Source organism: Burkholderia sp. 9775_39 (genome assembly GCF_015712225.1).
Taxonomy (GTDB): domain Bacteria; phylum Pseudomonadota; class Gammaproteobacteria; order Burkholderiales; family Burkholderiaceae; genus Burkholderia; species Burkholderia cenocepacia.
Genome location: NZ_JACCQC010000006.1, coordinates 1 through 55797 on the forward strand (window position 1 = coordinate 1; position 55797 = coordinate 55797).

57 protein-coding genes and 1 tRNA gene are annotated in these 55797 nt (G+C 65.3%); 21 read left to right on the forward strand and 37 right to left on the reverse strand.

What is annotated here, in order from left to right; translation table 11 throughout:
- Window positions 1-579: 579 nt before the first annotated feature.
- The 4 genes from H0X90_RS09825 (at window position 580) to H0X90_RS09840 (ending at window position 4398) form a co-directional block, all read left to right on the forward strand.
- The gene (locus H0X90_RS09825; protein ID WP_006484868.1) at window positions 580-1797 is read left to right on the forward strand and encodes a DUF2863 family protein; all 1218 of its coding nucleotides are present in this window, start codon (window positions 580-582) and stop codon (window positions 1795-1797) included.
- A gap of 214 nt (window positions 1798-2011) precedes the next feature.
- Window positions 2012-2848: a response regulator transcription factor gene (locus tag H0X90_RS09830; RefSeq protein ID WP_006496994.1), complete on the forward strand. Its 837-nt coding sequence runs from the start codon at window positions 2012-2014 to the stop codon at window positions 2846-2848.
- 76 nt (window positions 2849-2924) lie between these two features.
- Window positions 2925-3599: an energy-coupling factor ABC transporter permease gene (locus tag H0X90_RS09835; protein ID WP_006484865.1), complete on the forward strand. Its 675-nt coding sequence runs from the start codon at window positions 2925-2927 to the stop codon at window positions 3597-3599.
- Window positions 3600-3741: 142 nt separating this feature from the next.
- Window positions 3742-4398, forward strand: a complete 657-nt coding sequence (locus H0X90_RS09840; protein ID WP_077188910.1) for a BspC domain-containing protein — start codon at window positions 3742-3744, stop codon at window positions 4396-4398.
- 87 nt (window positions 4399-4485) lie between these two features.
- Here the strand turns inward: H0X90_RS09840 and H0X90_RS09845 are convergent, their stop codons facing one another.
- Together H0X90_RS09845 and yaaA are read right to left on the reverse strand one after the other, a co-directional pair.
- Window positions 4486-5640, reverse strand: a complete 1155-nt coding sequence (locus tag H0X90_RS09845; protein WP_006484873.1) for a M14-type cytosolic carboxypeptidase — start codon at window positions 5638-5640, stop codon at window positions 4486-4488.
- A gap of 139 nt (window positions 5641-5779) precedes the next feature.
- Window positions 5780-6562, reverse strand: coding sequence for a peroxide stress protein YaaA (yaaA, locus tag H0X90_RS09850; protein ID WP_006484893.1), 783 nt, complete (start codon window positions 6560-6562; stop codon window positions 5780-5782).
- A gap of 57 nt (window positions 6563-6619) precedes the next feature.
- On the opposite strand from yaaA, the gene H0X90_RS09855 reads away from it, so the two are divergent.
- Both H0X90_RS09855 and H0X90_RS09860 read left to right on the forward strand, forming a co-directional pair.
- The gene (locus H0X90_RS09855; protein ID WP_006484880.1) at window positions 6620-7117 is read left to right on the forward strand and encodes a putative toxin-antitoxin system toxin component, PIN family; all 498 of its coding nucleotides are present in this window, start codon (window positions 6620-6622) and stop codon (window positions 7115-7117) included.
- A gap of 33 nt (window positions 7118-7150) precedes the next feature.
- Window positions 7151-8323 (forward strand): pyridoxal phosphate-dependent aminotransferase, encoded by a 1173-nt coding sequence (locus tag H0X90_RS09860; RefSeq protein ID WP_077188909.1) that lies wholly within the window; start codon window positions 7151-7153, stop codon window positions 8321-8323.
- 39 nt (window positions 8324-8362) lie between these two features.
- On the opposite strand, the gene H0X90_RS09865 is transcribed toward H0X90_RS09860, so the two are convergent.
- A complete protein-coding gene (locus H0X90_RS09865; RefSeq protein ID WP_034201511.1) occupies window positions 8363-9019 on the reverse strand; it encodes a glutathione S-transferase in 657 nt (218 codons plus the stop codon).
- Between the two features lie 202 nt (window positions 9020-9221).
- Between H0X90_RS09865 and H0X90_RS09870 the strand changes: the two genes are divergently transcribed.
- Both H0X90_RS09870 and H0X90_RS09875 read left to right on the forward strand, forming a co-directional pair.
- Window positions 9222-10013 (forward strand): oxepin-CoA hydrolase, alternative type, encoded by a 792-nt coding sequence (locus tag H0X90_RS09870; protein ID WP_077188908.1) that lies wholly within the window; start codon window positions 9222-9224, stop codon window positions 10011-10013.
- A gap of 220 nt (window positions 10014-10233) precedes the next feature.
- On the forward strand, window positions 10234-10926 hold the full coding sequence (locus H0X90_RS09875) for a glutathione binding-like protein (protein ID WP_006484871.1): 693 nt from the start codon (window positions 10234-10236) through the stop codon (window positions 10924-10926).
- A 47-nt stretch (window positions 10927-10973) separates the two neighbouring features.
- On the opposite strand, the gene H0X90_RS09880 is transcribed toward H0X90_RS09875, so the two are convergent.
- From H0X90_RS09880 to H0X90_RS10015, 28 genes are all read right to left on the reverse strand, one after another.
- On the reverse strand, window positions 10974-11450 hold the full coding sequence (locus tag H0X90_RS09880) for a MaoC family dehydratase (RefSeq protein WP_006496999.1): 477 nt from the start codon (window positions 11448-11450) through the stop codon (window positions 10974-10976).
- Window positions 11447-11908 (reverse strand): MaoC family dehydratase, encoded by a 462-nt coding sequence (locus tag H0X90_RS09885; RefSeq protein ID WP_006484884.1) that lies wholly within the window; start codon window positions 11906-11908, stop codon window positions 11447-11449. The genes H0X90_RS09880 and H0X90_RS09885 overlap by 4 nt, the downstream gene beginning before the upstream one ends.
- 38 nt (window positions 11909-11946) lie before the next feature.
- A complete protein-coding gene (locus H0X90_RS09890) occupies window positions 11947-13080 on the reverse strand; it encodes an acyl-CoA dehydrogenase family protein (RefSeq protein WP_060266915.1) in 1134 nt (377 codons plus the stop codon).
- Window positions 13081-13099: 19 nt separating this feature from the next.
- On the reverse strand, window positions 13100-14296 hold the full coding sequence (locus tag H0X90_RS09895) for an acyl-CoA dehydrogenase family protein (protein WP_006484866.1): 1197 nt from the start codon (window positions 14294-14296) through the stop codon (window positions 13100-13102).
- 54 nt (window positions 14297-14350) lie between these two features.
- Window positions 14351-14773, reverse strand: a complete 423-nt coding sequence (locus tag H0X90_RS09900; RefSeq protein WP_006484892.1) for a DUF1178 family protein — start codon at window positions 14771-14773, stop codon at window positions 14351-14353.
- 136 nt (window positions 14774-14909) lie between these two features.
- Complete coding sequence (locus H0X90_RS09905; protein WP_006484889.1) at window positions 14910-15500, reverse strand: NUDIX domain-containing protein; 591 nt, start codon at window positions 15498-15500, stop codon at window positions 14910-14912.
- Between the two features lie 39 nt (window positions 15501-15539).
- The gene (locus H0X90_RS09910) at window positions 15540-15836 is read right to left on the reverse strand and encodes a DUF2818 family protein (RefSeq protein WP_006484867.1); all 297 of its coding nucleotides are present in this window, start codon (window positions 15834-15836) and stop codon (window positions 15540-15542) included.
- Entirely contained in the window at window positions 15836-17290 is a 1455-nt protein-coding gene (gene nuoN, locus H0X90_RS09915) for an NADH-quinone oxidoreductase subunit NuoN (RefSeq protein WP_171983970.1), read from the reverse strand. Before nuoN ends, H0X90_RS09910 begins: the two co-directional genes overlap by 1 nt.
- Window positions 17291-17326: 36 nt before the next feature.
- The gene (locus H0X90_RS09920) at window positions 17327-18817 is read right to left on the reverse strand and encodes an NADH-quinone oxidoreductase subunit M (RefSeq protein ID WP_006484881.1); all 1491 of its coding nucleotides are present in this window, start codon (window positions 18815-18817) and stop codon (window positions 17327-17329) included.
- 16 nt (window positions 18818-18833) lie between these two features.
- Window positions 18834-20888 carry an NADH-quinone oxidoreductase subunit L gene (gene nuoL, locus H0X90_RS09925; protein WP_006484887.1) on the reverse strand — a complete coding sequence of 685 codons (2055 nt, stop codon included), beginning with the start codon at window positions 20886-20888 and terminating at the stop codon, window positions 18834-18836.
- A gap of 17 nt (window positions 20889-20905) precedes the next feature.
- Entirely contained in the window at window positions 20906-21211 is a 306-nt protein-coding gene (nuoK, locus tag H0X90_RS09930) for an NADH-quinone oxidoreductase subunit NuoK (RefSeq protein ID WP_006478272.1), read from the reverse strand.
- 18 nt (window positions 21212-21229) lie between these two features.
- The gene (locus H0X90_RS09935; RefSeq protein WP_006484877.1) at window positions 21230-21880 is read right to left on the reverse strand and encodes an NADH-quinone oxidoreductase subunit J; all 651 of its coding nucleotides are present in this window, start codon (window positions 21878-21880) and stop codon (window positions 21230-21232) included.
- 105 nt (window positions 21881-21985) lie between these two features.
- A complete protein-coding gene (gene nuoI, locus H0X90_RS09940) occupies window positions 21986-22474 on the reverse strand; it encodes an NADH-quinone oxidoreductase subunit NuoI (protein ID WP_006484869.1) in 489 nt (162 codons plus the stop codon).
- Window positions 22475-22484: 10 nt separating this feature from the next.
- Entirely contained in the window at window positions 22485-23552 is a 1068-nt protein-coding gene (gene nuoH / locus H0X90_RS09945) for an NADH-quinone oxidoreductase subunit NuoH (RefSeq protein ID WP_006484885.1), read from the reverse strand.
- Window positions 23553-25883 (reverse strand): NADH-quinone oxidoreductase subunit NuoG, encoded by a 2331-nt coding sequence (gene nuoG / locus H0X90_RS09950; RefSeq protein ID WP_077188907.1) that lies wholly within the window; start codon window positions 25881-25883, stop codon window positions 23553-23555.
- Between the two features lie 82 nt (window positions 25884-25965).
- On the reverse strand, window positions 25966-27276 hold the full coding sequence (nuoF, locus tag H0X90_RS09955) for an NADH-quinone oxidoreductase subunit NuoF (protein WP_006478267.1): 1311 nt from the start codon (window positions 27274-27276) through the stop codon (window positions 25966-25968).
- Complete coding sequence (gene nuoE, locus H0X90_RS09960) at window positions 27273-27758, reverse strand: NADH-quinone oxidoreductase subunit NuoE (RefSeq protein WP_006478266.1); 486 nt, start codon at window positions 27756-27758, stop codon at window positions 27273-27275. The genes nuoF and nuoE overlap by 4 nt, the downstream gene beginning before the upstream one ends.
- 172 nt (window positions 27759-27930) lie before the next feature.
- Window positions 27931-29184: an NADH-quinone oxidoreductase subunit D gene (locus H0X90_RS09965; protein WP_006478265.1), complete on the reverse strand. Its 1254-nt coding sequence runs from the start codon at window positions 29182-29184 to the stop codon at window positions 27931-27933.
- 9 nt (window positions 29185-29193) lie between these two features.
- Window positions 29194-29796 carry an NADH-quinone oxidoreductase subunit C gene (locus H0X90_RS09970; protein WP_006478264.1) on the reverse strand — a complete coding sequence of 201 codons (603 nt, stop codon included), beginning with the start codon at window positions 29794-29796 and terminating at the stop codon, window positions 29194-29196.
- Between the two features lie 21 nt (window positions 29797-29817).
- Complete coding sequence (locus H0X90_RS09975; protein ID WP_006398799.1) at window positions 29818-30297, reverse strand: NADH-quinone oxidoreductase subunit B family protein; 480 nt, start codon at window positions 30295-30297, stop codon at window positions 29818-29820.
- 62 nt (window positions 30298-30359) lie between these two features.
- Window positions 30360-30719, reverse strand: coding sequence for an NADH-quinone oxidoreductase subunit A (locus tag H0X90_RS09980; protein ID WP_006398798.1), 360 nt, complete (start codon window positions 30717-30719; stop codon window positions 30360-30362).
- A gap of 153 nt (window positions 30720-30872) precedes the next feature.
- Window positions 30873-30957 (reverse strand) — tRNA-Leu (locus H0X90_RS09985).
- 111 nt (window positions 30958-31068) lie between these two features.
- Window positions 31069-31446, reverse strand: a complete 378-nt coding sequence (gene secG / locus H0X90_RS09990; protein ID WP_034201508.1) for a preprotein translocase subunit SecG — start codon at window positions 31444-31446, stop codon at window positions 31069-31071.
- Window positions 31447-31518: 72 nt separating this feature from the next.
- Window positions 31519-32274, reverse strand: coding sequence for a triose-phosphate isomerase (tpiA, locus tag H0X90_RS09995; protein ID WP_006484882.1), 756 nt, complete (start codon window positions 32272-32274; stop codon window positions 31519-31521).
- A gap of 119 nt (window positions 32275-32393) precedes the next feature.
- Window positions 32394-33434 carry an NAD(P)H-quinone oxidoreductase gene (locus H0X90_RS10000; RefSeq protein WP_077188906.1) on the reverse strand — a complete coding sequence of 347 codons (1041 nt, stop codon included), beginning with the start codon at window positions 33432-33434 and terminating at the stop codon, window positions 32394-32396.
- 148 nt (window positions 33435-33582) lie between these two features.
- Window positions 33583-35730 carry a polyribonucleotide nucleotidyltransferase gene (pnp, locus tag H0X90_RS10005; RefSeq protein WP_034178497.1) on the reverse strand — a complete coding sequence of 716 codons (2148 nt, stop codon included), beginning with the start codon at window positions 35728-35730 and terminating at the stop codon, window positions 33583-33585.
- A gap of 290 nt (window positions 35731-36020) precedes the next feature.
- Window positions 36021-36290 (reverse strand): 30S ribosomal protein S15, encoded by a 270-nt coding sequence (gene rpsO / locus H0X90_RS10010; protein WP_006398792.1) that lies wholly within the window; start codon window positions 36288-36290, stop codon window positions 36021-36023.
- A 107-nt stretch (window positions 36291-36397) separates the two neighbouring features.
- Window positions 36398-37657 carry a branched-chain amino acid ABC transporter substrate-binding protein gene (locus tag H0X90_RS10015; RefSeq protein ID WP_059721340.1) on the reverse strand — a complete coding sequence of 420 codons (1260 nt, stop codon included), beginning with the start codon at window positions 37655-37657 and terminating at the stop codon, window positions 36398-36400.
- A 165-nt stretch (window positions 37658-37822) separates the two neighbouring features.
- Here H0X90_RS10015 and H0X90_RS10020 point away from each other — a divergent pair, with 165 nt between their 5' ends.
- The 3 genes from H0X90_RS10020 (at window position 37823) to H0X90_RS10030 (ending at window position 40951) form a co-directional block, all read left to right on the forward strand.
- Entirely contained in the window at window positions 37823-38335 is a 513-nt protein-coding gene (locus tag H0X90_RS10020; protein ID WP_006484895.1) for a hypothetical protein, read from the forward strand.
- 383 nt (window positions 38336-38718) lie between these two features.
- Window positions 38719-39360, forward strand: coding sequence for a carbonic anhydrase (locus H0X90_RS10025; protein ID WP_006497012.1), 642 nt, complete (start codon window positions 38719-38721; stop codon window positions 39358-39360).
- Window positions 39361-39400: 40 nt separating this feature from the next.
- On the forward strand, window positions 39401-40951 hold the full coding sequence (locus H0X90_RS10030; RefSeq protein WP_006493526.1) for a SulP family inorganic anion transporter: 1551 nt from the start codon (window positions 39401-39403) through the stop codon (window positions 40949-40951).
- Window positions 40952-41022: 71 nt separating this feature from the next.
- Here H0X90_RS10030 and H0X90_RS10035 read toward each other — a convergent pair whose 3' ends face one another.
- The 6 genes from H0X90_RS10035 to H0X90_RS10060 all read right to left on the reverse strand — a co-directional run bounded on the left by H0X90_RS10035 (window position 41023) and on the right by H0X90_RS10060 (window position 48039).
- Window positions 41023-42567, reverse strand: a complete 1545-nt coding sequence (locus H0X90_RS10035; RefSeq protein ID WP_006491031.1) for a 2-isopropylmalate synthase — start codon at window positions 42565-42567, stop codon at window positions 41023-41025.
- A gap of 323 nt (window positions 42568-42890) precedes the next feature.
- Entirely contained in the window at window positions 42891-43763 is an 873-nt protein-coding gene (gene pssA / locus H0X90_RS10040) for a CDP-diacylglycerol--serine O-phosphatidyltransferase (protein ID WP_006491034.1), read from the reverse strand.
- A 15-nt stretch (window positions 43764-43778) separates the two neighbouring features.
- Entirely contained in the window at window positions 43779-44423 is a 645-nt protein-coding gene (locus H0X90_RS10045; RefSeq protein WP_006491035.1) for a phosphatidylserine decarboxylase, read from the reverse strand.
- Between the two features lie 127 nt (window positions 44424-44550).
- The gene (gene ilvC, locus H0X90_RS10050) at window positions 44551-45567 is read right to left on the reverse strand and encodes a ketol-acid reductoisomerase (protein WP_006491032.1); all 1017 of its coding nucleotides are present in this window, start codon (window positions 45565-45567) and stop codon (window positions 44551-44553) included.
- Window positions 45568-45672: 105 nt separating this feature from the next.
- Window positions 45673-46164 carry an acetolactate synthase small subunit gene (gene ilvN, locus H0X90_RS10055; protein ID WP_006398781.1) on the reverse strand — a complete coding sequence of 164 codons (492 nt, stop codon included), beginning with the start codon at window positions 46162-46164 and terminating at the stop codon, window positions 45673-45675.
- A 111-nt stretch (window positions 46165-46275) separates the two neighbouring features.
- Window positions 46276-48039 (reverse strand): acetolactate synthase 3 catalytic subunit, encoded by a 1764-nt coding sequence (locus tag H0X90_RS10060; protein WP_012492736.1) that lies wholly within the window; start codon window positions 48037-48039, stop codon window positions 46276-46278.
- Between the two features lie 354 nt (window positions 48040-48393).
- Between H0X90_RS10060 and H0X90_RS10065 the strand changes: the two genes are divergently transcribed.
- From H0X90_RS10065 to H0X90_RS10110, 10 genes are all read left to right on the forward strand, one after another.
- Entirely contained in the window at window positions 48394-48957 is a 564-nt protein-coding gene (locus H0X90_RS10065; protein ID WP_006491033.1) for an RNA polymerase sigma factor, read from the forward strand.
- Window positions 48954-49373 carry a DUF3619 family protein gene (locus H0X90_RS10070; RefSeq protein WP_006497015.1) on the forward strand — a complete coding sequence of 140 codons (420 nt, stop codon included), beginning with the start codon at window positions 48954-48956 and terminating at the stop codon, window positions 49371-49373. The genes H0X90_RS10065 and H0X90_RS10070 overlap by 4 nt, the downstream gene beginning before the upstream one ends.
- A gap of 26 nt (window positions 49374-49399) precedes the next feature.
- Window positions 49400-50167: a DUF3106 domain-containing protein gene (locus H0X90_RS10075; RefSeq protein ID WP_020979871.1), complete on the forward strand. Its 768-nt coding sequence runs from the start codon at window positions 49400-49402 to the stop codon at window positions 50165-50167.
- 6 nt (window positions 50168-50173) lie between these two features.
- A complete protein-coding gene (locus H0X90_RS10080) occupies window positions 50174-50680 on the forward strand; it encodes an RDD family protein (RefSeq protein ID WP_006497018.1) in 507 nt (168 codons plus the stop codon).
- Between the two features lie 225 nt (window positions 50681-50905).
- Window positions 50906-51844: a UDP-2,3-diacylglucosamine diphosphatase gene (locus tag H0X90_RS10085; protein WP_006478246.1), complete on the forward strand. Its 939-nt coding sequence runs from the start codon at window positions 50906-50908 to the stop codon at window positions 51842-51844.
- Between the two features lie 28 nt (window positions 51845-51872).
- The gene (locus tag H0X90_RS10090; RefSeq protein ID WP_006497019.1) at window positions 51873-52907 is read left to right on the forward strand and encodes a glycosyltransferase family 1 protein; all 1035 of its coding nucleotides are present in this window, start codon (window positions 51873-51875) and stop codon (window positions 52905-52907) included.
- Window positions 52904-53437 carry a diacylglycerol kinase gene (locus tag H0X90_RS10095; protein ID WP_006488206.1) on the forward strand — a complete coding sequence of 178 codons (534 nt, stop codon included), beginning with the start codon at window positions 52904-52906 and terminating at the stop codon, window positions 53435-53437. The genes H0X90_RS10090 and H0X90_RS10095 overlap by 4 nt, the downstream gene beginning before the upstream one ends.
- Window positions 53438-53638: 201 nt before the next feature.
- Complete coding sequence (locus H0X90_RS10100; RefSeq protein WP_006488215.1) at window positions 53639-54397, forward strand: TetR/AcrR family transcriptional regulator; 759 nt, start codon at window positions 53639-53641, stop codon at window positions 54395-54397.
- Entirely contained in the window at window positions 54394-54975 is a 582-nt protein-coding gene (locus H0X90_RS10105) for a TIGR00730 family Rossman fold protein (protein ID WP_077188905.1), read from the forward strand. The genes H0X90_RS10100 and H0X90_RS10105 overlap by 4 nt, the downstream gene beginning before the upstream one ends.
- 22 nt (window positions 54976-54997) lie before the next feature.
- Window positions 54998-55759, forward strand: a complete 762-nt coding sequence (locus tag H0X90_RS10110) for an SDR family oxidoreductase (RefSeq protein ID WP_006488202.1) — start codon at window positions 54998-55000, stop codon at window positions 55757-55759.
- The last annotated feature ends 38 nt before the right edge of the window (window positions 55760-55797 follow it).

Here is a 55797-nt window from a genome sequence, read left to right on the forward strand (position 1 = left end):
CTCTTCAGTTCAAACCTGTTACTGTTTTCGGTTCAGTTAAGAACCGGTCGCTCACTCAAAGCTGACAGGAATATGAATCACTTCATAAACCTGACTTACTTTAGTGTGAGACTCTTGATACTTTTGCCATCTGATCCGAGGATCAGCTCGCTGCCATCAAGCGCCCACACTTATCGGCTGTTAATTTTTAAAGAGCATGTCTGCGAGTGATCTGAACCCCCTCAGCAGCGCTGCGTTTTCAGCAGCAGAGAAGCGAGATTATGAACCGTGTTTCGCAGTTCGTCAACAACTTTCTGAACGACTTCGTTGCGACTGCGGGGCTCAACTTCCGTACCGCCAAGGCTCGCTACTTCCGAACTCCAACGGCACTGCTTCCCTTCCTTCCGCGCCGCGTTTCCGTTAGCGCGAAAGAGGCGTGATTCTATGCAGCTCACGGCGATCGCGCAAGGGGCTTGAAGCAACTTTTTTACGAGCGCCGCAATTCGGCCGTCCGGCCATGCCTGGGCACGAGGCCGCTTATGGTGCAAAGAACGGACTAGAATGTGAGGTTCTTCGCCTCTTTCTATATACGTCTTTAATATGCGCCAGCGAATCGCCAAACGCCTCCCCCCCGATGCCGACAAACTGGTCGGTCTGTCGCTTGCGCTCTTCGCGTCGGGCAGCCGCATCGAGGATCGCTTCTGGGAAGCGAAGCTCGACGCGCTGCTCGCCAAGATCGTCCGCAACGGCAATCAGACCACGCTCGACGCCGCGCTCGACCATCTTCAGCAGAATCATCCCGACGCCTACGGCGCGCTCGCCGACATGGCCGAGACACACAGCGAGTCGATGGTGATCGACCACGACGGCCAACCGTACGATGCGCTGCTGGTCGCCGTCCCGGTGCTCGCCTGGACGCGCTATATGATTCCGTCGGGCCCACTGAAGGGCGACGTTACCGACGCGCTGCGCACGCACCTGCAGGCGCACGTGCTCGCAAACGGCACCCTCGTCGGGCTTGCTCCCTTCCTCTACAGCATCGACCAACTGCCGCGGCACCACGTGGAAACCTACCGGCTGGCCCAGCAGCTCGCGCATGCGGCGATCGGTCAGCACACCCCGAAGCTGAGCTTCGGCGACCTGCCGGAAACCTCGCCGATCCTGGCCGATCCGCGCTTCCTGCTGGCGGTCGTCGCCGCGCCGACCGGCGCGGCGCTGTTCCGTTGGCAGGAAGAAGAAAACGGCAGCCGTATCGAGCGCGGCCAGTGCCTCGAACAGTGGACGGCACAAGGCGGCCCGAACCTGTCGATCGCGCTGCCCGGCTGCGAGTTCGAATGCCTGCTTCCGGACGCGTACTACTCGGCCTGTCGCGATGCGGACGAACGCGTGCGTCCACACACCGTCCGAACGGCCATTCGTTATCTATTCGACACACTTGGTGCAGCGCCGCAGGAGTTGCGCGCGGTGGTCGCCGGCTTCGGCGAACGCCGTATCGACGAGTATCGGGTCGGCTTCACGCGGCGTGCCAGCAACGATGTGATCTACGGCGTCGTGTGGCCGCTCTACGGCCGTGAAAACGGCGACGTTTCGATCGACAGCGCGACGCTCGAAGGCGAAGCGCCGATCGAAGGGCCGCTCGAGGAAATCGTGAGCCTGCTGAAGGAATGCGGCGTAACCGACGTCCGCCGGCACGCGGGCCGCTTCGAACCCGAATACTGCGACGACTGCGGTGTGCCGCTGTACGCCGATCCGCTCGGCGAAATCGTCCATGCGGAAATGCCGGAAGACGCGTCGCCCGCGCAGCCGCATTTCCACTGACTCGCCCCCGCAGGCCCTGCAGCCTGCCCCGCCAAAAGCCGCTTCCGGTGCCTGCCGAAGCGGCTTTTTTCTTGTCCGATGTTCTGTCGCTCAAAATTTCGAACTTTTCCTAAGCCTTTCAGCCAAGCAGACATCGTGTAAGGTCTTTGTCATTATCGGGGCCAGCTTATATCCCCCCGACAGCAGTCAATGACTCACCTTATGGAGATTGAATATGCGATTCTTGGTGCTTAACTCAGACGCCGAACGGCGTGACGGACTGAAGGCCCTGTTGCGGCAGATCGACCGGCACGCCAGCATCAACGATGCGCCTGACGGTTTCCAGGCGCGCCGGCTGCTGCGCACCCAGCGTTTCGACCTCCTCGCGATCGACTGGCTCGACGTGGGCCGGCTCAGCGAGCTTCAGGCGCTCGGCAACGCGTGCTCGCCGACACCGGTCGCCGTCCTGGTCGACGAGATCTCGCCCGAAGCCATCCAGCGTTTCTTCAACTACGGCGTCGCGGGCGTGATCCCGCATTCCACGCGGCCGCACCTCATCGTGCGCGCGCTCGAGATCGTCCTGCTGGGCGGGCACTACATTCCGCCGATCGCCCTCAGCCTGCTGCCGTCCACGGCGACGGCGCGCCACGATGCCCATTTCCAGACGCTCGCCGGCTCGCTGCCCCGCCGCCCGCCGAGCGGCCTCCTGTCGCCGCGACAAGCGCAGATCATGCGGTTCGTCCACATGGGCAGCACGAACAAGATGATCGCGCGTACGCTCGGCATCAGCGAAGGCACCGTGAAGATCCACCTCGCGAGCATCTTCCAGCAGCTTGGCGCCGCAAACCGCGCCGCCGCGGTCGCGATCTACAACGGCTGGCTGTCGCCCCATCTCGAGGTGCTGCTGGCGAACCGCAACCGCGCCCGCAAGCCGGCCATCGGCGAACACGGCCCGGTTCCGCTGCGAACACAACGGCATGACCGTCCGTACCCGTTGCCTACCGCGAATGCCGGCACGCACGATCTGCCGCTCGCCGCCGAGCCACCGGCACGGTTCCGGCGCGGACGCTAGGCAAACAGTCTCGATATTGCGACGGTCGCGCATGCGCCGGTTCCCACCTTTGATGCTCAACGAGTAATATGGACGCATGGGTTTTCTTTTCACACCGCTTCCGCTCTGGGTTGGCATCGGTGGCTGGATCGCCGCCGTGGCCCTGCTCGCGCTCGCGATCTGGAATCGCCCGTTCGTACGCCTGCAAGACGCCACGCTTCAGCACGTGTGGCTCGCACTCGTCACTGCGATCACGGTCCTGTGGGCTTCGAACGCATGGCTCGAAGACGGCATCGTCATGCATCTGCTTGGCGCAACGCTGCTCGTCACGCTGTTCGACTGGACGCTCGCCCTGGTTGCGATGGGCGCCGTCACGGCGATTGCCGCGGTCATTTTCGACGCGCCGTGGCAAGGCATCGGCCTGACCTATCTGATCTACGGTGCGCTGCCTGTCGCCGTGTCGGCGTTGCTGCAACGCGCCGCGCTCGCGTGGCTGCCGCACAACCTCGCATCGTTCATCACCGGGCAGGGCTTCCTGTCGCCGGCCATCGCGATCGTCGCGGTCGCCGCTGCGGCGGCCGGTGTCCAGCTCGCGCTCGCCGACGGCGTGCCCGTCGTGATTCCGGCAGGCTATCTGCTGAACACCGCGCTGCTCGCGCTCGGCGAAGCGTGGTTCACCGGCATGGCGACGGCACTCATCGCCGTCTATCGCCCCGCGTGGGTCACGACCTTCGACGTCCGGCGCTACCGCCTCGGCGGCCCGCGCGCCTGACTTTCCCCTCCGGACCAGCTCGGCGCACACATGTGCCGGCGGCACCCTCCACGACGCGCGCCGAATACGCCACCTACTGCCGCACAACTTTTTTACGCTAAGATTGAACTCCTGTTCTTCATCGGGCATCTATACGTGCCCGATGTCTCCTTCGCTCCTCACCAATAACCAGATGGACAGCTCACCTGCCTCGCTCCGGATTTTCCGGGCGCTCGGCAAGCTGGCAGCCTGTATCGCGGGCCTGTCGCTTGCGCTTCCCGCTCCGGTATTCGCCGACCTGCTCGACCAGCGCTCCGAACTGATCAACAAATTCGTCAACGAGATGCATGCCGATCCGCTCGCCGCCGATTGTGCGGCGCACGGCAGCTTCATCGCCAGTACGTCGACGGCGTTCGACCGCGTCGACTTCGCGCCGAACGCATTCGACAGCGGCAACGCGACCATCACGCCGTGGAACGACTCGTTCGACCAGGGCAAGCAGCGCGTGAAGGTCGACAACATCGTCACCGTCGACGGGCTCGGCATCCACAGCAACGGCAGCGATCCGACGCCGCTGAAATTCCGTTGCGGCTATGTCGGCCAGCAAATGCTCGCGTTCAGCTGGAACGACCCGGTCCCGCCGCTGAAGCCGCGCGTCGAACGCTCGTCGTCTTCGACGAAGAAGTTCAAGGGCAAGTCGCACCGCGGCAAAGCCAAGGCGAAGGCATCGAGCCGCGCCGGCAGCAAGAAGGCCGTCGCGACGAAGAAATCCAGCGGCAAGAAGAAGGCCGTGAAGAAAAAAACCGCGAAGAAGTCCTGATACGACGGAGCAGCAACGACAGCGGCAAAAAAGCCGGCGCATCACGAGATGCGCCGGCTTTTTTCATGCGACGACGAACGGCTGCGCTTACGCGAACGTGTCGACGTGCACCAGGATCGCAGCCAGCATCGCCGCGCCGAGCGCCGCGCTGCGCTCGCCGTTCCAGCCGACGCGCTCGTCGGGCAGGTTCGCGTTGTCCTTGAACGGCATTTCGAGCGTCAACGACAGGCAGCCGAACTGATGGCCGATGTACTTCGACGCGAGCTTCAGCGCATCTTCCTTGTACTTGCTCGCCGCGTAGCCATGCTCGGTCTGAAAGTCGGGGCTGGCGACCTTGAACGCGTCGATGAACGCGGCCTGCTCCTTGCCCTGCTGCTCGGTAAAGCTCGGCAGCATCTCCGAGCCGGCGACGAACACGTACGGCAGATCCTCGTCGCCGTGAATGTCGAAGAACATGTCGCAGCCGATCGCGTGGATCGCATCGCGCACGGCCAGCACTTCGGGGCTGCGCTCGGCATCGGGCGCCATCCACTCGCGGTTCAGGTTCGCGCCGGCCGCATTGGTGCGCAGGTTGCCGTGCACGCTGCCGTCCGGATTCATGTTCGGGACGATGTAGAACGTCACGCGATCGTAGAGCTTGCGCGCCACCGGATCGCCGGCCCAGTCGCCCCATCCGGCCAGCCGCTTGACCAGGCCTTCGACGAACCACTCGGCCATCGACTCGCCCGGATGCTGGCGCGCGATGATCCATACCTTCTTCTTCGGCGCATCGTCGGTTTCCGGTGTGCCGAGCGTCAGCAGCGACATCGGACGGCCTTCGACCGTGCGGCCGAGCTCGACGACGCTCGCCTGCGGCAACTGCTGGACCGCGCCGAGAAACGCCGCGTGACGCTCTTCCGAGTACGGTTCGAAATACGCGTAGTAGATGCTGTCGAACTCGGGCGTATGGTCGATGGTCATCGTCTTGCCGTCGAACGTCGTCGGCACGCGGAACCAGTCGACCCGGTCGTAGCTCGCCACCGCGTGATAGTTGCGCCAGCCCGACGGGTATGCGCATTCGGCTGCGTTCTCGAACGTCATCACGCACCGCTCGCCGCGCGCGCCCGTCAAGCGGTAGTAAAACCATTGCGCGAACTCCGACCGATTGTCGCCGCGCACGCGCAGCCGGATCGCGTCGGGGCGCTCGCACGACACGACGTCGATGGCGCCCGCGTCGAAATTACTGGTGATCGAAAGGGTCATCTGTCTCTCTCCGTTATCGACCGGCGTTAGCGCTTTAGCGCTTACGCCGGCCCCATGCAAAGCGGTTGACCGAAGCACGCGGTGTACCGCCTGTCCGGCCTCATGCAGGCGCCGGCCGTCTCGTGAACGGCCGGCAGGGTCACTCGCCGATGCGCCGGCGATATACGTAAGTCGAATCGTTCGACGCCGCCGCATCGAACGCATAGCCTTCGGTCGCGAATGCCTTCAGCGCCTTCGGGTCGGTGATACGGTTCTCGACGACAAAACGCGCCATCAGGCCGCGCGCGCGTTTCGCATGGAAGCTGATGATCTTGTAGCGGCCACCCTTCCAGTCCTCGAATACCGGCGTGATGACCGGTGCGGCCAGCAGCTTCGGCTTGACCGACTTGAAGTATTCGGTCGACGCGCAGTTGACCAGCACGCGTGCGGCGCCGCTGCGCGTCTCCAGCTGCTCGTTCAGCGCCCGCGTGATGCGGTCGCCCCAGAACGCATACAGATCCTTGCCGCGTGCGTTCGCGAACCGCGTGCCCATCTCGAGCCGGTACGGCTGCAGCAGGTCGAGCGGACGCAGCAGCCCGTACAGGCCCGACAGCACGCGCACGTGCTGCTGCGCATAGTCGAGATCGGTGGACGACAGCGATTTTGCGTCGAAACCTTCGTAGACGTCACCGTTGAACGCCAGCACGGCCTGCTTCGCGTTGGCCGGCGTGAAGGTCGGCGACCAGTCGGCGTAGCGCTGGAAATTCAGGCGCGCAAGCGGATCGGAGATATCCATCAGCGTCGCGATGTCCTGCGGCGACAGCTTGCGCAGGCCGTGGATCAGTTCCGACGCGTCGTCGACGAATGCAGGCAACGTGTAAGACGGGACGTGCGCGGGCGTATCGTAGTCGAGGGATTTGGCGGGAGAGAGAACGATTATCATAGAGGCTCGCTGGCACGCCGTGCCTTGCGGTCAGACGAAAACCACCGATTGTAACGAATGAGCCGCTCTCTCGCCCCGCATGCCGCGCACCGCGTCGTGCTCGACTCGAACGTCTGGATCGACATCCTCGTATTCGACGACCCCGCTACGCGCCCGATCCGCGCCGCGCTGGAATGCGGCACGCTGGCCGCCGTGATCGACGGCCGCTGCCTGACCGAGCTCGAATACGTGCTCGACTATCCGCAGTTTCAGTCGCGCGCGATCGACAAGGCGGCCGCGCTCGCGACCGTCGCCCGTCTCGCGAACCTCGTCGAACCGCCGCCCGTCGACGCCGGCGCGCCGCCGCTGCCGAAGTGCAAGGACCGCGACGACCAGAAATTTCTCGAGCTCGCCCGCGCCGCGCAGGCCGACTGGCTCGTGTCGAAGGACCGCGCGCTGCTGAAGCTCGCGAAACGCACCGCACGCGACTTCGGTTTCCGGATCGCGCAGCCCGCTCCCTTTACCGAGGCCTGCGCGCTCGACGCGACGCCGGCCGCCCCGACCACGCCAGCCTGACGCACACGGCCCCACCCGATTTCGACCGTATCGATGAACGCTCCTTCAGATATGCCAACGACGCCCGTTTTCCCCTCGCGCCTGCCGAACGTCGGCACGACGATCTTCACGGTCATGAGCGCGCTTGCCGCCGAAAAAGGGGCGGTGAACCTCGGCCAGGGTTTCCCGGATTTCGATTGCGATCCGCGCATCGTCGATGCGGTCTCGGCCGCGATGCGCAACGGGCACAACCAGTATCCGCCGATGGCCGGCGTCGCGCCGCTGCGCGACGCGATCGCCGACAAGATCGCGCAGGTGTACGGCCGGCGCTACGATCCGGCCAGCGAAATCACCGTGACGGCCGGCGCGACGCAGGCGCTGCTGACGGCGATCCTGTGCGCGGTGCATCCGGGCGACGAAGTGATCGTCGTCGAGCCGACCTACGACAGCTACCTGCCGTCGATCGAGCTCGCGGGCGGCAAGCCGGTGTTCGTCACGCTGGAGGCGCCCGACTATGCGATCCCGTTCGACCGCCTCGCGGCCGCGATCACGCCGAAAACGCGGATGATCCTGATCAACACGCCGCACAACCCGACGGGCACCGTGTGGCGCGAGGCCGACATGCGCAAGCTCGAGGACATCGTGCGCGGCACCAACGTGCTGATCCTGTCCGACGAGGTGTACGAGCACATGGTCTACGACGGCGCGCGCCACGAGAGCGCCGCGCGCTACCCGGAACTCGCCGCGCGCAGCTTCATCGTGTCGAGCTTCGGCAAGACCTATCACGTGACGGGCTGGAAGGTCGGTTACGTCGCGGCGCCTGCCGCGCTGACCGCGGAATTCCGCAAGGTCCACCAGTTCAACGTGTTCACGGTGAACACGCCGATGCAGATCGGGCTCGCCGACTACCTGCGCGACCCGGCGCCGTACCTGTCGCTCGCGGGCTTCTATCAGCACAAGCGCGATTTCTTCCGGGCCGGCCTCGAACGCACGCGCTTCAAGCTGCTGCCGTGCACGGGCACGTACTTTCAGTGCGTCGACTACTCGGCGATCAGCGACCTGCCCGAAGCGGAATTTTCGAAGTGGCTCACGTCGGAGATCGGCGTGGCCGCCATTCCGGTGTCGGCGTTCTATCACGAGCCGCACGAATCGGGCGTCGTCCGCTTCTGCTTCGCGAAGCAGGAAAGCACGCTCGCCTCCGCGCTCGAACGGCTCGCCCGCCTGTAAGACCGCCACGGGCGGCCGCACGCCGCCCGTCAGAAACGCTTACGAACGCACGACGTTCGCCGCTTCGATATACGCCTTGCGCTCGGCTGCCACGCGTTGCGCGGCCGGGCGCTCACCCACCGTCTTCGCGTGCGCCTTCCAGTCGATGCCTGCATCGAGCAGGAAGTCGCGGCCGAATATGGCCTTCGTCGCCATGCCGATGACCGGCAGATGGACCCACGCCGCCATGTCCGCGAGGCCGAACGATTCGCCGAGCACATACGGCGAAAACCGCGTCATCTGCTTGAAGGCATCGATCGCGCGCGGCAGACGCTTCTCGACGTGCGCCTTCATCCCGTCGCTGACCTTGCCGCCGAAAAACGCTTCCGTATAGACCTCGCGCGCCATCCATTCGAGATACAACTCGAGCGTCTCGACCAGTTCGCGCACCTTCGCGGCCGCGAACGGGCTTGCGGGCAAAATACCTTTTTCGGGATAGCGCGCCGCCAGGTATTCGACGATCACCTGCGACTCGAACAGCGCGCCCTCTTCGGTCTTCAGGAACGGAATCTTGCCGAGCGGCGAATCGGCAAGCTGCGCCGGATCGCTGATCGGCAAACCGCACACCGACTCCTCGAACGGAATGTCGTGCTCGAGCAGGACGAACTTCACCTTGTTGTAGTAGTTGGACAACGGGATACCGCACAGCTGTAGCATCGGAGTCTCCTTCCTGGCTGAAGCGCGGCCGCCTCGACGCCGGCCGCATCGGGATTCATCGCGCTGAAAAGCACGTTCGTGCTAGTCTAAAGCAAGTTTTGCGTTCGTCACGACAACATTACCGCCGCTGCGGCGACGGCGCCGCCTGTCCACGCGACACACGCGGCGTCACAGCCGCGCCATCCGATGGAGACACGCTCCCATGAGTGCTGAACTGCTGGCCTCGCGTCCGCCCGAGAGCGAATCGACGCTCGTCCTCACACTGTCCAATCCCGGCGCGCGCAACGCGCTGCATCCCGACATGTACGCGGCCGGCATGGAAGCGCTCGCCACCGCCGAGCGCGATCCGGCGATTCGCGCCGTCGTGCTGACAGGTGCCGACCGCTTCTTCTGCGCAGGCGGCAACCTGAACCGGCTGCTCGAGAATCGCTCGAAGGAGCCGTCCTTTCAGGCCGACAGCATCGATCAGCTCGCGGCATGGGTAACGGCGATCCGCGCAGCCACGAAGCCGGTGATCGCAGCCGTCGAAGGCGCCGCGGCCGGCGCGGGCTTCTCGCTCGCGCTCGCGTGCGACCTGATCGTCGCCGCACATGATGCGAAATTCGTGATGTCGTATGCGCGCGTCGGCCTGACGCCCGACGGCGGCGGCTCGTGGTTTCTCGCCCGTGCGTTGCCGCGCGCGATCGCGGCCGAGATCCTGTTCGAAGGCAAGCCGGTTGCCGCCGAACGCCTGCATGCGCTCGGCGTCGTCAACCGGCTCGCCACGCCCGGCACGGCGCTGAGCGACGCACTGGCATGGGCCGACACGCTCGCCGGCATCTCGCCGAATGCGCTCACGCGCATCAAGTCGTTGCTCGACGACGCGACCGCGCAACCGCTGGACGCGCACCTCGGCACCGAGCGCGATCATTTCGTCGCGTCGCTGCATCATGCGGACGGGCTCGAAGGCATCACCGCCTTTCTCGAGAAGCGCCCGCCGCGCTACAAGCGCTGATCCGCCGCGTCGGCCTTCGAACCGACGCCACGCCGCCGCGTCCCTCCGATGCGGCATGTCGCCGTCGCACGCAATGCCGACGGCGATCTCCCGCCCGGCCTTGCCTGCCCGTCGGCACGCGCGTTTGCATCGCCAGCAGCCCGTGTCGATCCATGCTCTAATGACCGCCTGTCGCGGCGCCGCCGGCGCCGTTTTCGCGCAAGCCTCACAGGAGTTGACGATGATCGACGTCTATAGCTGGGCGACCCCGAATGGCCACAAGGTGCACATCATGCTCGAGGAAACGGGCCTCGCATATCGTGCCCATCCGATCGATATCGGCGCGGGCGACCAGTTCGAGCCCGCGTTCCTGAAGATCAGCCCGAACAACAAGATCCCCGCGATCGTCGATCCGGACGGCCCCGGCGGCCAACCGATCTCGCTGTTCGAATCGGGCGCGATCCTGATCTACCTCGCGGAGAAGACCGGCAAGTTCCTGCCGACCGATCCGGCCGCACGCTATGCGACGCTCGAGTGGCTGATGTTCCAGATGGGCGGTGTCGGCCCGATGCTCGGGCAGGCGCACCACTTCCGCCTGTATGCGCCGGAGAAGATCGAGTATGCGGTCAACCGCTACACGAACGAAGCGAAGCGCCTGTACAACGTGATGGAAAAGCGCCTCGGCGAATCCGAGTATCTCGCGGGCGACACGTACACGATCGCGGACATTGCGACGTTCCCGTGGACACGTTCGTGGCAGAACCAGGGCATCGTGCTCGACGCCTTGCCGAACGTGAAGCGCTGGCACGAGGCGATCGCCGCGCGACCGGCCGTGCAGCGCGGCGTCGAGGTGCTCGCGTCGATGCGCAAGCCGCTGCAGGACGACAAGGCACGCGAGGTGCTGTTCGGCGCGACGCAATACGCGAAGCACTGACCCGCACGCGGCGGGCGGAGCGGCATCCGTGCATGCCGCTCCGTGCCTCAGAAGTAATGCAGCGTGATGAACTCCGCCGCGCACACCGGCAGCGGCGCGTCGGGGCGCTCGACCTGCACCGATACGGACCACGTCACCTGAATGCCGCCACGCGCAGCGTCGGCGGTTTCCTTCACCGCGAACAGCGCACGCACGCGCGCACCGACCGGCACCGGCTTCAAAAACCGCACGCGGTTCAGCCCGTAGTTCACGCCCATCTTCTGCTCGAAGCGCATCGCGTCGGTCATCAACGCGGGAATCAGCGACAGCGTCAGGAACCCGTGCGCGATCGGTCCGCCGAACGGCGACTCGCGCCGCGCGCGCTCGGGGTCGACGTGAATCCATTGATGGTCGCCGGTCGCGTCGGCGAAACCGTCGACGCGCGGCTGGTCGATCTCGATCCAGCCGCTCGCGAGCGGCTCCGCGCCGACCCGCGCCTGCAGCGCCTGCGCCGATGCGATCAGCGGCAAGGTCACGTCGGTCATATCTTCGCGCCTCCCGGATGGCGCAGCCCGAAAATCACCTTGGTGTGCACGGTGATCACCGTCTCGCCGGCTTCGTTCACGCCAACCCATTCCGTCGATACGATGCCGCGATCGGGCTTGCTCTCCGACACGCGCTTGTCGTGCACCTTCTGGTACATCGTGATCGTGTCGCCGGCGCGCACCGGCTTCAGCCAGCGGATCGAATCGATGCCGGGCGAGCCCATGCTGGTCGAATCCGGTCCGAGCTTCTGGATCAGCAGGCTCATGAACACCGAGCACGTATGCCAACCGCTCGCGACGAGGCCGCCGAAATGCGACGCCTTCCCCGCTTCCTCGTCGAGATGGAACGGCTGCGGATCGTAGCGCTTCGCGAACGCCTTGATGTCGTCAGGCTCGAACGTATAGCGGCCCACTTCGGTGGTACTGCCGACCACCAGATCTTCGTAACTGATGCCCACTGATAAGTCTCCTTGTCTCGCGCGCTCGCGCGTCGCCATCATGCTACGTCGGTCTGCGCGAAATCGGGCAGCGCCGCGATGCGGGCGAGGTGATGATCGGTATCGCCGAGTGTCGTCTCGATGATCGACAGCCGTTTGAACAGGTGCGCGGCGGCTACCTCGTTGGTCACGCCCATGCCGCCGTGCAGCTGGACCGCCTGCTGGCCGACGAAGCGTGCGGCCGACCCGACCCGCGCCTTCGCGGCCGACACGGCCTTGCGCCGCGCATCGGCGTCGCCGTTCGCGTAGCGCACCGCCGCGAGATAGGTCAGCGAACGCGCCTGCTCGGCATGGATCAGCATGTCGACCATCCGGTGCTGCAGCGCCTGAAAACGCGCGATCGGCACGCCGAACTGCTCGCGCGTCTTCGTGTATTCGACCGTCGCGCGATTGAGTTCGTCGAGCGCGCCGACCGCTTCCGCGCACAGCAGGAAAGTCGCGTAATCGGCAATCTGCTCGAGTGCCGCCGCGTCGCGCGCGCCACCCGTCAGCAATCGGGCCGGCGTGTCGTCGAAGGAGATCGTCGCGGCACGCTGGCCATCGATGGTCCGGTAGTCGACCACCTTCGTGTTCGCTGCATCGTGTTCGACGACAAAGAGGCCGATGCCGCCGCCGTCGACCCGCGCAGGCACGATCCACGCATGCGCCTGGGCGCCGTGCTGAACCACCGACTTCGCGCCGGTCAGCCGGTACGTGCCGCCGTGCTCGCGCACATGCGTGTCGAGTGCGTACAGGTCGTAGCGCGCTCGCGGTTCGTGGAACGCGACCGCCACGCGCTTGTGCCCCTGCGCAACCGCCTCCAGCAACGCGGCATCTTCGCCTGCGCCGGAGCCGGCGATCCGCAACGCCTCGACGCCGACTGCCGTGGCCCAGTACGGCTCGATCACGAGTGCGCGGCCGAGCTCCTGCATCACGACCAGCATGTCGACCGGGCCGCCGCCGAAGCCGCCCTGCGCGTCCGGCACGGGCAACGCGGTCAACCCGAGTTCGGTGAATGCGCTCCATTGCGCGTCCGATACGCCGGCATCGCTGCGCACGATCGCCTGGCGCGCTTCGAAACCGTATTGCTCGCCGAGATACCGGCGCAGCGCGTCGGCGAACTGCTGCTGCTCATCGGTAAAGCTGAAATCCATGGTTGTCTCCGTTCCCTGATCACAGCCCCAGAATCATCTGCGCGATGATGTTCTTCTGGATCTCGTTCGAACCGCCGTAGATCGACGTCTTCCGGTAATTGAAGTAGTACGCGGCGAGCGGCGCCGCATCGTCGTCGCCCGCGATGCTGTGCTCGCGCTCGCCATCGAGGAACGGCACGTCGAACGGTGCGGCCAGCGGACCGATCGCCTCGACCATCAGCTCGGTGAGCGCCTGCTGCACCTCGGTGCCCTTGATCTTCAGCATCGACGCTTCGGGGCCGGGCCCCTTGCCGCTCGTCTCGCGGCTGACGACGCGCAGCACCGTCACCTCGAGCGCCATCAGCTCGACTTCGAGCGCCGCGACCTTCGCGGCGAACACGGGATCGGCGAGCAGCGGCTTGCCGTTCTTGCGCTGGTTCGATGCGACACGCTTCAGGAACGCGAGCTCCCGCTTCGACGCACCGACGCGCGCGATGCCGGTGCGCTCGTGGCCCAGCAGGTATTTCGCGTAGGTCCAGCCGCGGTTCTCGTCGCCGACGAGGTTCTCGACCGGCACCTTCACGTCCTCGAAGAACACCTCGTTGACCTCGTGGTCTTCGTCGAGCATCACGATCGGACGCACCGTGATGCCGGGCGTCTTCATGTCGATCAGCAGGAACGAGATACCCTCCTGCTTCTTCGCGGCCGGATCGGTGCGCACGAGGCAGAACATCATGTCGGCGTACTGGCCGAGCGTGGTCCAGGTCTTCTGGCCGTTGACGACGTAGTGATCGCCGTGGCGCTCGGCGCGCGTGCGCAGCGACGCCAAATCGGACCCGGAACCCGGCTCCGAGTAACCCTGACACCACCAGTCCGAGCCGTCGAGAATACGCGGCAGATAGTGGCGCTTCTGCGCTTCGCTGCCGTATTTCATCAAAACCGGCGCGACCATCGACACCCCGAACGGCAGCACGGTCGGCGCACCGATCCGCGCGCATTCCTCGTCCCAGATGTGTCGCTGCGTCGCGTTCCAGCCCGGGCCGCCATATTCGACCGGCCATGCGGGTGCGGACCAGCCTCGCTGGCCGAGAATCCGGTGCCAGCTCGCGAAATCCTCGCGGTCGAGTCGTTTGTGATCGAGTACCTTGGCGCGCAGAGCATGAGGCAGGTGGGCCTCGAGCCAGGCGCGGACGTCAACGCGGAACGCGTCGTCGGCAGGGGAATAGTCCAGATCCATGCGCAGTGTCTCCTGACCGCGGCCGTCCGGCCCGGCCAGGACTCACTGCATACGTCATTGCAGCGGTTCTTTCAGCGCGGCAGGAATCGGCAGCGGCATCACGTCGATGCCTTCTTCGACCAAGGATTGCGCGTCTTCCGGCGTCGTGACGCCACGAATGCTGCGTGCGGGCGCCTCGTTGTAATGGATGCGCCGCGCTTCCTCGGCGAAGCGCTCGCCCACGTTCTCGGTCTTCTCCAGCACCTCGCGCAGCGCGCGCATCACCTGCGCCTGCAGCGCACGCGGATCGGCCGGCCGGGCCTGCGTCGCCCCCGACAGATTCAGGCGCGGCGCCGACGGCAGACGGTTGACCTCGGTCGTCCCGCACACCGGACATTCGACCAGCTTGCGGGACAACTGCGCTTCGAATTCATCGGCGGAAGCGAACCAGCCTTCGAACCGATGACCGTGCGGACACTGTAAATCGAGGACCTTCATGCTGAATCAGGGCGTGTGACGAGTGTAGCGCAAAAAACGATTTTGTGAACGATCGTGCTAAATCCCGATCGCGCGGCACGGGTGCGCCGCGTCACCAGATTGTAACGCGGTGCCCCGCTCGCCGCTGACGCTGCACTCAGGGCGTGACGACCGGGCCGAGCGGCCACGTGCCGGACAGCACCTTGTCGAGCCACATCGTGCCGATGATCGTCTTCACGTCGGAGATCTGGCCCGTGCGCACCCATTCCTGCAGGTCGGCCAGCGTCGCGGTGAAGGTTTCGAGGAATTCGCCTTCGTCGAGCTTGCGCTCGCCGGCCGTCAGCCCGCGCGCGAGGTACAGGTCGATGAATTCGGTCGAATAGGAAATGATCGGGTGAATGCGGGCGAGGAACACGTATTCGCGTGCCGTGTAGCCGGTTTCCTCGCGCAGTTCGCGCACCGCGCACGCGAGCGCGCCTTCGTTCGGGTCGAGCTTGCCGGCCGGGAATTCGGCCATCACCTTGCCGATCGGATAGCGATACTGGCTTTCCATCAATACGCGGCCGTCGTCGAACAGCGGGATCACCATCACCGCGCCCGGGTGCTGCACGTACTCGCGCGTGGCCTTCTTGCCGTCCGGCAGACGGACGGTATCGCGCTTGAGCTTGAGGAACGCGCCGTCGAAGATTGCCTCGCTCTCGAGGCAGGTTTCGGTCAGTGCGGCGTCGTGATTGGGTAGTTCGGCCATCGGCGGCTCCTGGATGAGCACGACGGACGGCCGAAGCCGTCAGCGTCGTTTGACGAGATACTGGAACGTGAAGCCGGGAAACGCGAACACGACGAACAGACTGAACGTGATCGCGTAAAACTGCCAGCCCTGTTCGAAGCGGTTGCCGGCGCGCGACTCGAGCCAGAAGCCGAGCGCGCCGACGATGAAGTACAGCACGATCAGCTCGCCGATCCGCACCCACGCGTTCTTCTTCGTCGCGCCGAACGGCACGACGGCGAAGAGGCGTTGGTTCAGGAACGGCAGGTTGGCGCAGACGAGCGCCAACAGCACGATGAACCAGCCGGCTGCCGACATTACAGCGGCAGCGTGTGACGGATTGCCTGCAGGCAGGCGGTCAGCAGCGGGCTCGGGATCAGGCCGAGCACGACGACCGCCAGGCCGTTCAGCACGAGGATCGTGCGCTTGCAGAAGTCGCCCGAGATCGGCGTCGAATCCTGCGGCGCATCGAAGTACATCAGCTTCACGATGCGCAGGTAGTAGAACGCGCCGAACAACGACGTGATCACGGCCAGCACGGCCAGCCACGTGAGGCCCGCGTTGACGGTCGCCTCGAGCACGGCCAGCTTCGCGTAGAAGCCGACGGTCGGCGGGATGCCGGCCAGCGAGAACATCATGACCATCATCACGAACGCGAACACCGGGCTGCGCTTGTTGAGGCCCTTGAAGTCGTCGATCGTTTCCGCTTCGAAATCGCGGCGCGCGAGCAGCATCACCACGCCGAACGAGCCGAGCGTCGTGATCAGGTAGACGATCGCGTAGAACATCGCCGAGCTGTAGGCGTTCGCCGGTGCCGCCGCGTCGCCCTTCACGATGCCCGCGAGCAGGCCGAGCAGCACGAAGCCCATGTTCGAGATCGCCGAGTACGCGAGCATCCGCTTGATGTTGCGCTGGACGATACCGGTGATGTTACCGACGATCAGCGACAGCGCGGCCAGGATCACGAGCGCGGTCTGCCAGTTCTGCGCGAGCGGCAGCAGGCCCATCACCAGGAAGCGCAGGCCCCACGCGAACGCGGCAACCTTCGGGCCGCCGCCGACGAACAGCGTCATCGCGGTCGGTGCGCCCTGGTAGACGTCCGGCACCCACATGTGGAACGGCACGGCGCCGAGCTTGAACGCGATACCGGCGACGATGAAGATCACGCCGAACATCAGCACGGCCGCGTCGGTGTTGCCGCCGACCGCCTTGTACACTTCGCCGAGTTCGAGCGAGCCGGTCGCGCCGTAGAGCATCGAGATGCCGTACAGCACGAAGCCCGACGCGAGCGCGCCCAGCACGTAGTACTTCATCGCGGCTTCGCTCGACTGCGCGGCATCGCGACGCAGCGCGATGACCGCATACAGCGACAGCGACATCAGTTCGAGACCGAGGTACAGCGTCAGGAAGTTGTTGCCCGACACCATGACCAGCTGACCGAGCAGCGAGAACATGCCGAGCAGGAACACGTCGCCGCGGAACATGTCGCGGTCTTCGAGGTACTTGCGCGAATAGACGAGCGAGACCGCGAAACCGAACGACACGACCGCCTTCATCATGCTCGCGAACGAGTCGACGACGACCATCTTCGAGAAGAAGTAGTACTGGTGCGGGTCGAGCGCCTGGACCGCGAACCACACGCCGGCGACGACCGACGAGACGACCGCGATCAGATAGGTCAGGCGGCGGCCGGAAGCACCGGTAAAGGTGTCGTTCAGCCATGCGACGACGATGGCGGCCATCACCAGCGCGTCAGGCAACAGGACATTCATAGGAGCGTTCATGATCTTGATTTCCTCCGCTCGCGATTACTGGGCCAGCGGCAGCTTCGACTGCGCGACGTGGGAGAGGAGGTTTTCGACGGAAACGTGCATCACGTCGGTGAAAGGCTTCGGATACAAGCCCATCAGCAGCGTGAACGCGGCGAGCACGGCCAGCATCAGGAATTCGCGACGGCCGATGTCCTTCAGCTTGGCAACGTGATCGTTCGCGACCGCGCCGAAATACACGCGCTTGTACATCCACAGCGTGTAGGCCGCGCCGAGGATCAGCGTGAATGCCGCGCCGAATGCGATCCAGAAGTTGTACTGGACGGCCGCGAGAATCACCATGAACTCGCCGACGAAACCCGACGTACCCGGCAGGCCGCAGTTGGCCATCGAGAACAGCATCGCGAATGCCGCGAACTTCGGCATCACGTTGACGACGCCACCGTAATCGGCGATCTGGCGCGAGTGCACGCGGTCGTACAGCACGCCGATGCAGAGGAACATCGCGCCCGACACGAAGCCGTGCGAGATCATCTGGATGATCGCGCCTTCGACGCCGAGCTGGTTGAAGATGAAGAAGCCGAGCGTGACGAAGCCCATGTGCGCGATCGACGAATACGCGACCAGCTTCTTCATGTCGGCCTGCACCATCGCGACGAGGCCGATGTAGATCACCGCGATCAGCGACAGCGTGATCACGACGGGTGCCAGGAAGTGGCTCGCGTCAGGCGTGATCGGCAGCGAGAAGCGCAGGAAACCGTACGCGCCGAGCTTCAGCATAATCGCGGCCAGCACGACCGAGCCGCCCGTCGGCGCTTCCACGTGCGCGTCCGGCAGCCACGTGTGCACCGGCCACATCGGCACCTTCACCGCGAACGCGAGGAAGAACGCAATGAACAGCAGGATCTGTGGCGTCATCGCGATCTTCGCGTTCTGCCACGTCGCGAGGTCGAACGAGTGCGTTTCCGTGTACAGGTAGATCAGCGCGACCAGCATCAGCAGCGAGCCGGCCAGCGTGTACAGGAAGAACTTGAACGCCGCATACACGCGGTTCGGGCCGCCCCACACGCCGATGATGATGTACATCGGGATCAGGGTCGCCTCGAAGAACACGTAGAACAGCAGGCCGTCGGCCGCCGAGAACACGCCGATCATGATCCCGGACAGGATCAGGAACGCCGCGAGGTACTGTGCGACGTTCTCGGTGATCACTTCCCACGCGGCGATCACGACGATCACGGTGATCAGCGCGGTCAGCACGACGAACCACATCGAGATGCCGTCGACGCCGAGGTGATACGCAATGTCGAAGCGTTCGATCCAGGTCGACTTCTCGACGAACTGCAGCGCAGCCGTGCTCGAGTCGAAGCCCGTGATCAGCGGGATCGTGACCGCGAGGCCGAGCAGCGCACCGATCAGCGCAACCCAGCGGGCCGTCCCCGGATTTTTGTCGTTACCTACCGCAAGCACGAGGAGGCCGAAAACGATCGGCAGCCAGATCGCGGTACTGAGAATCGGAAAAGCGTGCATTAGTTGTCCCCCCGCCTTATTTGCCGCCGAGCGTTACAAACAGGGTCAGGAGCCCCAGCATGCCGATGATCATGGCGAACGCGTAGTGATAGATGTAACCGGATTGGAGGAAGCGGATCACGCCGGCGAACCAGCCGATGAACCGGGCGCTGCCGTTGACGAGGCCGTCGATCACGACGACGTCGCCCTCCTTCCACAGGCCGCGGCCGATCGCCACCGAACCGCGGGCGAACACCACTTCGTTGATCTTGTCCATGTAGTACTTGTTGTCCAGCAGCGTGTAGATCGGGCCGAACGCGCGGCGGATCGACGCCGGCAGCTCCGGACGCTTCAGGTACAGGAACCACGCGACGACGACACCGGCGAGCGCCAGCCACACCGGCAGGCCCGACACCGAGTGCAGGCCCATGCCGACCCAGCCGTGGAACTCTTCGGCCATCTCGGCCAGCGCCGGATGGTTTTCGCCGATGAAGATCACCTTGTCGAATGCGACGCCGTGCTGGAAGAAATCGCCGAACAGCATCGGGCTGATCGCGATCGCGCCGATGATCACCGACGGGATCGCCAGCAGGACCAGCGGCACCCACACGACCCACGGGGTCTCGTGCGGCTCGTGCGCGTGGTCGTCATGACCGTGGCCATGGCCGTGATCGTCGTGGCCGTGCGCGGCCGCCATGCCCATCGGCGATTCCGGATGCTTCGGCTGGCGGAAGCGCTCTTCGCCGTGGAACACCAGGAAGTACATGCGGAACGAGTACAGCGCCGTGACGAACACGCTCGCGACGACCGCGAAGTACGCGAAGCCCGAACCCGGCAGGTGCGACAGCTTCACCGCGTCGATGATCGAGTCCTTCGAGTAGAAGCCCGAGAAGAACGGCGTACCGATCAGCGCGAGCGAGCCGACGAGCGACGTGATCCACGTGATCGGCATGTACTTGCGCAGGCCGCCCATGTTGCGCATGTCCTGGTCGTGGTGCATGCCCATGATCACCGAGCCGGCGCCGAGGAACAGCAGCGCCTTGAAGAACGCGTGCGTCATCAGGTGGAACACGGCGACCGGGTAAGCGGACACGCCGAGCGCGACGGTCATGTAGCCGAGCTGCGACAGCGTCGAGTACGCGACCACGCGCTTGATGTCGTTCTGGACGATGCCGAGGAAGCCCATGAAGAGCGCCGTGATCGCGCCGATCACCGTGATGAAGGACAGCGCGGTATCCGACAGCTCGAACAGCGGCGACATGCGCGAGACCATGAAGATGCCGGCCGTGACCATCGTCGCCGCGTGAATCAGCGCCGAGATCGGGGTCGGGCCTTCCATCGAGTCCGGCAGCCACACGTGCAGCGGGAACTGCGCCGACTTACCCATCGCGCCGATGAACAGGCAGATACAGGCAACGGTCAGCAGGCCCCAGTCGGTGCCCGGGAAGTGCAGGCTCGCGAGTTCCGCGCGCTTCGCGAACACTTCGCCGTAGTTCATCGAGCCAGCGAACGCGAGCAGCAGGCCGATGCCGAGCAGGAAGCCGAAGTCGCCCACGCGGTTCACGAGGAACGCCTTCATGTTCGCGTAGATCGCGCTCTCACGCGTGAAGTAGAAACCGATCAGCAGGTACGACACCAGACCCACCGCTTCCCAGCCGAAGAACAGCTGCAGGAAGTTGTTGCTCATCACGAGCATCAGCATCGAGAACGTGAACAGCGAGATGTACGAGAAGAAGCGCTGGTAGCCGTCCTCTTCCGCCATGTAGCCGATCGTGTACACGTGCACCATCAGCGAGACGAAGGTCACGACGACCATCATCATCGCGGTCAGCGAATCGACGAGGAAGCCGACTTCGAGCTTCAGCGAGCCGACGTTCATCCATTCGTAGACGGTCGCGTTGAAGCTCGCACCGCCCATCACGTCGAAGAAGACTTTCGCCGACAGGAGGAACGCGATCAATACGCCGAGGATCGTGATCCGGTGTGCGCCCTTGCGCCCGACTGCGTTCCCGAACAGCCCCGCAATCAGCGAGCCGGCCAGCGGAGCGAGCGGAATCGCCAGCAGCAGGTTTTCATTGAGTGTCGTTGACATAACAGCGTTGCCTGAAATTAACCTTTGAGCTGATCGAGATCCTCGACATTGATCGTGTCGAGCTTACGGAACAGGGTCACCAGAATCGCGAGACCGATCGCGGCTTCCGCTGCGGCGACGGTCAGCACGAAGAACACGAAGATCTGGCCGTGCACGTCACCCAGATAGTGCGAGAACGCGACGAAGTTGGTGTTCACCGCCAGCAGCATCAGTTCGATCGACATCAGGATGATGATGACGTTGCGGCGGTTCAGGAAAATCCCGACGATCGCGATCGCGAACAGGATCGCGCCGAGCACAAGGTAGTGAGCAAGAGTCAGCATGGTTTTCTTTTCCTCCGCTTAGCCGTTGGTGCCCGAACCGGCTTCGCTTTGCGCCGCTTCCGGCTGCGGCTTGTCCGCTTCCATCTTCACGAGGCGCACGCGGTCGTTGCGGCGCACCTTGACCTGATCCGACACACGCTGGCGCTTGCTGTCCTTGCCCTTGCGCTCGGTCAGCCCGATCGCGGCGATGATCGCGACCAGCAGCACGAGGCCGGCGATTTCGAACGCGAAGATGTAGTCGGTGTAGATCACCTTGCCGATCAGGCGCGTGTTCGACCAGTTGGCCATCTCGCCCGTCGCCATCGCATGCACGGTGTGCGTGTCGCCGTAACCGCGCCACAGGATCAGCGCGGTTTCGATCACGATGATCGCGCCGACCACGGTGGCCATCGGTACGAAGCGCTTGAAATCGCGGCGCAGGTAGTCGATGTTGATGTCCAGCATCATCACGACGAACAGGAACAGCACCATCACCGCGCCCACGTAGACCAGCACCAGCAGGATCGCGAGGAACTCCGCCTCCAGCAGCATCCAGATCGCGGCGGCGTTGAAGAACGCCAGCACAAGGAAAAGCGCAGACGCCACCGGGTTGCGCGAAGTGATCACCTTCAGCCCTGATACCACCAGGAGCAGCGCGAAGATGTAGAACAGTACGGTCGTGAATTCCATGATTACCGGTTCATCGTTAGGCCATAGTCAGGCGCGGCTTGCGGGACGCCCGCACCCGTCGCGGCGGCTCGGCCCGTTCATGCCGGGCCGGCACTGCAAACACAATCAACGATACGGCGCGTCGGCAGCCTTCGCCGCGGCGATGTCCTTCTCGTAGCGGTCGCCCACCGCGAGCAGCATATCCTTCGTGAAATACAGGTCGCCGCGCTTTTCGCCGTGGTACTCGAGAATCTGCGTCTCGACGATCGAATCGACCGGGCAGCTCTCTTCGCAGAAACCGCAGAAGATGCACTTCGTCAGGTCGATGTCGTAGCGCGTCGTGCGGCGCGTGTTGTCCGCGCGCGTTTCCGATTCGATCGTGATCGCCAGCGCGGGGCACACGGCCTCGCACAGCTTGCACGCGATGCAGCGCTCTTCGCCGTTCTCATAGCGGCGCAGCGCGTGCAGCCCGCGGAAACGCGGCGAAATCGGGGTCTTCTCTTCCGGGAACTGCACGGTGAACTTGCGCTTGAACGTGTAACGACCGGTCAGCGCGAGCCCCTTCAGCAGCTCGGTCAGGAAGAAAGTCTTAAAGAAGTGTTGGATAGCCGTCATGATTTCGTCCTTACTTCACCCAGATGTTCAGCGGCGACATCATCCAGCAGCCGACCACGACCACCCAGATCACCGTGACCGGCAGGAACACCTTCCAGCCCAGACGCATGATCTGGTCGTAACGGAAGCGCGGGAACGTCGCGCGCACCCAGATGAACACCGACAGCAGTGCGAAGACCTTCAGCACCAGCCAGAAGATGCCCGGGATGAACGACAGGAATTCGAACGGGGCGTCCCAGCCGCCGAGGAACAGCGTCGCAGCGAGCGCCGAGATCACGATCATGTTGATGTACTCGGCGAGGAAGAACAGCGCGAACGCCATACCCGAGTAATCGATCATGTGACCCGCGACGATCTCCGACTCCCCTTCCACCACGTCGAACGGGTGACGGTTCGTTTCGGCGATGCCCGAGATGAAGTAGACGACGAACGCCGGCAGCAGCGGCAGCCAGTTCCACGACAGGAAGTTCACGCCGTGGCCGGCGAAGAAGCCGTGCTGTTGCGAGCCGACGATTTCCGACAGGTTCAGGCTGCCGGCCGTCATCAGCACCAGCACCAGCGCGAAGCCCATCGAGATTTCGTACGACACCATCTGTGCCGCGGCGCGCATCGCACCGAGGAACGCGTACTTCGAGTTCGACGCCCAGCCGGCGAGAATCACCGCGTACACGCCGATCGACGAGATCGCCATCGCGTACAGCAGGCCCGCGTTCACGTTCGCGAGCACGGCTTCGGCCTGGAACGGGATCACCGCCCACACGGCGAACGCCGGCACGACGGTCATGATCGGCGCGATCAGGTACAGCCAGCGGCTGGCGGCGGTCGGCTGGATGACTTCCTTCAGCAGCAGCTTCAGCACGTCGGCGATCGGCTGCAGCAGGCCGCCGGGGCCGACGCGGTTCGGGCCGAGACGTACGTGCATCCAGCCGATCAGCTTGCGTTCCCACAGAATCAGGTACGCGACGCACAGCAGGATGACGACGGAGACGACGAGGATGCGCACGACTGCCCACACCGTCGGCCACGCGAAGCCGAGAAGCTGGGCCCCGCCCGCGTTGATCGTATCGAACAAGCTCATTTACGCCTTCTCCACCACCAGTTCACCGGACAGGCTGCCGAGCGCTGCGCCGGCAGGCGTCGCCGCCGACACGCGAACGACCGTCTCCGCAAGATTCGCGTCGCGCACGGCCGGCAATTGCACCGCACGCTCGCCCTGGCGCACGCGCACCGCGTCGCCTTCCTTCAAGCCCAGCTTGTCGAACAGCGCGGCCGGCAGGGCTGCGACGTTCGCCGCTTTCGCGGCGGCCGTCAGGTGCAGCGCACCCGCGCGGCGCACGAGTGCGTCGGCGTGATAGATCGGCACATCGGCCAGGCGCTCGAAACCGCCGTTCGCGGCATTCGCCGCGGCACGGGCCGGCGCGACCGACGTCTGGTTCGACAGGCGACCCGCGACGCCGGCGTCGCCGAGCGCGGCGACACGCACTTCTTCCGCGGTCTCGTATTCGAAGTTCGGCAGGCCGAGCAGGCTGCCGAGCACGCGCAGCACCTTCCACGCCGGACGCGTGTCGCCGAGCGGGCGCACGACGCCGTTGAAGCTCTGCACGGTGCCTTCCGCGTTGACGAACGTACCGGCCGTTTCCGTGAACGGCGCGACCGGCAGCAGCACGTCGGCGTAGTCGAGGCCGTGCTTGAACGGCGACATCACGACGACCATCTCCGCCTGGTTCAGCGCGGCCAGTGCCTGCGCCGGGTCGGCCGTATCGAATTCCGGTTCGACGTTCAGCAGCACGTAGCCCTTGCGCGGCTGCGCGAACGCTTCGCGTGCGTTCAGGCCGCCTTCGCCCGGCAGTGCGCCGACCACATGCGCGCCGACCGTGTTCGCCGCTTCCGTCAGGAAGCCGAACGTGGCGCCGGTGTTGTCGGCGATCCACTGGGCGACGGCGTGCAGCTTCGCGAATTGCGGATGACGGACCGCGACGTTGCCGAGCAGCACCGCGCGGCGTTCGCCGTTCGCGAGCGACTGCGCGACAGCCTGCGCGGCCGGCGATGCCGTGACGCCCGCGAGCGCGTCGGGCAGCGCGACGCCGCGCAGTTGCGCGACGGCCGCGGCGATGCCGGCCAGCTCGTCGAGCCATGCGGACGGCGCGGCGACGATGCGTTGCGCGGTCGGGATCAGCGAATCGTCGCCGGTCGCGTGCAGGAAGTGCAGCTTCGCACCGTTCTTCGCAGCCTGACGCAGGCGCGATGCGAACAGCGGGTGGTCGCGGCGCAGGAACGACCCGACGACGAACGCGGCGTCCACGTTCGACAGATCGGCGATCGGCATGCCGAGCCACGGCGCGCCCTGGACCGGTGCCGAGAAATCCTGCTGACGCAGACGGAAGTCGACGTTCGGCGTTTTCAGTTCGTTGGCGAGCTGCTTCACGAGGAACAGCTCTTCGGCCGTGCTGTGCGCGCTCGCGAGCATCGCCAGCGCGTTCGCGCCGTGATCCGCGGCGATGCCCTTCATGCCCTTCGCGACGTATTCGAGCGCGGTCTGCCAGTCGGTCTCGATCCACTGGCCGCCCTGCTTCAGCATCGGCTTCGTCAGGCGCTCTTCGCTGTTGAGGCCTTCATACGAGAAACGGTCCTTGTCCGAGATCCAGCATTCGTTGATCGCTTCGTTCTCGAACGGCAGCACGCGCATCACGCGGTTGTTCTTCACCTGCACGACGAGGTTCGCGCCGACGGAATCGTGCGGGCTCACCGACTTGCGACGCGACAGTTCCCAGGTACGGGCGCTGTAGCGGAACGGCTTGCTGGTCAGCGCGCCGACCGGGCACAGGTCGATCATGTTGCCCGACATTTCGGAGTCGACCGTCTTGCCGACGAACGTCGTGATTTCCGAATGCTCGCCGCGGCCCAGCATGCCGAACTCCATCACGCCGGCGATTTCCTGGCCGAAGCGGACGCAGCGCGTGCAGTGGATGCAGCGCGACATTTCTTCCATCGAGATCAGCGGGCCCACGTTCTTGTGGAACACCACGCGCTTTTCTTCCGAGTAGCGCGACGACGACTTGCCGTAGCCGACCGCCAGATCCTGCAGCTGGCATTCGCCGCCCTGATCGCAGATCGGGCAATCGAGCGGGTGATTGATGAGGAGGAATTCCATCACCGACTGCTGCGCCTTCACAGCCTTGTCGGACTGCGTGCGGACGATCATGCCGGCCGACACGGGGGTCGCGCAGGCAGGCACGGCCTTCGGCATCTTCTCGACTTCGACGAGACACATCCGGCAGTTGGCCGCAACCGACAGTTTCTTGTGATAGCAGAAGTGAGGAATGTACGTATCCGCCTTGTGCGCAGCCTGGATCACCATGCTGCCTTCGGGCACCTCGACCTTCTTGCCGTCTATTTCAAGTTCAACCATGATGGTGAATGGTCCTTAACCTATTTCCGCCCGTTCGCGCCTTCGCCCGACCGTGCGCTCAAATTCCGCAACCGGGTGCGCTTCAGGCTGCCGCCGCGTGCGCGTGGCCGCCGACCATGCAGTGCTTGTGCTCGACGTGGTACGCGAATTCGTCCCAGTAGTGCTTCAGCATCCCGCGTACCGGCATCGCCGCCGCATCGCCGAGCGCACAGATCGTGCGGCCCATGATGTTCTCGGCCACCGAGTTCAGCAGGTCCAGATCTTCCTGGCGGCCTTCGCCGTGCTCGATACGGTTCACGACGCGATACAGCCAGCCGGTGCCTTCACGGCACGGCGTGCACTGGCCGCACGATTCCTCGTAGTAGAAGTACGACAGGCGCAGCAGCGAGCGCACCATGCAGCGCGTCTCGTCCATCACGATCACCGCGCCGGAACCGAGCATCGAGCCCGCCTTCGCGATCGAGTCGTAGTCGAGATCGGTCTGCATCATGATGTCGCCCGGGATCACCGGCGCCGACGAACCGCCCGGAATCACGGCCTTGATCTTCTTGCCGCCGCGCATCCCGCCGGCGAGCTCCATCAGCGTCGCGAACGGCGTGCCGAGCGGCACCTCGTAGTTGCCCGGGCGCTCGACGTCGCCCGACACCGAGAAAATCTTCGTGCCGCCGTTGTTCGGCTTGCCGATCTCGAGGTAATTCTGCGGCCCGATGGACAGCAGGAACGGCACCGCGGCGAACGTCTCGGTGTTGTTGATCGTGGTCGGCTTGCCGTACACGCCGAAGCTCGCCGGGAACGGCGGCTTGAAGCGCGGCTGGCCCTTCTTGCCTTCGAGCGACTCGAGCAGCGCCGTTTCCTCGCCGCAGATGTACGCGCCGTAACCGTGGTGCGCGTGCAGCTGGAACGAGAATTCCGAGCCCATGATGTTGTCGCCGAGGAACCCGGCGGCGCGTGCCTCATCGAGCGCTGCTTCGAAGCGTCGATACACTTCGAAGATTTCGCCGTGGATGTAGTTGTAGCCGACGGTGATGCCCATCGCGTACGCGCCGATGGCCATGCCTTCGATCAGCGCATGCGGGTTCCAGCGCAGGATGTCGCGATCCTTGAACGTGCCCGGCTCGCCTTCGTCCGAGTTGCAGACGAGGTACTTCTGCCCCGGGAACTGGCGCGGCATGAAGCTCCACTTCAGGCCGGTCGGGAAGCCCGCACCGCCGCGACCGCGCAGGCCCGACGCCTTCACGTCGGCGATCACCTGCTCGGGCGGAATCTTTTCTTCGAGAATGCGGCGCAGCTGCTTGTAGCCGCCGCGCGCAACGTAGTCTTCGAGGTGCCAGTTCTCGCCGTTCAGACCAGCGAGGATCAGCGGTTTGATGTGACGGTCGTGGAGGGACGTCATTTCGAGAGCTCCTCAAGCAGCTGGTCGATCTTCTCGCGGCTCATGAAGCTGCACATTCTGTGATTGTTCACCAGCAGCACCGGCGCATCGCCGCACGAGCCCATGCATTCGCCTTCCTTCAGCGTGAACTTGCCGTCGGGCGTGGTCTCGCCGAAGCCGATGCCCAGCTTCTGTTTCAGGTAGTCGGCAGTCGCTTCCGCGCCGCCGTGCGGGCCGAGCTGGCACGGCAGGTTCGTGCAGAGCGTGATCTTATGCTTGCCGACCGGTTTGAGCTCGTACATCGTGTAGAACGTCGCGACTTCCTGCACGGCAACGGCCGGCATGCCGAGATAGTCCGCAACGAACTGCATCAGTTCGGGCGACAGCCAGCCGTGCTCTTCTTGAGCCACGGCCAACGCCGACATCACGGCGGACTGTTTCTGATCGGCGGGATACTTCGTCAACGCTCGATCGATTTCCTTCAGGCCTTCAGCTGAGATCATTTTCAGACACGACTCTTTCAATTCCTACCGAACGAACAACCTGCCGCACACTGGGGTGCATGGACGGCAGACCTGGCGCTCACTCTGTTGACAGCTTGCGAAGCCGCGCCGGTTCAGCGCGCATCGCGTGTGACTTACTGCTCGCCGCCCGCGCTCGCGGACGGCGCAACCATTAGCGATCGATTTCGCCGAACACGATGTCCTGCGTACCGATGATCGTGACGGCGTCGGCGATCATGTGACCGCGCGCCATTTCGTCGAGCGACGCCAGGTGCGCGAAACCCGGTGCGCGAATCTTGAGGCGATACGGCTTGTTGGCGCCGTCCGACACGAGGTAGATGCCGAATTCACCCTTCGGATGCTCGACCGCCGCGTACGCTTCGCCTTCCGGCACATGGAAACCTTCGGTGAAGAGCTTGAAGTGGTGAATCAAGTCTTCCATGTTGGTCTTCATGCCGACGCGCGACGGCGGGGCAACCTTGTGATTGTCCGTCATCACCGGGCCCGGATTCTTGCGGAGCCACTCAATACACTGTTTCGCGATGCGGATCGACTGGCGCATTTCTTCGACGCGCACCAGATAGCGGTCATAGCAATCGCCGTTCACGCCGACCGGCACGTCGAAATCCATCCGATCGTACACTTCGTAGGGCTGCTTCTTGCGCAGGTCCCATGCGATGCCCGAGCCGCGCAGCATCGGGCCCGTCAGGCCCATCTGCAGCGCACGTTCCGGGCTCACCACGCCGATCCCGACCAGACGCTGTTTCCAGATCCGGTTGTCGGTCAGCAGCGTTTCGTATTCGTCGACGCACTTCGGGAAGCGCGTGAAGAAATCGTCGATGAAGTCGAGCACCGAACCACTGCGCGCTTCGTTCATCTTCGCGAGCGCCTTCTCGTTGCGAATCTTCGACGCCTTGTATTGCGGCATTGCGTCAGGCAGATCGCGGTAGACGCCGCCCGGACGATAGTAGGCCGCGTGCATCCGGGCGCCGGACACCGCTTCGTACACGTCCATCAGGTCTTCGCGCTCGCGGAACGCGTACAGGAACACGGCCATCGCGCCGACGTCGAGTGCGTGCGCGCCAATCCACATCAGGTGGTTCAGCACGCGCGTGATTTCGTCGAACAGCACGCGGATGTACTGCGCGCGCTCCGGCACTTCGATGCCGAGCAGCTTTTCGATCGCGAGCACGTAGCCGTGCTCGTTGACCATCATCGACACGTAGTCGAGACGGTCCATGTACGGCACGGACTGGATGAAGGTCTTGGATTCCGCGAGCTTTTCCGTCGCGCGGTGCAGCAGGCCGATGTGCGGATCGGCACGCTGGATGACTTCGCCGTCGAGCTCGAGCACGAGGCGCAGCACACCGTGCGCTGCCGGGTGCTGCGGGCCGAAGTTGAGCGTGTAGTTCTTGATTTCTGCCATGACGCCCCCTTAATGTTTCAGACCGCCATAGCGATCCTCGCGGATCACGCGCGGCGTGATTTCGCGCGGCTCGATCGTCACCGGCTGGTACACGACCCGCTTCTCTTCCGGGTCGTAACGCATTTCGACGTAGCCCGACACCGGGAAGTCCTTGCGGAACGGGTGACCGATGAAGCCGTAGTCGGTGAGGATGCGGCGCAGGTCGGGGTGGCCTTCGAACACGATGCCGTACAGGTCGAACGCTTCGCGCTCGTACCAGTTCGCCGAGGTCCAGATGTCGACCAGCGACGCCACGATCGGCAGATCGTCGTCCGGCGCGAATGCGCGCAGGCGCAGGCGCCAGTTGTTCGTGACCGACAGCAGGTGCGACACGGCCGCGAAGCGCGGGCCGTCGTAGGCGCCGTCGCCGAAGGTCTGGTAGTCGACGCCGCACAGGTCGATCAGTTGCTCGAAACGGAGCTTCGGATCGTCGCGCAGCGTCTTTGCGACTTCGAGGTAATCGCTCGCCTTCACGACGAGCGTCAGTTCACCGATCGCTTCGGTGAGGCTCACCACGCGCGCGCCGAGCGCGGCTTCGAGGTTTGCCTTGAGGGTCTCGATTTTGCTTGCCATATTGAGGGGACGCTCGGGGCTTTATTGACGGGCGATGGTATTGGTGCGGCGGATCTTCGCCTGAAGCTGGATCACGCCGTAGACCAGCGCCTCGGCCGTGGGCGGACAGCCCGGCACGTAAACGTCGACCGGCACGATCCGGTCGCAGCCGCGGACCACCGAGTACGAGTAGTGGTAGTAACCCCCCCCGTTTGCGCACGACCCCATCGAGATCACCCAGCGCGGCTCGGCCATCTGGTCGTACACGCGGCGCAGCGCGGGCGCCATCTTGTTGCACAGCGTGCCGGCCACGATCATCACGTCCGACTGACGCGGGCTCGGACGGAACACGACCCCGAACCGGTCCAGATCGTAACGGGCCGCACCCGCATGCATCATCTCGACGGCGCAACACGCGAGCCCGAACGTCATCGGCCACAGCGAGCCGGTACGCGTCCAGTTGATCAGCTTGTCAGCCGTCGTGGTGACAAACCCTTCCTTCAAGACCCCTTCGATACTCATTTGCTTTCCACTCCAGACGAGCGACCGAGCGTGGCCGCCCATGCAAACCGGCGATTAACCCATCACTCCCAGTCGAGGCCGCCTTTCTTCCAGATATAGGCAAAGCCCAGCAGGAATTCGAGCAGAAAAATCATCATTGCGATGAAACCCGGCCAGCCGATGTCCCGGAGCGCGACGCCCCACGGAAACAGGAATGCGGTTTCGAGATCGAAGATGATGAACAGGATGGCGACGAGGTAATACCGAACGTCGAATTTCATCCGGGCGTCTTCAAAGGCTTCGAAGCCGCACTCGTACGGTGCGTTCTTCTCGACGTCCGGCTTGTTGGGACCAAGGAGCTTGCCGATGCTGACCAGCGCTATACCTAAACCAGTGCCCACGAGGAGGAACAACAAGACGGGGTAATAGGCTGCGAGGTTCAAGGCAATCCTCTATCGGTTGGTTCTGAGCGTCCGGAGAATACCACTTCCGGCGGAAGGAATCATTTCGGAGTACAGGCGATCGCAAGACAACCGCAAGCACACCCCAGAAATGAAAAATGCCAGCCACTAGAAGCGGCTGGCATTGAGTAACTTTGGTGCCGACGGCGAGACTCGAACTCGCACAGCTTTCGCCACTACCCCCTCAAGATAGCGTGTCTACCAATTTCACCACGTCGGCACTGCATGCAACTCGGGTTGTGCTGCTCGTTTCCCGCGAATCGCTTCAAGAATTAAATTCTAACCCGAGTTCCAGATTTGTTCAACGCACAAACGCAAAAAATTTAACTTTTTATTTCGGGACATCCTGGCCCGGCGCGCTTGCGGCCGAACCGGCGGCAGCGGACGCCGCGACGGCCGGTGCCGACGCTGCAGGTGCCGATGCCGGCGCGGTCACGGCCGTGCCGAGCACGCCCGCCGACGGCGTCGACTTGTACGAACCGAGGTACGTCAGCGCGAGCGTCGCGACGAAGAAGATCGTCGCGAGAATGCCCGTCGTACGCGACAGGAAGTTCGCCGAGCCCGTCGCACCGAACAGGCTGCCCGACGCGCCGCTGCCGAACGCGGCACCCATGTCGGCCCCCTTGCCGTGCTGCAGCAGCACGAGCCCAATCACACCGAGTGCAGACAGCACCTGCACCACAATAATCAGCGTCTTGAATAACAGCATCACACCCACCCGATTGGATCGGGCGACCGGACCGACCGGCCGCCGTCATGGTTCAATTCGATCTCGGACCGCTCAACGCGCGGCCCGGCAGATCGCCAGGAAATCTTCCGCCTTCAGCGACGCGCCGCCGATCAGGCCGCCGTCGATGTCCGGCTGCGCGAACAGCTCTTCCGCGTTGTCCGGCTTCACGCTGCCGCCGTACAGCACGGACACGTCCGCCGCCCCCTTTGCCGCAAGACGCGTACGCAGGAACGCGTGCACGTCCTGCGCCTGCGCCGACGTCGCGCTCTTGCCCGTGCCGATCGCCCAGACCGGCTCGTACGCGACGACGATGCGCGCGGCCTCGTCAGCCGTCAGCACGGCCAGCACCGCGTCGAGCTGCGCACCGACGACCTGCTCGGTCGCACCCGACTCGCGCTCGTCGAGCGTCTCGCCGACGCACACGACCGGCGTGAGGCCCGCCGCGAGCGCGCGCTGCGTCTTCGCCGCGACCGTCTCGCTGCTTTCGCCGTGATACGCGCGACGCTCCGAATGGCCGACGATCGCGTACCGCGCGCCGAACTCCGCCACCATCGCGGCCGCCACTTCGCCGGTGAACGCGCCTTGCTCGTGCGCGGACACGTCCTGCGCACCGAACGCGACACGGCCACCGCCGAGTTGCGCCTGAACCTGCGCGAGATACGGGAACGGCACGCACACGCCGATCGACGTTTCAGCCGCCACCGCGCCCGCACCCTGCACCACTTCGTTCAGCAGCGCCTGGTTGCCGGCCAGCCGGCCGTGCATCTTCCAGTTGCCGATCACTCGCTTTGTTCGTTGTTTCGACATCGTGTCCGTCTCGTCACTATCTTGTCATTAACGTGCCGGAACCCGGCCGTCAGGTTGGATCTGGCGAAGCAAACCCGCGATTTTACTGCGCGGGGCTTGAACCGGTCAAACCGCGCATGTCAAGCCCGCCGCACGGGGCGCCAGGCGTTCGACCCCCAATCGAGCACGATCTTGCCGGTATGCTCGCTGCTTTCCATCAGCGCATGCGCCTGCGCGGCGTCCGCGGCGGGCAGCACGCGATAGATCACCGGCTTGATGCGGCCGTCGGCGAGCAGCGGCCATACGCGCGCCTTCAGCTGCGCGGCGATACGGGCCTTGAATTCGACCGGGCGCGGGCGCAGCGTCGAACCGGTGATCGTCAGCCGGCGGCGCAGGATCTCGCCGAGGTTGACGTCGGCCTTCGCGCCGCCAAGCAGCGCGATCAGCACGAGACGGCCGCCGTCCGCGAGCGCGGACAGCTCGCGCGGCACGTACGAGCCCGCCACCATGTCGAGGATCACGTCGACGCCGCGATCGTGCGTCAGCGACTTCACGACTTCGACGAAGTCTTCGGTCTTGTAGTTGATCGCGCGCTCGGCGCCGAGCGCCTCGCACGCACGGCACTTGTCGGCGGTGCCGGCCGTCGCGAACACGCGAAAACCGAGCGCATGCGCGATCTGGATCGCCGTCACGCCGATGCCGCTGGAGCCGCCCTGCACGAGCAGCGTCTCGTGCTCGCCGCCCTCGCCCGCGCCGAGCTGCGCACGGTCGAACACGTTGCTCCACACGGTGAAAAACGTTTCGGGCAGCGACGCGGCCTCGATATCGGTGAGGCCGCCCGGCACCGGCAGGCACTGCGGCAGCGGCGCGACCGCATATTCGGCATAGCCGCCGCCCGCGAGCAACGCGCACACGCGGTCGCCGAGCTTCAGGCCGAACGGGTTCAGCACCGCATCGGACAGATCGCCGCCGACGATCTCGCCCGCGACCTCGAGGCCCGGCAGATCCGACGCACCCGGCGGCGGCGCATAGGCGCCCTTGCGCTGGAACACGTCGGGCCGGTTCACGCCGGAAGCCGCCACCTTGATCAGCACCTCGCCGCGCTTCGGTTCGGGGCGCGGACGCTCCGCGAGCTTCAGCACGTCGGGGGCGCCGAATTCGGTGATTTCGATGGCTTTCATGGTGAAAATCGCTCCAGGATCGGAATCGGATGGCACGGCCGCGCGCACGGCGTGGACGCCTCGCCGGCGCTGCTGCGCCGCACAACGATGCTACAGAAAAAACGGCCGGCACGCTTTCGCACTGCCGGCCGTTGATCCGCCTGTCCGCTTACTGCTGCGGCGGCGTATCCGACTGCGCTGCAGCCGCTGCTTCATTCAGCAGCGCCTTGGCCGACAGACGCACGCGACCCTTCTCGTCCGTCTGGATCACCTTGACCTTCACCTGCTGACCTTCCTTCAGGTAGTCGTTGATGTCCTTCACGCGCTCGTTGACGATTTCCGAGATGTGCAGCAGGCCGTCCTTGCCCGGCAGCAGGTTCACGATCGCGCCGAAATCGAGCAGCTTGAGCACCGTGCCTTCGTACACCTGGCCGACTTCGATCTCGGCCGTGATCTGCTCGATGCGCTTCTTCGCTTCGGCCATGCCGTCGCTGCTCGTGCTCGCGATCGTCACGACGCCGTCATCCGAGATGTCGATGGTCGTGCCCGTTTCTTCCGTCAGCGCGCGGATCACCGAACCGCCCTTGCCGATCACGTCGCGGATCTTTTCCGGATTGATCTTGATGGTGATCATGCGCGGCGCGAATTCCGACAGTTGCGTGTTCGCACCCGACACCGCCGAGGTCATCTTGCCGAGGATGTGCATGCGGCCTTCCTTCGCCTGCGCGAGCGCGACCTGCATGATTTCCTTCGTGATGCCCTGGATCTTGATGTCCATCTGCAGCGCCGTCACGCCTTGCTCGGTGCCGGCCACCTTGAAGTCCATGTCGCCGAGGTGGTCTTCGTCGCCGAGGATGTCGGTCAGCACCGCGAACTTGTTGCCTTCGAGAATCAGGCCCATCGCGATACCCGCGACGTGCGCCTTCATCGGCACGCCGGCGTCCATCAGCGCGAGGCAGCCGCCGCACACCGATGCCATCGACGACGAACCGTTCGATTCGGTGATTTCCGACACGACGCGGATCGAGTAGCCGAATTCGTCGGCGCTCGGCAGGCACTTGACCAGCGCGCGCTTGGCCAGCCGGCCGTGGCCGATTTCGCGGCGCTTCGGCGAACCGACGCGGCCCGTTTCGCCGGTCGCGAACGGGGGCATGTTGTAGTGAAGCATGAAGCGCTCGCGGTATTCGCCTTCGAGCGCGTCGATGATCTGCTCGTCACCCTTCGTGCCGAGCGTCGCGACGACCAGCGCCTGCGTCTCGCCGCGCGTGAACAGCGCCGAGCCGTGGGTACGCGGCAGCACGCCGGTGCGGATTTCGATCGGGCGCACGGTGCGCGTGTCGCGGCCGTCGATGCGCGGCTCGCCGTTCAGGATCTGCGAGCGGACGATCTTCGCTTCGATGTCGAACAGGATATTGCCGACGGTGGCCTTGTCGGCCGCGACCGTGCCGGCCGCCAGCGCGTCTTCCTCGAGCTTCGCCGAGGTCGCCGCGTAGACTTCCTTCAGCTTCGCCGAACGTGCCTGCTTGTCGCGCAGCTGGTAAGCGGCGAGCAGATCGTTCTGCGCCAGCTCGGTCACGCGTGCGATCAGCGCCTCGTTCTTCGGCGCCGGCTGCCAGTCCCACTCGGGCTTGCCGCCGTCGCGCACCAGTTCGTGGATCGCGTCGATCGCGATCTGCATCTGCTCGTGGCCGAACACCACCGCGCCCAGCATCACGTCTTCCGACAGTTGGTCGGCTTCCGATTCGACCATCAGCACGGCGCGCTCGGTACCCGCGACGACGAGGTCGAGGCTCGATGCCTTGATCTGGTCACGCGTCGGGTTCAGCACGTACGCGTTGTCGATGTACGCGACGCGTGCGGCGCCGACCGGGCCGTTGAACGGCAGGCCCGACACGGCGAGCGCAGCCGATGCGCCGATCAGCGCGGGAATGTCCGCCGGGATTTCCGGGTTCACGGACAGCACGTGGATCACGACCTGGACTTCGTTGTAGAAGCCTTCCGGGAACAGCGGGCGCAGCGGACGGTCGATCAGGCGCGACGTCAGCGTCTCGTGCTCCGACGGACGGCCTTCGCGGCGGAAGAAGCCGCCCGGGATCTTGCCGGCCGAATAGGTTTTCTCGAGGTAGTCGACGGTCAGCGGGAAGAAGTCCTGGCCCGGCTTCGCCGACTTCGCGCCGACGACGGTCGCGAGCACGACGGTGTCTTCGACGTCGACGATCACGGCGCCGCTCGCCTGGCGAGCGACTTCACCGGTTTCGAGGCGCACCTTGTGCTGGCCCCACTGGAATTCCTTCACGACCTTGTTGAACATGGACATGGTTGCTCCTTTGTATTCATGCATTTCATTCGCCGCGCCGGCGATCCCGCGCGGCGGCGTCCCGACCGAATCACCCGGAGCAAGGTGTGTTTTTTATGCCATTCCAGCGCGGCGCTCAGGCAGCGACGCGCTGGAATGACACAAATCCCGCCCCGGTATCGATCGTTGCGGCAGGCCGGCACGAACGTGCCGGACAGCCTGCGATGCGTGTGACGCTACGCACCGCGCAAAAACAAAATGCCTGTATCAGCGGACTGACACAGGCATCTTGCTGGCGGCAATCGCCTCGATTACTTACGCAGACCCAGCTTCTCGATCAGTGCGCGGTAACGGTCGGCATCCTTGCCCTTGAGGTAGTCGAGCAGCTTGCGGCGGCGGCTCACCATGCGCAGCAGGCCGCGGCGGCTGTGGTGATCCTTCGCGTGGGTCTTGAAGTGACCCGTCAGTTCGACGATACGTGCGGTCAGCAGTGCGACCTGGACTTCGGGCGACCCCGTGTCGTTGGTACCGCGGGCGAACTGAGCAACGACTTCCGACTTCTTGATATCTGCAACAGACATGTGATTTCCTTTCTAACTGAACAGGCGGACACGGAAGAATGGCCGTGCCGTGACTTACAACCGGCGCGCATTGTAGCACAACTCGATGCCGTTCTTACCGCCTCCCGTCACGGACGCGTCATCGAACACGTCGACGGCATTTCCGTGCGCTGCGCCGGCACCGCGAGCACCGTCCGGAAGCCGTAGCCCGACCCTTCGTTGTCGAAGCGCACGCCCGGCGCGCCGACCTTGTCCATGTCCATCACGTAAAGGGGCTGGATCAGCTGGTGATCCTGCGCGCGCATCCGCGACGCGTGGAAGCCGTCGTCGAACGACAGGCCTTCGAGCGCACGCGCGACCGCGACCGGGTCGGCCGACCCCGCGCGGGTCATCGCGGCGGCCAGCATCTCGATCATCTGGCTCATCCGCCGCACCGGATAGTCGTCCTGCGCGGCCGGGAAACGGGTCCGGAACGCGCGGTAGAACGCGTCGGATTTGGCCCCGCCCGCGTTCGGATGCCAGTCGGCCACGGCCACCACGCGGCCGACGCCCGCGTCGCCCAGGGCCGCCGGCGCGCCGAGGCTGTTGCCATAGAACGTATAGAACTTCGCGTCGAGCCCCTGTTCGCGCGCCGCCTTCACGAGCAGCGTGAGGTCGTTGCCCCAGTTGCCGGTCACGACGGCGTCCGCGCCGCTGGCGCGGATCTTCGCGATATACGGCGAGAAATCCTTGATCCGGCCGATCGGGTGGAATTCGTTGCCCGCGATCGTCACGTCCGGGCGCCGCGCGGCCAGCGCCTGCCGTGCGAGGGTGCTGACGTCGTGGCCGAAGCTGTAGTCCTGGTTCAGCAGATAGACCTTGCGCAGCGCGCGATCACGCGCCATCACGTCCGCGAGCGCGGCCATCCGCATGCCGGCATGCGCATCGAAGCGGAAATGCCAGAAACTGCAACGCGCGCCGGTCAGCGCCGGATCGTCGGCCGAATAGTTCAGGAACAGCATCCGGCTGTCCGGATTGCGCGCGTTCAGCTTGTCGAGCGCCGCGACGAGCGCGGCCGCGACGGCCGAGCTGTTGCCCTGCGCGACGAAGCCGATATGGCGGTCGGCCGCCGCGCGCAACTGCACGAGCGCCTCCTCCGGGCTGCCCTTGCTGTCGAGCACGACGAGTTCGAGCGGATGCGCGCCATCGCGCAGCTTCACGCCGCCCGCCGCGTTGACCTGCTCGACACCGAAACGCAGATTGCGCTCGACCGCCGCCCCCGCGTTCGCGAACGGGCCCGACATCCCTTCGATCAGCGCGATCCGCACCGGCTCGCCACCGGCAAACGCGGACGACGCCAGCATCCACCCCGCGCTCCACGCGAGCGCGCACCGCTTCCAACCCTGCATCGGCCACCTGCCCTTCAATCTGCCCGAGAAGCGCGGATCATAGGCCGCCGCGACCGCCGCCCGCAAGCGTGACAGCTGCGATCCGCACCGATTTTTCGCATGCGATGCGCCGTCGCGCGCCGTCCGTGATAAAACGGGACTTGTTTCCGTGTTCTGGAGAATCCGATGCGCATTCGCATTCCCGCGCGCCTGCCGGTGCTGGCCGTCTGCGCTACCGCGCTGCTGGCCGGTTGCGCGCAACCGTGGCAGCAATACCAGGCCGGCCAGGACGAGTCGGCGATCGTCGCACGCATGGGCCCGCCGCGCGAGATCTACGACCTGCCCGGCGGCGGCAAGCGCCTGATGTGGCCGACCCAGCCAATGGGCGAAATCACGGTCGCGGCCGACGTCGATGCGGCCCACCGGATCGTCAACGTGCGTCAGGTGCTGCAGCCGAGCGAGTTCTATCGCGCGGAGATCGGCAAGTGGACGAAGACCGACGTCCTCGTCAATTTCGGACGCCCGGTCGAGACGTCCTACTTCCCGCTGATGAAACGCGAGGTGTGGACGTACCGGTATCTCGAGGACAACGTCTGGTACATGATGTACAGCTTCTACTTCGATCCGCAGGGCATCCTGCGCACCACGCAGAAAACGCCGGACCCGCTGCACGATCCCGATCGCCGCACCCTGTTCTGACCGATTGCGCATTCAAGCGCAATTGTCGCAATGGCCATTTACGAATTATTGCGTGAATGGCCATTTCATTTTTTCCGTCGTCTTATTTAATTCGAAGAACAAGACGGAAATCTTTTCCGATTCCTGACATTCCGATGGCAAGCCGCTGAACGCCCCGTCATGCGGGCCACTGCGCGCATACAGGCATGGGCCGTGCATGTCATGCGTCGCGCTGGTGCATGCAATGCACTATGCCCAATCAATTTGAAACAATTTGTTTCAGTTCACCCGGAGTGCTAGGGCATACCCCTAATATCAGTCGAAATTCAACCTTTCAATTTAGAAAGAATGCGCTTGCGCCATTTCGGCCGATATTTATTTGCCTTTATCACAAAGGAGTCCTCATGAATCGCCCCAAGAGCATGCTGGTTGCCAACATTGCCTGGGCCCGCGAGACGCGCGAACACACGCCCGGCTTCTTCGACGCACTCGCGCGCGGCCAGAACCCGCGCGTCCTGTGGATCGGCTGCGCCGACAGCCGCGTGCCGGCGGAAACCATCACGCACTGCGCGCCCGGCGAGCTGTTCGTCCATCGCAACATCGCGAACCTGTTCCATCCCGACGACGACAATTCCGCCAGCGTGCTCGAGTACGCGGTGCGGGTGCTGAAGGTCGATCACGTGATCGTGTGCGGCCACTACGGATGCGGCGGCGTGCGCGCATCGCTGCTGCCGCCGCCCGCCGACCTGCCGCACGTCGCGCGCCGCATCGCACCGCTCTGCGCGCTCGCGCGGCGCCATCGCGACACGCTCGACGGGCTCGACGACATGGCCGCCGCCGACCGCCTCGCCGAGCTGAACGTGCTCGAACAGGTGCGGCTGCTGCGCGCGTCGCCGATCGTGCGCGGTCGCGAACGGCCGCCGCTCGTGCATGGCTGGATCTTTTCGCTCGCCGACGGCCGCCTGAAGGAGCTCGATTCCGGCTATGCGGCATTGCCGACCGAAGCCGAGCCCGAACCTGTCGCGACCGCCGCCGCGCTCGGTTGACCCGCGCCCTGCCCTCCCTGCCAACGAAACCACCCCAACCATGAAACTGAACGAGCGCCTGTCCACCCTGCCGCGCGACATCGTCGCCGGCATCGTCGTTTTCCTCGTTGCGCTACCGCTCTGTCTCGGTATCGCCAACGCCTCCGGCGTCGAGCCGTTCGCCGGGCTCGTGTCGGGCATCGTCGGCGGCATCGTCGTCGCGCTGCTGAGCGGCTCGTCGCTGTCCGTCAGCGGACCGGCCGCCGGCCTCGTCGTGATCGTCGTCGAAGGGATCGCGCAACTCGGCAGCTTCTCCGCGTTCCTGCTCGCGGTGCTGCTGTCCGGCGTGCTGCAGTTCGGCTTCGGCATGCTGCGCGCCGGCCGCTTCGCCGCCTACGTGCCGTCGCCCGTCATCAAGGGCATGCTCGCCGCGATCGGCCTGCTGCTGATCGTGAAGCAGATTCCGTTCGCCTTCGGCATTGGCGGCTCGGCCGCGCAATCGTTTGCGAACTGGCCGGGGCTGCCGGTCGCATGGGCCGCCACGGCCATCGCGCTCGCGTCGCTCGCGCTGCTGGTGGCATGGGACACCCCCGCGCTGCGCCGCTTCGCGCTGGTGCGCTCGGTGCCCGCGCCGCTCGCGGTGGTCGTGCTCGGCATCGGCGCGACGCTGGTGCTGGGTGTCGTCGCGCCCGCGGTCGCGCCGGGCGCCGCCCACCGCGTCACCTTGCCCGAACTCGGATCGTTCACCGCCTTCGCGGCATCGCTCAAGCACGCGGAGCTCGGCCCCAACTTCGCGCAGCTCGTCAATCCGGACGTGTGGCGCGTCGCGATCACGCTCGCGGTCGTCGCCAGTCTCGAAACCCTGCTGAGCCTCGAAGCGGTCGAACAGATCGACCCGAAGCGCCGGCCGGTGCAACCCGACCGCGAACTGAAGGCCCAGGGCGTCGGCAATCTCGTCGCGGGCGCGGTCGGCGGCCTGCCGATCACGTCGGTGATCGTGCGCAGCTCGGTGAACGTCAACGCGGGCGCGCAAAGCCGGATGTCGGCGATCGTCCACGGGGTGCTGCTGCTCGCCAGCGTGTTCGCGCTCACCGGGCTGATCAACCTGATCCCGCTCGCGAGCCTCGCCGCGATCCTGATCCACACGGGCTTCAAGCTGGCGAAGCCGGCGCTGTTCCGCTCGGTGATGAAACAGGGGCCGGCCGCGTTCGTGCCGTTCGCCGCGACGATCGTCGGCGTGCTGGCGGTCGACCTGCTGTTCGGCATCGCGCTCGGCCTCGCGTGCAGCGTGCTCGCCGTCGCCGTCGCGAACCTGAAGAGCCCCGTCACGCTCGCGCAGCATGACGACCACTTCCTGCTGTCGTTCCGCAAGGACGTGTCGTTTCTGGGCAAGGTACAGGTCAAGCACCATCTGCGGCACATTCCGGACCGCGCGGCGGTGATCATCGACGCGACGCGCGCCGACTACATCGATCACGACGTGCTCGAACTGCTCGATGCGTTCGTCGCCGATGCGCCGCGGCGCGGGATCGCGGTCGAGTTCCGCCGGCGCCAGCCGGCGCCACGCACGGCGGCGCGCCGCTGGCTGTTCCGCGCGCCGGCCGCCGAATGAGCGGCCGATGAAAAAACACCCCGGCGGCGCAGGGCCGCACGGGGCGTTTCGGGCAACGTGACGCGCGGCGCTTACGAGCGCTGCGGGTTGACCTTGTCGTCCTTCGAGTGCAGCTTGTTCAGCGCGGAAATGTACGCCTTCGCGGACGCGGCGACGATATCCGGATCGGTGCCGACGCCGTTGACGATCCGCCCGCTCTTCGACAGCCGGACGGTCACTTCGCCCTGCGCCTGCGTGCCGGTCGTGATCGCGTTCACCGAGTACAGCAGCAGCTCGGACCCGCTGCCGACCTCACCCTCGATCGCATTGAACGTCGCATCGACCGGGCCGTTGCCGCGCGCCTCGCCGGTCACTTCCTTGCCTTCGACCGCGAACACGACCTTCGCCTGCGGCTGCTCGCCCGTTTCCGAACGCTGCGACAGCGACACGAACTTGAAGTGCTCCTGCTCCTGCGCGAGCGCCGACTCCTCGGACACGATCGCGATGATGTCCTCGTCGAAGATCTCCGCCTTGCGGTCGGCCAGATCCTTGAAGCGCATGAACGCGGCATTCAATTCCGCTTCGCTGTCGAGCGACACGCCGAGCTCCTGCAGGCGCTGCTTGAACGCGTTGCGGCCCGACAACTTGCCGAGCACGATCTTGTTCGCGGTCCAGCCCACGTCTTCCGCGCGCATGATCTCGTAGGTGTCGCGCGCCTTCAGCACGCCGTCCTGGTGAATGCCCGACGCGTGCGCGAATGCGTTCGCGCCGACCACCGCCTTGTTCGGCTGCACGACGAAGCCGGTGATCTGCGACACGAGCTTCGACGTCGGCACGATCTGCGACGTGTCGATGCCGACGTCGAGGCCGAAATAGTCCTTGCGGGTCTTCACGGCCATCACGATTTCCTCGAGCGACGTATTGCCCGCGCGCTCGCCGAGACCGTTGATCGTGCACTCGACCTGACGCGCGCCGCCGATCTTCACGCCGGCGAGCGAGTTCGCGACCGCCATCCCGAGGTCGTTGTGGCAGTGCACCGAAAAGATCGCCTTGTCCGAGTTCGGAATGCGCTCGCGCAGCGTCTTCACGAGGTTGCCGTAGAGTTCCGGCACGCCGTAGCCGACCGTATCGGCGATGTTGATCGTCGTCGCGCCTTCCGCGATCACGGCTTCCAGCACGCGGCACAGGAAATCCATGTCCGAGCGGCTGCCGTCTTCCGGCGAGAACTCGACGTTGTCGGTGAACTTGCGTGCGAAACGCACCGCGAGGCGCGCCTGCTCGAACACCTGGTCGGGCGTCATCCGCAGCTTCTTCTCCATGTGCAGCGGCGACGTCGCGATGAACGTGTGGATCCGGAAGCTGTTGGCCGGCTTCAGCGCGTCGGCCGCGCGCTGGATGTCCTTGTCGTTGGCCCGCGCCAGCGAGCAGATCGTGCTGTCCTTCACGAGACCGGCGATCGTGTGGATCGCGTCGAAATCGCCGTTCGAGCTGGCGGCGAAGCCGGCCTCGATCACGTCGACCTTCATCCGCTCGAGATTCTTCGCGATACGGATTTTCTCTTCCTTCGTCATCGATGCACCGGGCGATTGCTCGCCGTCACGCAACGTCGTATCGAAAATGATCAGCTTGTCTGTCATGGGGGGCTCCAGGGCTCTTTTATACGGAAGTCAAACGTAACGAGATCGCGCCACCGCTGGCGACGCTCAACAACAGACGAGGCTTGAGACGGAGGGCGAGAACGGTCAGCGCGGCAGGCGCGCCAAAGCTGGCGCGCGTAGCGGCGCACCGGCTAGAAGGAGGGAGAGGCGGGGAAATGCAGTCATGCCAAAGACTATAGCGACATTCGGTTGGCCGCGCAATCGGACGGCACCCGGGGATCGACGCGCCCCCGGCTCGAAAAAGGGGCACATGAAAACGGCGGCCCCGAGGCCGCCGTTTTCGGGCAAATCGCGCGCCGGAGTCAGTGATCGCGCTGCGACGAGCGCGCCGGATTGGCGCGCCCGCGGATGGCCTGGTAGGCCCAGAACACGTAGCCGGACAGCCCGTACAACACGAACAGGCAGAACAGCATCAGCGGCGGATCGGACGACACGAGCACGAACGCGACCACGACGAGCAGGATGGCCGCGAACGGCACACGGTGCCGCACGTCGAGCGCCTTGCCGCTGTAGAACGGCGCGTTCGACACCATCGTCACGCCCGCGTAGATCGTCAGCGCGAACGCGACCCACGGCAGCCAGCCGAGCTTCATCGGCACGCGGTTGTCGGTCGCGAGCCACACGAAGCCCGCGATCAGCGCGGCGGCGGCCGGGCTCGGCAGCCCCTGGAAGAAGCGCTTGTCGACCACGCCGATGTTCGTGTTGAAGCGCGCGAGGCGCAGCGCGGCGCCCGAGCAATAGACGAACGCGGCGAGCCAGCCCCAGCGGCCCAGATCCTTCAGTACCCACTCGTACATCACGAGCGCGGGCGCGACGCCGAACGACACCATGTCCGACAGGCTGTCGAACTGCTCGCCGAACGCGCTCTGCGTATGGGTCATGCGCGCGACGCGCCCGTCCATCCCGTCGAGCACCATCGCGACGAAAATCGCGATCGCGGCGATCTCGAAGCGCACGTTCATCGCCTGCACGACCGCGAAGAAGCCGCAGAACAGCGCGGCGGTCGTGAATGCGTTCGGCAGCAGATAGATGCCGCGCGTCTTCAGGAACCGCTGGCGCGCGGCGCGGCGGCTTTCGAGCGGCGCCGGATCGGGCGCCATCACCTTGTTGCGGCGGAACGGGCGTGGCGTCTGGCCGGAGCCGTTGCGCGGCCGACGCGGTTTGAATGCGGCCATCGTGCGCCCCGCCGCTTACTGCTCGAGCTCGGCGAGGATCGTCGACGACGCGTAGACCTTCTCGCCGATCGACACCTTCGCGCGGCTGCCGAGCGGCAGGTACACGTCGACGCGCGAACCGAAGCGGATGAAACCGTAGCGCTGGCCGCGCGACAGCGGCTCGCCGGCGCGCACGTAGCAGAGGATCCGGCGCGCGATCAGGCCGGCGATCTGCACCGAGGTGACGGTCTTGCCGCTCGCCGTCTGGATCACGACCGCATTGCGCTCGTTCTCGGTCGACGCCTTGTCGATCGCCGCATTCAGGAACGCGCCCGGGAAGTACTCGACCTTGCTGATCGCGCCATCGACCGGCGAGCGCTGCGAATGGACATTGAAGACATTCATGAACACGCTGATCTTCAGCGCTTCGCGGTTCGCGTACGGATCCTGCGCGGTCTCGACCGCGACGATGCGGCCGTCCGCCGGGCACAGCACCGCGTTCGGCTGCGCCGGGATCGGGCGCTGCGGGTCACGGAAGAACTGGACGACGAAGACGAGCAGCAGCCAGAACGGCCACGCGAAGCCGAAGCCCCCGACGGCATGGATCAACAGCGCGATGACGGCTGCAATCGCGATGAACGGCCAGCCTTCGCGCGCGATGATCGGATGAGGATAGTTCATGGATTCGTTCTGTGTTCGGTGAATTGCAAAGCCCGTAGCATAACAAAAGCCGCCCGGGGCACTGCTGCCTTCGGACGGCTTTTTGATGCCGGCCCTTCGCTCGAAGGGCCGGAACAGCACGGGATGCTCAGTTCTTCGTCTGGTCGACGAGCTTGTTCTTCGCGATCCACGGCATCATCGCACGCAGCTTCGCACCGACCTGCTCGATCTGGTGCTCGGCCGTCAGGCGGCGGCGCGACTGCAGCGTCGGGGCGCCTGCCTTGTTCTCGAGAATGAAGCTCTTCGCGTACTCGCCCGTCTGGATGTCGGTCAGGCACTGCTTCATCGCCTTCTTCGTCTCTTCCGTGACGATGCGCGGGCCCGTCACGTACTCGCCGTACTCGGCGTTGTTCGAGATCGAGTAGTTCATGTTCGCGATGCCGCCTTCGTAGATCAGGTCGACGATCAGCTTCAGTTCGTGCAGGCACTCGAAGTACGCCATTTCCGGCGCGTAGCCGGCTTCGACCAGCGTCTCGAAACCTGCCTTGATCAGCTCGACCGTGCCGCCGCACAGCACGGCCTGCTCGCCGAACAGGTCGGTTTCGGTTTCTTCACGGAAGTTCGTCTCGATGATGCCGGCACGGCCGCCGCCGTTCGCTGCCGCGTACGACAGCGCGATGTCGCGCGCCGCGCCCGACTTGTTCTGCGCAACCGCGATCAGGTGCGGCACGCCGCCACCTTGCGAGTACGTGCCGCGCACGGTGTGGCCCGGTGCCTTCGGCGCGATCATGATCACGTCGAGGTCGGCGCGCGGGATCACCGCGCCGTAGTGGACGTTGAAGCCGTGCGCGAACGCGAGCGCCGCGCCCTGCTTGATGTTCGCGTGGACTTCCTTCGCGTACACGTCGGCGATCTGCTCGTCCGGCAGCAGCATCATGACGACGTCCGCGCCCTTCACCGCTTCCGCGACTTCCTTGACCGACAGGCCGGCGTTCTCGGCCTTGCTCCACGACGCGCCGCCCTTGCGCAGGCCGACCGTCACGTTCACGCCGCTGTCCTTCAGGTTCAGCGCGTGTGCATGGCCTTGCGAGCCGTAGCCGATGATCGTGACTTGCTTGCCCTTGATGAGGGAGAGGTCAGCGTCTTTGTCGTAGAAAACGTTCATGATGGTTCCTTCGCTAATTCAAAAAATTCAATAATTCGTTCGGATGGAGTACTGCGGGCCGGGACATGACGGCGCACCCGGCGTGCCTCTTTGGCTATGTCGGCATCACACCTTCAGGATGCGCTCGCCGCGTCCGATGCCGGAGCTGCCGGTGCGCACGGTCTCGAGGATCGCGCCCGCGTCCAGCCCCTGGATGAATGCGTCGAGCTTGTCGCTCGCGCCCGTCAATTCGATCGTGTAGGTCTTCTCGGTCACGTCGATGATGCGGCCGCGGAAAATGTCCGACATCCGCTTCATTTCTTCGCGCTCCTTGCCCACTGCACGTACCTTGATCAGCATCAGCTCGCGTTCGATGTGTGCACCGTCGGTCAGGTCCACCACTTTCACCACCTCGATAAGGCGGTTCAGATGCTTCGTGATCTGTTCGATCACGTCGTCGGAGCCAATGGAAACGATGGTGAGCCGCGACAGCGATTGATCTTCGGTCGGCGCCACCGTCAAGGTTTCGATGTTGTAGCCGCGTGCGGAAAACAGGCCGACCACGCGCGACAGCGCGCCCGGTTCGTTCTCCAGCAGGACGGAAATGATGTGTCTCATGTTCGCTTCTTCCAGAATGTGTCCGTGTCGATTCACTCGCGCCGCGCGCCGCCGCGTGCCGCACCGCCCTTCGTGAAGGCGGCCGCATCGGGCCGGGCGCGCGTCGCGCCGTTACAGATCTTCCGATCCGAGCAGCATCTCGGTGATGCCCTTGCCGGCCTGTACCATCGGCCAGACGTTTTCGGTCGGATCGGTCTGGAAGTCGAGAAACACGGTGCGGTCCTTCAGGCGCAGCGCTTCCTTCAGCGCCGGCTCCACATCCGAAGTCTTTTCGATCCGCATGCCGACATGGCCGTACGCTTCGGCGAGCTTCACGAAATCCGGCAGCGCATCCATGTACGAATGCGAATAGCGCTTGCTGTATTCGATCTGCTGCCACTGGCGGACCATGCCGAGGTAGCGGTTGTTCAGCGAAATGATCTTCACGGGCGTGTCGTACTGCAGGCAGGTCGACAGTTCCTGGATGCACATCTGGATCGAGCCTTCGCCCGTGATGCACAGCACGTCGTCGTCCGGATGGGCCATCTTGACGCCCATCGCCGCCGGCAGGCCGAAGCCCATCGTGCCGAGGCCGCCGGAGTTGATCCAGCGACGCGGCTTGTTGAAACGGTAGAACTGCGCGGCCCACATCTGGTGCTGGCCGACGTCCGAGCACACGAACGCATTGCCGTCCGTCAGCTCCCACGCCTTCTCGACCACGTACTGCGGCTTGATGATCTCGCTTTCGCGGTCGTACTTCAGGCAGTCCTTCGCGCGCCAGCCTTCGATGTCCTTCCACCATTGCGCGAGCGCTTCGGTGTCGGGGCCATGCTCGGCCGTCTGCAGCTGCTCGATCAGCTCCTTCAGCACTTCCTTCACGTCGCCGACGATCGGGATGTCGACCTTCACGCGCTTCGAGATCGACGACGGGTCGATGTCGATGTGAATGATCTTGCGCGGGCGCGACGCGAAGTGCGCCGGGTCGCCGATCACGCGGTCGTCGAAGCGGGCGCCGATCGCGATCAGCACGTCGCAGTGCTGCATCGCCATGTTCGCTTCGTAGGTGCCGTGCATGCCGAGCATGCCGAGGAATTTCTTGTCCGACGCGCGATAGCCGCCGAGGCCCATCAGCGTGTTCGTGACCGGGTAGCCGAGCAGGTCCGCGAACTGGTTCAGTTCACGCGACGCGTCGGCGAGGATGATGCCGCCCCCCGTGTAGATGTACGGACGCTTCGCCGTCAGCAGCAGCGACACGGCCTTGCGGATCTGACCCGAATGGCCCTTCGTGACGGGGTTGTACGAACGCAGCGACACGCTCTTGATCGGCTCGTACTGGCACGGCGTCTTCGAGATGTCCTTCGGGATGTCGATCAGCACCGGGCCCGGACGGCCGGTGCGGGCGATATAGAACGCCTTCTTGACGGTTTCCGCGAGGTCGCGCACGTCCTTCACGAGGAAGTTGTGCTTCACGCACGGACGCGTGATGCCGACGGTGTCGCATTCCTGGAACGCATCCTGACCGATCGCGGCCGTCGGCACTTGGCCGCTGATCACGACCATCGGGATCGAATCCATGTAGGCCGTTGCGATGCCGGTCACCGCATTGGTGACACCGGGGCCCGACGTCACGAGGCAGACGCCGACGTTGCCGGTGGAGCGCGCATACGCATCGGCTGCGTGCACGGCCGCCTGTTCATGGCGCACCAGCACGTGCTGAATCTTGTCCTGCTTGTACAGCTCGTCGTAGATGTAGAGAACCGAGCCGCCGGGGTAGCCCCAGATGAATTCGACGTTTTCGTCGGCCAGTGCCTTCATGAGCACGGTGCCGCCGATGGAGTCGCTATCGGGAGGGGAAAGGGGTTCCGACGTGGAGAATTCCGCGCTGGGCATGTTCATTTTGACCTTTCGAATTTTCGGCAAAAAATTGATCGGGTGCTCTCTGCCGGGCTTGTGGCTCGGGTTCAAGCGGCGCGTCCAGTTTGAAGGGCGGGCTTCTTGGGCCAGCCTCAAATGAGACCATCACTTCATGTTGCGAATCGCTGACGATAGCGGGTCGTGATGGGGCCGTCAAGCAAAATATCCCGCAGCGCATCATGCGCGCCGCCCGGCGCCCCGCCGGCGCGGCTCGCGCGCAACTGCGGCGCCCGACCCGGTGCCAAGCCGCGCGAAAATTTGATAGCATCCGCGGGTTTTACGAAATTTTTCGACCTTTTACACCACGCAGCGGGCCGCAGCGCATACCTTCACGGAATGGCATCAGACAAGGAACTCGCCGACTTTCTGGCGGGCGTCGAAAGGCGCGCGTTCAAGCAGGCTGCGTACGCCGTGCGTGACGACGATGCATCGCTCGACATCGTGCAGGACGCGATGATCAAGCTCGCGGAGAAGTACGGCGACCGGCCGTCGGCCGAGCTGCCGCTGCTGTTTCAGCGGATCCTGCAGAACGCGATCCACGACTGGTTCCGCCGGCAGAAGGTCCGCAATACGTGGGTGACGCTCTTCTCGTCGCTGAACAACACCGACGACGACGACTTCGACCCGCTCGAAACGCTCGAATCCGCGGATGACAACGCGGGCGTCGAAAGCAGCGAACACCGCCTCGAAAGAGAGCAGGTTCTGGCCCTGATCGACGAAGAAATCCAGAAGCTTCCGACGCGTCAACGGGAAGCGTTCCTGATGCGTTATTGGGAAGATATGGATGTCGCCGAGACTGCCGCCGCAATGGGGTGCTCCGAGGGCAGCGTGAAGACGCACTGCTCGCGAGCCACTCACACCCTGGCGCAAGCGCTCAAGGCCAAAGGAATCACGCTATGAGCTCCGCAAACCGAGAACACGAATTCGCGCTGAAGGTGCGCCGCGCGCTGGACGAGCGCGCGGCCGCCCTGCCTGCCGCGACCACCGATCGGCTGGCCGTCGCCCGCCGGGCCGCGCTCGCGCGCAAGAAGCCCGAAGCCGCGACCGCGCCGGTGTTCGTGCCGGCCTTCGCCGGCGCGGCCGGTGCCTACGGCCCGACGCCCGCGAATCGCCGGCCGACGTCGTTCGCGCGCCGCCTGCTGCGCGCGTGGCCGCTCGCATTGCTGCTCGCGGGGCTCGTCGGCATCGCGTACTGGGAAGACATGCAGCGCACCGCCGAACTCGCCGACATCGACGCGGCGATGCTCAGCGACGACCTGCCGCTCAACGCGTATCTCGACCACGGGTTCAACGCGTATCTTTCACGCGCTCACTAACAGACAATAACGAGGGGATCGTACGGGTGAGTCAGAAGCGCGGCCTGGCCGTATTTTTCGGATGCGTGATCGCGATCGCCGTTTCCTACGTCGCCACGTATCCCCGATTCCACCCGGCCCCCGCGACGACGCCCGTCGCGACCGCCAACCCTGCCGCGCCGGCATCGGCCGCGGCCGGACTCACCACCGAACTGCCCCCGCTGCCCCTGCCCTTGCCGCTGCCGGCCGCCGCCGGCCCGCTGGCGTGGGCGCGCCTCACGCCGGCGCAGCACGCGGCCCTCGCGCCGTTCGCCGACCAGTGGGACGGCTTCAGCGATGCTCGCAAGCGAAAATGGCTGAAGATCGCATCGCGTTTCGCGAAGTTGTCGCCGGATGACCAGAAGCGCCTGCAGGAGCGCATGGCCGAGTGGGCGAAGATGACGCCCGAGCAGCGCCGCGTCGCGCGCGAGAACTACCAGAGCGCGAAGGAGCTGTCCGCGCAGGCGCGCGAGCGCGCATGGAAGGCCTACCAGCAACTCCCCGAGGAGCAGAAGGAACGGCTTGCCGCCGCCGAGCGCCGCCGCAAGCCGAGCGTCGTCAGCGCGCCGCCGACCGTCGCGGACCGCGACGTCCGCCGCCTCGTCAACTCGCACGAACACCCGGCGAGCGGCGCGGCCGCCGCTCCGGCGCCCGCGTCGACCGGCGCCGCCGCGCAGCCGGTGCCCGCGTCGTCGACGTCCGGCACCGCATCGGCCCCGGCCGCCGTGGCGCCGGTGTCGCCCGCCGACGCGCCTTCGCTGTTCAAGGGCTCCTGAGCGGCCGTGGCGAACGCCCGCGCTTCCGAGACCCCGGCCGCCGCGCCGTCCGTGCGGCGGCGCCTCGCCGCGCTGCTCTACGAAGGCGTGCTGCTGTTCGGCGTCGTGTTCTTCGCGGGGCTCGCGTTCAGCCTCGCGACGCAGCAACGCAACGGCCTCGTTCATCACAACCTGCTTGCCGCGTGGATCGCGCTCGTCGTCGGCGCGTATTTCGTCTGGTTCTGGACACACGGCGGCCAGACGCTGCCGATGAAAACCTGGCGGCTGCGGCTCGAATCGGCGAACGGCCGGCCGTTGAGCGCCGGCCATGCGCTCGTCCGCTACGTGCTCGGCTGGCTGTGGTTCCTGCCGCCGCTCGCGCTGCATCCGCTCCTGGGCCTGTCGGTACCCGTCACGCTTGCGCTCGCCGCCGCATGGGTCGTCGTGTGGGCCGGCGCCGCCCGGTTGCACGCCGGACGCCAGTTCCCGCACGACCGGATCGCCCGCACGCGCGTCGTCGCGATACCACGCTGACGCGTCGCCGCATTCACCAGACGAAAGCCCTCGCCCGGCGCCCTCATCGAGCCGCGGAGCCTGACCTGACACGCCCCGAGCGTTCAGTGCGACAGGTTACGCAACGCCCGTTCATTCACTGCTAAACACCCTTCGACGGTCGTAATAAGAACGTCTCGTGACTGTCACGGCACAGTCACGCCCGCATGGCGGAATGCCGGTAATGTCAACCGGCGCGAGTCATGCATGGGCCAGAAAACGTCCGCGACCTCACTGTTTCGTCACCCCATCGGCGCCCGCGCCGCCACTGCGTTCCTGTCCGGCTCGGGGGCAACCGACGGCGTGGTGTCGCACAAGCCGCCCGTTGCGCACACCACCCAGCACGAGGACCCGGAGCCGTCCGCCCACCGCTACCGCACCATCTGGCTGTCCGACATCCACCTCGGCTCGAGCGGCTGTCAGGCGCCCTACCTGCTGGATTTCCTGCGTCACAACGATTCGGAATACCTGTACCTCGTCGGCGACATCATCGACGGCTGGCAGCTGAAGAAAGGCTGGTACTGGCCGCAGGCGCACAACGACGTCGTGCAGAAGATCCTGCGCAAGGCGCGCAAGGGCACGCAGGTCGTCTACATCCCCGGCAACCACGACGAAGGCGCGCGGCAGTTCTGCGATCTCGCGTTCGGCGACATCCAGGTGCGCGGCGAGGCATTTCACACGACGCTCGCAGGCAAACGTTTGTGGATCGTGCACGGCGACCTGTTCGACGGCGTGATCCAGCACGCGAAATGGCTCGCGTACCTCGGTGACACGCTCTACACGCTGATCCTCGTGCTGAACCGCTGGTTCAACCGGATCCGCAGCCGGCTCGGCTTCCAGTACTGGTCGCTGTCGCAGTACCTGAAGCACCAGGTCAAGAACGCGGTCAACTTCATCTCGCAGTTCGAGACCGTGATGACCGACGAGGCACGCCGCCGCGGCTGCGACGGCGTCGTGTGCGGCCACATCCACAAGGCCGAGATCCGCGACATCGACGGCGTGCTGTACTGCAACGACGGCGACTGGGTCGAAAGCCTGTCCGCGCTCGTCGAAACGATGGAAGGCGAACTGAAGATCGTCTACTGGACGGTGATGCGCACCGCACCGTCGGAGACCACGTCGCGCAAGGCCAAGGCCGCTGCCTGACACAACCCTACTTACAGGACATGCCGCGATGAAGATCATGATCGTCACCGACGCGTGGGAACCGCAGGTCAACGGCGTCGTGCGCACGCTGAAGAGCACTGCGCGCGAACTCACGGCGCTCGGCCACCGCGTCGAGTTGCTGACGCCGCTGGAATTCCGCACGGTGCCCTGCCCGACCTACCCCGAGATCCGCCTGTCGATCCTGCCGTACCGCAAGCTGCGCGCACGGATCGATGCGTTCGCACCCGACGCGCTGCACATCGCGACCGAAGGCCCGCTCGGCCTCGCCGCACGGCGCTATGCGCGCGCCCGCAAGCTGCCGTACACGACCGCGTATCACACGCGCTTTCCGGAATACGTGCAGGCGCGCTTCGGCATCCCGCTCGCGGCGACCTACCGCTTCCTGCACTGGTTCCACGGCCCGTCGCTCGCGGTGATGGCGCCGACCCCGGTCGTCAAGCAGGACCTCGAGAAATTCGGCTTCACGAACGTCGTGCTGTGGACCCGCGGCGTCGACCTCGACATCTTCCGGCCGATGGAGTCGAAGGTGCTCAACACCGCGCGGCCGATCTTCCTGTACGTGGGCCGCGTCGCGATCGAGAAGAACGTCGAGGCGTTCCTGCGCCTCGACCTGCCCGGCTCGAAGTGGGTCGCGGGCGAAGGCCCCGCGCTCGCGGAACTGAAGTCGCGCTACCCGGAGGCGAACTATCTCGGCGTGCTGTCACAGGCGGAGCTCGCGAAGGTGTATGCTGCGGCCGACGTGTTCGTATTCCCGAGTCGCACCGACACGTTCGGCCTCGTGCTGCTCGAAGCCCTCGCCTGCGGCACGCCGGTGGCCGCGTATCCCGTCACGGGTCCGATCGACGTGCTCGGCGAAGGCAATGCCGGCGCGATGCACGAGGATCTGCAGGAAGCCTGCCTCGAGGCGCTGAAGATCGAACGCACGACTGCGCGCGCGTGGGCCGAACGCTTCTCGTGGCGCGCGGCATCCGAGCAGTTCGCGTCGCATCTGAAGCCGCTGCCGAAGACCGCGTACTCGCCAGCCGAAGGTGCCGCCGTTTGAAACGAGACCTGAACGACAAGATCCCGCCCCCCGCCGCGACGCCGCGGCACCGCCCGTTCGACGAGGAAGAGCCGCACGCCGACGCGGACGTGCACGCGCACGAACCGCTCGGCCCCGACGACCGGCTCGCGCCGCTGCCGCCGAACCCGTACAAGCGCCACCGCGGCATCACGCGCGCGTGGTTCGCCCTCAAGCATTCGCTGAACGGGTTTCGCGTCGCGATCCGCGAGGAAAGCGCGTTTCGCCAGGAGCTCACGCTCGCCGCGCTGATGCTGCCGATCGGCGCATTCGCGCCGGTGCCGGCCGCGTCGCGCGCGCTGCTGATCGGCTCGGTGCTGCTGGTGCTGATCGTCGAGCTGCTGAACTCGAGCGTCGAAGCCGCGATCGACCGCATCTCGCTCGAACGTCACGAACTGTCGAAACGCGCGAAGGACCTCGGCAGCGCGGCCGTGACGGTCGCGCTGTTCGCGTGCGTGACGACCTGGGGCTTCGTGCTCGGGCCGGTCGTCGCACGCTGGCTCGGCTTCTAGGCAACCGCCCGGCGCCATTCCCGCTGCCCGCGTGCGGCGCTGCACCATGCGCCGCGCGGGGCCGCGATCACGAAATGCCCCGATGTGGCGAAACCCCGGTTTATAATCGTCCGCTAGACATAGAACAGCAACCCGCGCCGGACGAATCACGCAGCATCGATTGCAGCGCCCGCCAGTCCGGCACACACAGGGCCGGACGACATGGAAGCGAAACCTCCCCGCCGCACCCGCGAACGGATTCTCGAGTTGTCGTTGAAACTCTTCAACGAGATCGGCGAGCCGAACGTCACCACCACGACGATCGCCGAGGAAATGGAAATCAGTCCAGGCAACCTGTACTACCATTTCCGCAACAAGGACGACATCATCAACAGCATCTTCGCGCAGTTCGAGCAGCAGATCGAACGGCGGCTGCGCTTCCCCGAAGATCACCGTCCGACGATCGACGAAACCTGGTCGTACCTGCAGTACATGGCCGATTTCATGTGGACCTACCGGTTCCTGTATCGCGACCTCAACGACCTGCTCGCACGCAACCGCACGCTCGAGACACACTTCAAGCAGATCATCAGCCACAAGGTGCGCTTCGCACACGACATGTGCGAGCTGCTCGTCTCCGATGCCGAAATGGTCGCGACGCCCGCCGAGATCGAAGTCATCGCCACCAACATGGCCGTGATCTCGACGTACTGGCTGTCGTATCAGTACGTGATGCATCCGCGCAAATACAACGACCAGGACGCGATCCGCGAAGAGCTGCACCAGGTGAGCATGCACGTGATCTCGATCATGGCCCCGTACCTGCGCGGCCGTTCGCGCCAGCTGTTCGACGACCTCGTCTCCGGCAAGCTGCCCAAGCGCCAGTTCACCGACTACCTGCCGCCGCGCGACGGTTCGCCGCGCCCGGCCGGCAGCCCCGTCTCCGGTGGGCAGGCCCCCGCCAAGGACGCGAAGCAATGAAGGCAGTCTGCGTTTACTGCGGTTCGTCGTCCGGCGTGCGGCCGGTCTATGCCGATGCCGCGCGCGCGTTCGGCCGCGCGCTCGTCGGCGCGGGCCTCACGCTCGTGTACGGCGGCGGCCGCGTCGGCCTGATGGGCGTGATCGCCGACGAAGTGATGGCGGCCGGCGGCCGTGCGGTCGGCGTGATCCCCGAGCTGCTCGTCGACAAGGAAGTCGGCCATACGGGGCTGTCGGAACTGCACGTCGTGCCCGACATGCACCATCGCAAGAAAATGATGGCCGACCTCTCCGACGCGTTCGTCGCGATGCCCGGCGGCGCCGGCACGCTCGAGGAGCTCTTCGAGGTCTACACGTGGGCGCAGCTCGGCTATCACCGCAAGCCCGTCGCGCTCTACAACATCGATTCGTTCTACGATCCGCTGATCGCGCTGCTGCGCCATACGGTCGACGAAGGCTTCATGCGGCCGGCCTATTTCGACGCGCTGTGCGTCGAATCCGAACCCGTCGCGCTGATCGAGCGGCTGCGCCGCTACCAGCCGCCCGCCCGCGACAAGTGGGCGCCCGACGCAGCGAAGTGACCCTCACCGGAACCCGCACGCGATGACCGCATCGTCCGACCGCAAGGCCGTCCTCATCACCGGCGCGAGCCGCGGCATCGGCCGCGCGACCGCCGTGCTCGCGGCCGAACGCGGCTGGGACGTCGGCATCAACTACGCGCGCGACGCGGCGGCGGCCGAACTGACCGCGCAGGCCGTGCGCGACGCGGGCGGCCGCGCGTGCATCGTCGCGGGCGATGTCGCGAACGAGGCGGACGTCGTCGCGATGTTCGATACCGTTGCGGCCGCGTTCGGACGCCTCGACGCGCTCGTCAACAACGCGGGCATCGTCGCGCCGTCGATGCCGCTCGCCGACATGCCGGTCGACCGGTTGCGGCGGATGTTCGATACCAACGTGCTCGGCGCCTACCTGTGCGCGCGCGAAGCCGCGCGCCGGCTGTCGACCGACCGCGGCGGCCGCGGCGGCGCGATCGTCAACGTGTCGTCGATCGCATCGCGGCTCGGCTCGCCGAACGAGTACGTCGACTACGCGGGCTCGAAAGGCGCGGTCGATTCGCTGACGATCGGCCTCGCCAAGGAACTCGGCCCGCACGGCGTGCGCGTCAACGCGGTACGCCCCGGCCTGATCGAGACCGACATTCATGCAAGCGGCGGCCAGCCGGGCCGTGCGGCCCGCCTCGGCGCGCAAACGCCGCTCGGCCGCGCGGGCGAAGCGCAGGAAGTCGCCGAGGCGATCGTCTGGCTGCTCGGCGATACGGCCTCCTACACGACGGGCGCCCTGCTCGACGTCGGCGGCGGCCGCTGAGCTGACGCGCCGCGCAACAATACGGCGGTCGACAACGC

Excerpts from the sequence above, each read along its gene's own strand:
- H0X90_RS09825 (WP_006484868.1), top strand. The coding sequence starts at position 580 with ATGCGCCAGCGAATCGCCAAACGCCTCCCCCCCGATGCCGACAAACTG.
- H0X90_RS09830 (WP_006496994.1), top strand. The coding sequence starts at position 2,012 with ATGCGATTCTTGGTGCTTAACTCAGACGCCGAACGGCGTGACGGACTG.
- H0X90_RS09835 (WP_006484865.1), top strand. The coding sequence starts at position 2,925 with ATGGGTTTTCTTTTCACACCGCTTCCGCTCTGGGTTGGCATCGGTGGC.
- H0X90_RS09840 (WP_077188910.1), top strand. The coding sequence starts at position 3,742 with ATGTCTCCTTCGCTCCTCACCAATAACCAGATGGACAGCTCACCTGCC.
- H0X90_RS09845 (WP_006484873.1), bottom strand. The coding sequence starts at position 5,640 with ATGACCCTTTCGATCACCAGTAATTTCGACGCGGGCGCCATCGACGTC.
- yaaA (WP_006484893.1), bottom strand. The coding sequence starts at position 6,562 with ATGATAATCGTTCTCTCTCCCGCCAAATCCCTCGACTACGATACGCCC.
- H0X90_RS09855 (WP_006484880.1), top strand. The coding sequence starts at position 6,620 with ATGAGCCGCTCTCTCGCCCCGCATGCCGCGCACCGCGTCGTGCTCGAC.
- H0X90_RS09860 (WP_077188909.1), top strand. The coding sequence starts at position 7,151 with ATGAACGCTCCTTCAGATATGCCAACGACGCCCGTTTTCCCCTCGCGC.
- H0X90_RS09865 (WP_034201511.1), bottom strand. The coding sequence starts at position 9,019 with ATGCTACAGCTGTGCGGTATCCCGTTGTCCAACTACTACAACAAGGTG.
- H0X90_RS09870 (WP_077188908.1), top strand. The coding sequence starts at position 9,222 with ATGAGTGCTGAACTGCTGGCCTCGCGTCCGCCCGAGAGCGAATCGACG.
- H0X90_RS09875 (WP_006484871.1), top strand. The coding sequence starts at position 10,234 with ATGATCGACGTCTATAGCTGGGCGACCCCGAATGGCCACAAGGTGCAC.
- H0X90_RS09880 (WP_006496999.1), bottom strand. The coding sequence starts at position 11,450 with ATGACCGACGTGACCTTGCCGCTGATCGCATCGGCGCAGGCGCTGCAG.
- H0X90_RS09890 (WP_060266915.1), bottom strand. The coding sequence starts at position 13,080 with ATGGATTTCAGCTTTACCGATGAGCAGCAGCAGTTCGCCGACGCGCTG.
- H0X90_RS09895 (WP_006484866.1), bottom strand. The coding sequence starts at position 14,296 with ATGGATCTGGACTATTCCCCTGCCGACGACGCGTTCCGCGTTGACGTC.
- H0X90_RS09900 (WP_006484892.1), bottom strand. The coding sequence starts at position 14,773 with ATGAAGGTCCTCGATTTACAGTGTCCGCACGGTCATCGGTTCGAAGGC.
- H0X90_RS09905 (WP_006484889.1), bottom strand. The coding sequence starts at position 15,500 with ATGGCCGAACTACCCAATCACGACGCCGCACTGACCGAAACCTGCCTC.
- H0X90_RS09910 (WP_006484867.1), bottom strand. The coding sequence starts at position 15,836 with ATGTCGGCAGCCGGCTGGTTCATCGTGCTGTTGGCGCTCGTCTGCGCC.
- nuoN (WP_171983970.1), bottom strand. The coding sequence starts at position 17,290 with ATGAATGTCCTGTTGCCTGACGCGCTGGTGATGGCCGCCATCGTCGTC.
- H0X90_RS09920 (WP_006484881.1), bottom strand. The coding sequence starts at position 18,817 with ATGCACGCTTTTCCGATTCTCAGTACCGCGATCTGGCTGCCGATCGTT.
- nuoL (WP_006484887.1), bottom strand. The coding sequence starts at position 20,888 with ATGTCAACGACACTCAATGAAAACCTGCTGCTGGCGATTCCGCTCGCT.
- nuoK (WP_006478272.1), bottom strand. The coding sequence starts at position 21,211 with ATGCTGACTCTTGCTCACTACCTTGTGCTCGGCGCGATCCTGTTCGCG.
- H0X90_RS09935 (WP_006484877.1), bottom strand. The coding sequence starts at position 21,880 with ATGGAATTCACGACCGTACTGTTCTACATCTTCGCGCTGCTCCTGGTG.
- nuoI (WP_006484869.1), bottom strand. The coding sequence starts at position 22,474 with ATGACGGCTATCCAACACTTCTTTAAGACTTTCTTCCTGACCGAGCTG.
- nuoH (WP_006484885.1), bottom strand. The coding sequence starts at position 23,552 with ATGAGCTTGTTCGATACGATCAACGCGGGCGGGGCCCAGCTTCTCGGC.
- nuoG (WP_077188907.1), bottom strand. The coding sequence starts at position 25,883 with ATGGTTGAACTTGAAATAGACGGCAAGAAGGTCGAGGTGCCCGAAGGC.
- nuoF (WP_006478267.1), bottom strand. The coding sequence starts at position 27,276 with ATGACGTCCCTCCACGACCGTCACATCAAACCGCTGATCCTCGCTGGT.
- nuoE (WP_006478266.1), bottom strand. The coding sequence starts at position 27,758 with ATGATCTCAGCTGAAGGCCTGAAGGAAATCGATCGAGCGTTGACGAAG.
- H0X90_RS09965 (WP_006478265.1), bottom strand. The coding sequence starts at position 29,184 with ATGGCAGAAATCAAGAACTACACGCTCAACTTCGGCCCGCAGCACCCG.
- H0X90_RS09970 (WP_006478264.1), bottom strand. The coding sequence starts at position 29,796 with ATGGCAAGCAAAATCGAGACCCTCAAGGCAAACCTCGAAGCCGCGCTC.
- H0X90_RS09975 (WP_006398799.1), bottom strand. The coding sequence starts at position 30,297 with ATGAGTATCGAAGGGGTCTTGAAGGAAGGGTTTGTCACCACGACGGCT.
- secG (WP_034201508.1), bottom strand. The coding sequence starts at position 31,446 with ATGCTGTTATTCAAGACGCTGATTATTGTGGTGCAGGTGCTGTCTGCA.
- tpiA (WP_006484882.1), bottom strand. The coding sequence starts at position 32,274 with ATGTCGAAACAACGAACAAAGCGAGTGATCGGCAACTGGAAGATGCAC.
- H0X90_RS10000 (WP_077188906.1), bottom strand. The coding sequence starts at position 33,434 with ATGAAAGCCATCGAAATCACCGAATTCGGCGCCCCCGACGTGCTGAAG.
- pnp (WP_034178497.1), bottom strand. The coding sequence starts at position 35,730 with ATGTCCATGTTCAACAAGGTCGTGAAGGAATTCCAGTGGGGCCAGCAC.
- rpsO (WP_006398792.1), bottom strand. The coding sequence starts at position 36,290 with ATGTCTGTTGCAGATATCAAGAAGTCGGAAGTCGTTGCTCAGTTCGCC.
- H0X90_RS10015 (WP_059721340.1), bottom strand. The coding sequence starts at position 37,657 with ATGCAGGGTTGGAAGCGGTGCGCGCTCGCGTGGAGCGCGGGGTGGATG.
- H0X90_RS10020 (WP_006484895.1), top strand. The coding sequence starts at position 37,823 with ATGCGCATTCGCATTCCCGCGCGCCTGCCGGTGCTGGCCGTCTGCGCT.
- H0X90_RS10025 (WP_006497012.1), top strand. The coding sequence starts at position 38,719 with ATGAATCGCCCCAAGAGCATGCTGGTTGCCAACATTGCCTGGGCCCGC.
- H0X90_RS10030 (WP_006493526.1), top strand. The coding sequence starts at position 39,401 with ATGAAACTGAACGAGCGCCTGTCCACCCTGCCGCGCGACATCGTCGCC.
- H0X90_RS10035 (WP_006491031.1), bottom strand. The coding sequence starts at position 42,567 with ATGACAGACAAGCTGATCATTTTCGATACGACGTTGCGTGACGGCGAG.
- pssA (WP_006491034.1), bottom strand. The coding sequence starts at position 43,763 with ATGGCCGCATTCAAACCGCGTCGGCCGCGCAACGGCTCCGGCCAGACG.
- H0X90_RS10045 (WP_006491035.1), bottom strand. The coding sequence starts at position 44,423 with ATGAACTATCCTCATCCGATCATCGCGCGCGAAGGCTGGCCGTTCATC.
- ilvC (WP_006491032.1), bottom strand. The coding sequence starts at position 45,567 with ATGAACGTTTTCTACGACAAAGACGCTGACCTCTCCCTCATCAAGGGC.
- ilvN (WP_006398781.1), bottom strand. The coding sequence starts at position 46,164 with ATGAGACACATCATTTCCGTCCTGCTGGAGAACGAACCGGGCGCGCTG.
- H0X90_RS10060 (WP_012492736.1), bottom strand. The coding sequence starts at position 48,039 with ATGAACATGCCCAGCGCGGAATTCTCCACGTCGGAACCCCTTTCCCCT.
- H0X90_RS10065 (WP_006491033.1), top strand. The coding sequence starts at position 48,394 with ATGGCATCAGACAAGGAACTCGCCGACTTTCTGGCGGGCGTCGAAAGG.
- H0X90_RS10070 (WP_006497015.1), top strand. The coding sequence starts at position 48,954 with ATGAGCTCCGCAAACCGAGAACACGAATTCGCGCTGAAGGTGCGCCGC.
- H0X90_RS10085 (WP_006478246.1), top strand. The coding sequence starts at position 50,906 with ATGGGCCAGAAAACGTCCGCGACCTCACTGTTTCGTCACCCCATCGGC.
- H0X90_RS10090 (WP_006497019.1), top strand. The coding sequence starts at position 51,873 with ATGAAGATCATGATCGTCACCGACGCGTGGGAACCGCAGGTCAACGGC.
- H0X90_RS10100 (WP_006488215.1), top strand. The coding sequence starts at position 53,639 with ATGGAAGCGAAACCTCCCCGCCGCACCCGCGAACGGATTCTCGAGTTG.
- H0X90_RS10105 (WP_077188905.1), top strand. The coding sequence starts at position 54,394 with ATGAAGGCAGTCTGCGTTTACTGCGGTTCGTCGTCCGGCGTGCGGCCG.
- H0X90_RS10110 (WP_006488202.1), top strand. The coding sequence starts at position 54,998 with ATGACCGCATCGTCCGACCGCAAGGCCGTCCTCATCACCGGCGCGAGC.